This window comes from Elizabethkingia miricola (assembly GCF_001675285.1).
GTDB lineage: Bacteria > Bacteroidota > Bacteroidia > Flavobacteriales > Weeksellaceae > Elizabethkingia > Elizabethkingia miricola.
This window is the reverse complement of record NZ_LSGQ01000001.1, coordinates 576715-618927: the sequence shown is the minus strand read 5'-3', so window position 1 is coordinate 618927 and position 42213 is coordinate 576715. Positions and strand designations below refer to the sequence as shown.

Sequence of the window (42213 nt, the reverse complement as noted above, 5' to 3'; positions counted from 1 at the left end):
TGCAAACTTATCACATGGCTTTATAGATGTTGCCTTTTGTAGTTAAATCAGTTTCCGGGTAAGACTGTAAGCCGAATTTCATATTTTTATAACACCAAAATTGGCAAAACCATATTATGAATTTTAACGGGCTTGAATTTTCTGATTATCTGAATGTATTTCAGAAGTTTTCATGGGGAGAATGGATTATATTCAGCCTTGTAGTTAATCTGTTTTTGTATCTGTTTTCTATAGGATTATATCTGTTTGTGGATAAAACATGCCGTAAAGACAAGTTACAGAAGGAAGATCATCCTGTTACTAAATCTGATTTTTTACTTAGCCTGCTTACTGTGATTTGCAACAGCTTTATTATGCTGCTTGGTGTTCTTTTGTGGAAAAGTGAATGGATCACTTTGGATAACAATACTCCGGCAGGGATTGTCTTTTTGGAAGTCGCAGCTTTAATTCTTCTGATGGATTTCTTCATGTACCTCTTTCATTATGCAGCCCATGCTCCCTCTATTTATAAAATGCTGCACGGAAAACACCATGAGCATGTCAGTACAAATTTTCTGAGTCTGTTTGTACTCCATCCTTTTGAAACGATAGGCTTTGGATTGATGATGATAGTTCTGCTAATGGGTTATAATTTCTCGTTAACAGCCATTGTAACATATCTTACAATTAATCTGATCTGGGGAACAATAGGACATCTGAACAGAGAATTTTTTCCGATAAGGTTTGATCGGCTGGGAATAGGAACGACCAGGTTTCACAATCTCCATCATCTCGACGAACGCAAAAACTTCGGTTTTTATACCTCTATCTGGGATCGGCTTTTTGGGACTTATAAAAATTAGAATTACAAATCCTGATGCAAAGCCATTCTGTTGCCTTCACTATCTTCAAATTCGGCAACTGCAAAGCCAAATTTTTCATTTAAATTTTTTGGATATAAAATGCTTCCTCCATATTCCAGAACCTTTTTTAGAGTATTTTCTATACTGTCGGTTTTGAAATACAGAATAACGCCATCTTTAGTAGGTTTATAAACATCTCCTTTTACTAAAGCTCCGGTTACTCCGCTTTTTGTTTCTTCGAAAGGAAAGAAAGCCATTTCGTAACCATCCATTATCTCTTTTTCAAAAGTAAAATTGAATATTGCAGAATAAAATTTCACAGCCCGCTGAAGATCATTTACAGGAATTTCAAAATAGATGACAGGATTGGTTTTACTCATCAGATGTATTTATATTTTGAATTTTCACTTCGTCCCAGCAATTGACACAAATAATTTTATGATCACAACTGGTAAACCATTCATCGAGTTCATCTTCTGTTTCTGCTTTATCCAATACCAGATTACATTGGTCACACCAGGCATCCGGTCTGCCCATATCACCTTCATCATGCTCATAAAAACCCAATGGAGCATCTCCCGATACACTATGCGCCAAGTGGGTACAGACAAGAGCCATTTCCTGTTTTCCATGTTGGCCACATTCTACAAATTTTTGTGACATTTATTGAATACTTATCTGAGATTAATTGGCTAGGTCTTCGTTACTCATCATTCCATACACGCATTTCGGAAGCACACCATCCTGTAATAATATCCAATACATCGTCAGCATGATCCTGTAATTCTTCCACAGATTCCTGTTTTATCTCTTTTACAATTTCTTCCGCATCGGCCTGATGCCCGCCCAAATTACGAAACTCTATAAGCAAGTCTCTTACCTCACTACTTAAGCCATTTCCCTGTGCAATATAAAACAGGAGCTTTTCTTTTAATATTTCACGATCCATTTTGTGATTGTTGTTGATAAAAGTACGAATTTGTTTTTGAAACCCCTGTACAGACAAGTGTTTTCGGATAGAATAATACAGTTAAAGATAAAAAACAGGTATATTTGGCTAATCTTATAAATATTGAGAACTATTTATATCCGAAAAAATACATTATGCTTTCATCTGCTTCATTAAACCTGGAATCTGCACTTTTCTATATTATACTGCTTACTTTTCTGGCATCAGGTTTTGTGTATACATTATCGGTTCTTATTGTCCATGCTTTCCAGAAAAAGATTAGAGGGGTTCTGTATTATCTGATCTCATATCTTATTTCCGGTGGTGCCGGAATACTGCTGATATGCCTGTTTGCCTTTATATGGCTGGCATCTCTCAATTAATTCAATTTGGTATCTCTTAATAATTACTGAAAAAAAATAGTGAATTCATAATTTTTAGAAAAATGAATCTTAATTTTGGGGTATGCCAAAAATTAAGAAATCTAAAACTCCAAAATTTATACGCCGCAGCATATACAACATAAAAAGTATATTGGGTCTGCTAAGGATCGTATTGTCGGACAGGCAGTTTCTGTATTTCTCGTGTGTTATTGTCGGTATAACTTCTGCGTTGGCAGTGACTGTTCTGAAAACCTTCGCACATAGCGTTTTCCAGTTCACAACTTATGTTAATAAAATTTTGAAGTTACCTTATCTGAACAGTATACTGCCCATACTAGGTATTGTACTTACTGTACTGATTATCCGTAAATTTCTTAATGGCTCTCTCGAGAAGGGAACAGCTCAGATTATGATTGCGGTTGCCAAGAGATCTGGATTTATGCCAAAAAAACAAATGTATGCACAGATTGTGACCAGCTCATTAACGGTTGGTATGGGAGGATCTGCAGGTTTGGAATCTCCGATTACAATTACCGGAGCAGCTTTAGGTTCTAATTATGCACAGGATTTCCGGCTGAACTATAAAGACAGGACGCTTTTGCTGGCATGTGGAGTAGCAGCTGGGATTGCTACGGCTTTTAATGCTCCGGTTGCCGGAGTATTATTTGCAATAGAAGTGATATTGGCAGATATGAGTGTTTCTGCATTTATTCCAATTATGATTTCCTCGGCCACAGGAGCAATTATGTCGAATTTGACACTGAAGGGAGGTATACTGTTATCTTTTAAAAGAGGGCTGAATTTCGATTACCATAATACCATTTATTATGTTCTCCTGGGGATTATTGCAGGCTTTTTATCGGTATATCATGCACGGCTCTTTCGGTGGGTTGAGCACCGTATAGGAAGCTATTCCAAGAATGTATATACAAGAGCATTTGTGGGAGCAGGTATTCTGGGAATGCTTATATTTTTGTTTCCGCCATTATTTGGTGAAGGTTATGAAAATATAAAGGTACTGGCTAATAATCAAGCAGGAGAATTACTGGATAATTCATTGTTTGAGCACCTTAACGGAAATGAATGGTGGATTATGCTTTTTGTGCTGATTACGATGATGATTAAATCTATAGCTACAGGTTTAACATTGGGAAGCGGTGGTAATGGTGGAAATTTTGCGCCTTCACTTTTTGTAGGTTCCTACTTAGGTTATCTGGTTTCCAAGGTTGTGACGCTTATCGGTATTAAAAACCTGCCTATAGATAATTTTACTGTCGTGGGTATGGCAGCTTTACTGAGTGGATTGTTCCATGCGCCACTCACAGCAATCTTTCTTATTGCTGAGATAACCGGAGGTTATGGGCTGATAATTCCACTGATGTTGGTTTCTTCCATAAGTTATGCCATTGCAAAGAGGTATGATAATTATAGCATGGATATCTATAGCATTGCAGATAAGGGTATTGTTTTTACATCCGATAAAGACCGAAATATTCTGGATAAAATCGATGTAAGCTTATTATACAGCAGCCACCTGAAAACAGTATTCACAGATTTTACCCCGGCGGAAATCAAAGATATATTCACCAATACCAATCAGTATTTTATTCCGGTACTCGACAGGTCATTAATCATTCAGGGAATTATTATGCTTAATGATGTCCGAAAGCCGCTATTTTCCAATAATGAAATTGATTTTTCCGAATTTATAATTCCGGCAAATACGGTCTCCGTTGATGAGGCAACAGCCAAAATAATCAGGATGATGGAAGAAAGCCGACATGACTATGTCTTATTAATGAAAGACGGAAAATATATTGGTTATATTACCAAGTCTACAATTATGGATGCTTACAGACAGAATCTGAAAAAACTTAGAATAGAATAATTCCGAAATATGACAGAGCTGCGGCAAATCTCCGAATTTGAATTTTCACCCGAACTGATTGAAAGATTATATGCTAATAGCATACAAAAAGACTATAAGGCAGGAAGTATTATTCAGGATGAAAATTCCTATATCCGGGCTATTCCTATCGTGATAAAAGGAAATTTGAAGGTAATCCGTACCGAAGAGGACGGGCGCGAGATTCTGTTGTATTACATAAAACCAGGAGAAAGCTGCATTATGTCTTTTCTTGGTGGATTGCATAATGATACGAGCAAGGTCAGGGCTGAGGTAGAAGAGGATGCGGAAATTCTTTTTCTTCCGGTAGATAAGGTTTCACTTTTTATTAAAGAATATCCACAATGGCTGGATTATATTTTCAGATTGTACCATAAAAGATTTGAAGAACTTCTGGAGGTTGTAAATGCCATCGCCTTTAAAAAAGTAGATGAAAGATTACTGGATCTATTGCAAAAGAAATCTTCTCTTGCAGTGTCCAAAACAATTCAGACAACCCACGAGCAGCTTGCGAACGAATTGGGTACAGCAAGAGCTGTGGTCTCCAGATTGTTAAAACAGCTTGAAGAAAACGGAACCGTAAAGCTTGGAAGAAATAAAATTACCCTTATGTGACAAAAGTAGCTGTATAATTATTCCGAGTATTTCATTTTTGCAGCATCAATTGTAAAATGTAATGGAAATAGCGGGTTATTTAGCATCTGTTTTAATAGGTGTATCTTTAGGGCTGATAGGGGGTGGAGGTAGTATTCTTACAGTACCTGTCTTGGTTTATTTATTTAGCATAGGAACTGTTCAGGCTACAGTATATTCTCTTTTTATTGTAGGCGTAACGAGTATAGCCGGATCTGTATCCTACTTTCGAAAGGCTTGGGTAGACTTCAAAACAGTCATTATATTCGGAGTTCCTTCCGTTATTTCGGTGTTTCTGTCAAGAAATTTTTTACTTCCTACAATCCCACAGAAACTGACTCAGATAGGAAGTATTATAATTACCAAGGATAATTTTATCATGTTATTGTTCGCTGTACTAATGGTTGTTGCAGCGTATAAAATGATCCGTAAAATTCAATCTGAAAATTTGTCAGAAAGTAATTCTGGCTACCTTTTGGTAGCTGTTCAAGGGATTATTGTGGGGCTATTGACCGGGCTTATTGGCGCAGGCGGAGGATTTATGATTATCCCTGCGCTTGTTGGATTGCTTAAAATGCCTATGAAAACTGCTATAGGGACCTCACTTGCTATTATTGCACTTAATTCTCTTAGCGGATTTATATTCTCGTTACACCAAACCACCATACACTGGTCATTTTTAATAGGCATAACAGCCATGGCTGTTATCGGAATATATATAGGGAGTTTTTTCTCCCGTAGAATAGATGGAAAGAAGCTGAAACCTGCTTTTGGCTGGTTTATACTGGTTATGGGAACCTATATTCTTGCAAAAGAAATTCTTATGTGACAAAAGTAGCTGTACAGCATATTTTATAATGATAACTTTACTCCACTAAATTAAAATGTAATAAAATGAAAGTAGAACAAATATATACAGGATGTCTTGCACAGGGAGCTTACTACATTGTATCCCAGGGAGAAGCCGTAATTATAGATCCTTTAAGAGAGGTGCAGCCCTATCTGGATAAATTACAAGAGGACAATGCGAAGCTTAAATATATTCTCGAGACCCACTTTCATGCAGATTTTGTATCCGGGCATGTTGACTTGAGTGATAAAACAGGCGCAGCCATAGTTTACGGGCCAACTGCAAAACCTGAATTTGAAGCAATTATTGCTAAAGACGAGGAAGTTTTTGAGATAGGTAATATTAAAATAAAAGTATTGCATACACCCGGACATACGATGGAAAGCTCATGCTACCTGCTTATTGACGAAAATGGAAAGGAAACAGCTTTGTTTTCGGGAGATACTTTATTCTTAGGAGATGTTGGAAGACCGGATCTTGCCCAAAAAGGTAAAGACCTTACACAGGAAGATCTTGCAGGAATGCTTTATGATAGTCTGATCAATAAGATTATGCCTTTATCAGATGAAATAACAGTTTATCCTGCTCACGGAGCCGGAAGTGCATGTGGTAAAAACATGCAGAAGGAAACAGTGGATACTTTGGGTAATCAGAAGAAAACGAACTATGCGCTGAATCAGCCGGATAAAGCAACTTTTGTAAAAGAAGTTACGGACGGATTAACACCGCCGCCAGGATATTTTGCCATGAATGTTGCCATGAATAAAAAGGGCTATGAAAGTTTTGATCATGTTCTTGAACAAGGGCTTAACCCATTGTCAGCAGAAGATTTTGAAGCTGTGGCAGATGAAACCGGAGCATTGATACTGGACACAAGACCTGCAGCAGAATTTCATAAAGGCTTTATTCCACAGTCAGTAAATATCGGAGTGAAAGGAGATTTTGCACCATGGGTGGGTGTAATGATAGTAGATGTAAAGCAGCCGCTATTATTGGTGACGGATGAAGGAAGTGAAGAAGAAGTTATTACCCGCCTTAGCCGTGTAGGCTTTGATAATGTATTGGGCTATCTGAAGGGAAGTGTTTCTGCATGGCAATCAGCAGGAAAAGAAACTGATTCTGTGGACAGAATTGCCCCTGAGGAATTTGCTCAAAGGTACACAGAAGACGCAAAAATAATAGATGTAAGAAAAGAAGGAGAATATGCTGCAGAGCATATAGCAGATGCATATAGCCGTCCTTTAGCTTATATCAATACCTGGATAAAAGATATTGATCCGAAAGAACATTTCTTCCTGCACTGTGCTGGAGGTTACAGAAGTATGATTGCCGCAAGTATTCTTCAGGCGAGAGGTTATCGCAATTTCACAGAAGTGGAAGGTGGCTTTGGTAAGATTAAATTAACAGAAGTGCCAACAACGGATTTTATATGTCAAAGTAAAACCATGAAATAATTTAAGAACGAATGTAATATGATAGAATTTTTGAAACAACCTTGGCCATGGTATATTGCTGGTCCGCTCATTGGGCTTACTGTACCTGTATTGCTAATTCTGGGGAATAAATCTTTTGGAATAAGCTCATCATTACGGCATATTTGCGCCTCATGTATACCTGCTAATATTTCTTTTTTTAAATACGATTGGAAGAAAGAAGCATGGAATCTGTTTTTTGTATTCGGAATATTTTTGGGTGGAGTTATAGCGGTTACTTTGTTAAATAATTCCGATCCTGTTAAGGTAAATCCAAAACTTGCTGAAGAATTGAGCAGTTATGGAATTACTGATTATGGTAATATGGTGCCAGCAGAAATATTCAACTGGAGCGCATTGCTTAGTATAAGAGGGTTTATCATGATGATTGTTGGTGGATTTTTAGTAGGATTCGGTACCCGCTATGCGGGAGGTTGTACAAGCGGACATGCAATTATGGGGTTGTCTAATCTGCAATGGCCTTCATTAATTGCTACAATTTGTTTTATGGTGGGTGGTTTTATTATGGCAAATTTAATTCTACCCTTTATTCTTAGTCTTTAATCTGTAATACATGAATAATAATTTAAAAAAAGTAAGGAGCAAGTGGTATTCCAACCTGAAATATATGTTAGTAGGGATCCTTTTTGGAATTATCTTTGTAAAATCTGAAGTGGTCAGTTGGTTCCGTATTCAGGAGATGTTCAGACTTCAGTCTTTTCATATGTACGGAATTATAGGAAGTGCTGTACTTACGGGAATGATTTCAGTCTGGATCATCAAGAAGTTCAATATTAAAACTATTCACGGAGAGTCAATTTCTATTACGCCTAAGCAGTTTAATAAAGGCCAAATCTATGGAGGGTTGTTGTTTGGTTTCGGATGGGCTGTTACCGGTGCATGTCCCGGACCCCTGTTTGCACAAATAGGTACGGGTGTTACCGTTATCATTGTTACATTGCTAAGTGCAATAGCCGGAACATGGGTATATGGATTGATAAGGAGCAGATTACCACATTAATTTGATATATACTTTAGGTATAAATATAAAACCCCATAGATTTTTAGATCTGTGGGGTTTATGTTGTTATTGAATAATAATTTATACTGTTGTATCTTCTACGGAAGCTTCAGGAGCATTATTTCTTACAGAAGCTATACCGTTATCTCTGCCGGCTGCACTTTCATACATTTCGCTTGTACCAATAATCTGCCCGTTTGTTGCTTTGAGGTTGAAATAATGCTTGCCATTGGATGAAGTCTTCTTGTCGAATTTATTCTCATCCTGTGAATTTTTCTTTACCGATTCTATACCATTTTCGCAGTTAGCCTTAGTGGAATAACCTTCGCTTGCTAAGATTACCTGCCCGTTAGTTGCTTTCAGATTAAACTGAAATTCACCATTTTTTCTTTTTGAAATTTCAAATTTTCCCATAATGTTTTTGTTTAAAGTTAATGAAAATATCTGAAATATAATACTTTATGTGTTTGTTGGATAGGAGTTGTTATAAAGATATTTCCGGCTTGTGCTTTTCAGCATCTATAGTTTTCCGTATTTTTGCAGGCAGTATTTTGTATCAGATAAACTTTGAATTGCAAAATACTTTTTTGGCCGGGATTCTCTGAGGCCGGAATTTATACACTCAGCTTTATGAATAATCTTTTAAATTTTCAATCACTCCGGAATATCAATTTTAAGAATGAAATACTGGCAGGACTAACCGTAGCCATGACCATGATTCCGGAATCTCTGTCCTTTGCCATATTAGCAGGCTTATCTCCATTAATGGGACTTTATGCTGCTTTCCTTATGGGAATTGTGACGGCTGTTTTGGGAGGCAGACCCGGAATGGTGTCCGGTGGTGCAGGAGCTACTGTTGTTGTGCTGATGGCTTTGGCTGCTTCTCATGGAGTACAATATCTGCTGGCAGCAGTTGTATTGGCTGGTATACTTCAGTTATTGGTGGGCATTTTTAAATTAGGGAAATTTGTAAGACTAATCCCGCAGCCTGTAATGTATGGCTTTCTGAATGGTTTGGCAATTATTATTTTTATGGCTCAGGTGGCTCAATTCAAAATAGTACAGAATGGAGTGAGTGGCTGGATGAACGGAAGTATGCTGTATATAATGGCCGGGCTTACATTACTTACAATTGCCATAGTACTTATTTTTCCGAAAATTACAAAGGCTGTTCCATCATCTTTGGTAGCTATTATCATAGTATCGGTTCTTGCCTATTTTCTGAATATAGATACTAAAAAAGTTGTGGATATTGCTTCAGTAAGCGGATCATTACCTTCTTTTCATATACCTGCAATTCCATTTAATACGGAAACGCTTAAGATAATCTTTCCCTATTCCCTGATTATGGCAGGAGTGGGGCTTGTGGAATCTTTGCTGACGCTAAATATGGTGGATGAAATTACCAGAACAAAAGGAGAGTCCAACAGAGAAGCAATGGCTCAGGGTACAGCTAATATTGTCAATGGCTTTTTCGGAGGAATGGGCGGATGTGCTATGGTTGCTCAAACACTTGTCAATATTGGAGCGGGAGCCAGAACCAGAATATCTGCAATTATAGGAGCATTAACGATACTGCTGATTATTCTGGTGGGCGGACCAGTGATCGAACAGATTCCTATGGCAGCTTTGGTTGGTGTAATGATGATGGTGGCAATAGGAACATTTCAGTGGGTTTCTTTAAAGATTGTGAATAAAATGCCCAAGTCCGATATTTTTGTCGGAATATTGGTAGCTGTTATAACAGTTGTACTTCATAATCTTGCACTAGCTGTGTTAGTAGGTGTTATTATTTCTGCATTGGTATTTGCATGGGACAATGCTAAAAGAATACGTGCACGAAAATCTCTGAATGAAAATGGAAACAGAGTATATGAAATATACGGACCGCTGTTTTTCGGAAGTACAACAGCTTTTATGGATAAATTTGATGCGCTTACAGACACAGACAAAATAATTATTGATTTTAAAGAATCCCGTGTAGCAGATATGTCGGCTATTGAAGTATTAAAAAAATTGACAGAGCAATATAAAAATCATAATAAAGAGGTTGTATTAAGACACCTGAGTGCAGATTGTATACGCTTGTTGGAAAACGCCGGCGGATTTATAGAGGTAGATATTGAAGAGGATCCTGTGTATAATGTAATGCCGGAATAGTTTTATCAAATAAAAATGAAGAAAGGGATCTGAATATTCGGATCCCTTTCTTACAAGTTAAATTACTTTAAATTATTATTGTGTAACGTCTATATTGACTGTTTTTTCTACATATTTACCATTAGAAACTGCCGAAATGGTAATTCTTTCTTTTCCTGTCAATTCTTTAGCTTTTATAATAAGCGAATCTGTTTTCAGCTCGTAAGTGGCAAGTTCAGTTCCTTTAGCGCTGATAGATTTTACAATAGAAGAAGAAATATTATCAGCATCAACAATCTTATCATTCAGGGCAATAGCTCTTCTTTTTCCAGGTGCTATAATTATCTTGTTCAATAAAATTTCTGGCGCATTTACATCTTCGAAGAAAGGTACTGCCGGGAACCAGTAATAACGTTCGTCTTGGGAACTGGTACCATTACCTCCATTTACAACGATGCTCTTTTCTAAAGTACCGGTATTGCCTACGATATGTATCCAGTTGTAACTGCCGGCATCGCCCCAGCCATTACGTTTTACCGTTAATACAAGTTTATCTGTCAATGGATCTACACGCAGTCCTGCTCCGTAAAAAGAAAGCTGTACACCCTGATCGTCTTTGCCTAAATCATAAAAAGAAGTATTAAGTGATTTAGTTGCTATATTATATTTCACAACTGAATTTCCCTTTGCCCAATACAATACATTTTGTTTTGTACTCGCAGAAAGGCTTCCTGCAGTCCATGCATACCATGTTGCACCGATTGGAGCATTTGTAATATCAATTTCGTCCGTTTTTTCTAATGTATAAGGATCGATCTGGATTAATTTTTTATTGGCTCCTATCCATACTTTACCATCTTTACTTTGTACAACAGAAGCAAAGTCGGTTCCGCTGATTAATTTTTCTACAGTATTGGTTTTGGTATTGATTACATAAGCTCCCTTCGATTGTGTGATAGCAATTACATAATCACCTACTAAAAGCATATTTCCCGTTTGGCCGCTCACTCCTGTGATACTCCCTTCTACTTTTAGTGTTTCAATATTGAATATAGAAATTCCGTTACCTGTAGAAATATAAGCTTTCTTAGGGTTTATACCCACAAAGGCACGTCCGTCACCACCAATTTCGGTAAGCACAGCTTTCATTTTTAAAGTTTTGGCATCTGCCACAACTAATCTGTTTTTCTGCTTGGATATTAGGTAAGCATTGTTACCGTAAATAGTGGCAAATTGTGTAGTTATACCCAGTTTTTCACCATTGTTGGCTGCACGATATGCTCTGTATATAATGGAACCATCGTTTTTAAAATAGTTTACAGAGCCGTTATCGTGTCCAAACCAGTCTTCGTTGGCAACATAAAATCCTTGTGTAGATACTACAGCTGAAGGAGTAGATTCTAACGGTTCAACAAAATCATCATTAGAACATGATGACAGCGCGAGTAAACTCAATAAAGGTAAAGCAAAAGAAGTATATGCTTTTCTCATAATTTTTTTTAATTGTTTAATAAATAGTTGATATATAGTAGTTTTGTGTTTTCTGATAAAGAAGTTATTTAATTCGTAGATCGTAGGCTCCGGTAACTTCTGTACTTACTTCTCCTAATATTCCGCTTTCCTGACGAATAGCACCATATATTTTTATAAAATCAATTCCGGGTAACTTTACATATTTTCCGCTTTTATCTACGGCCCAGGAAATATCAATATTGGAAGCTTCATTATCGTTAGGAACATTATCGGCATAACCAAATTCCAATGCAGGTGAGCTCCAAATTCCATTAGTCCCTTGTTTGAAGTTATCTGCTACTCTGGTTCCTTTAAAAGTGATAGAGGATTCACCAATCCACATCGGATAGTAGCTTTGTTTATGATAAGAATTTTTAGTTAAATAACCTTTATTCCCCTGATTGTCTTCCCAGCGGATATATTCCGTATCCGTCTGCCAATTTGCGGTGCCTCTTACCGGAGCTTTGGATTCGTCGGGTTTATAATAGGTAATGCTGTAGTTTTTAATAGTTGAATCTTTGAAGTATTCACTGCCTGCTATTTCATACCACTCGTCATCATCTGGCTTTCCATTTTTATTTTTATCAAATGCAACCATTATAATCCCGGGTTCTGAATTTCCGGCAAAAGCATTTCCTAAAACTTTAAAATCCTTTCCAGGTCCGTTTACAATAGTGTGGTCAAATTTAAATGTAACATAACCTCCAAAGCCTCCCAGATGTATCATTCCATTTGCTCCTTTGGCTACAGCATCATTTGCCTTTTTTACTATGATATCTTTAGTGTCACCACTTACATATTTTGGAAGATCGTTAACAAATTGTCCCGGAGCAGGTAAGAAGTCCAGAACTTCGCTGATATGTTTGCTGTAAGGAGTTTTTTCCTGCTGAACATTTACTGTGGTATTGTAAGTAAAGGTTTTTCCGTTAGATTCAACCTTAAGAGTTACGGGATAAGATTTAGCACTGATGCTGATAAAATCTAGATTTTTTTCATTGGAAAGAATTGAATCTTTAGTACTCCATGTATATTTAGCATTTGGATCGCTAACAGCATCATTTGTAATATTTAATACTTTCATACGATCCACCTGATAAGTAGTTTGTAATGGGCTTTGTGGAGTGGGAGCTACAGTCTCGGAATCTGAAGAACAATTGTAGAGGCTTGTAAGTATAATACCTCCCAGTAAAAATGTTTTAGCGATGTTTGCTTTGTCTGAAAATTTCATGGGTAATTTTTTAGTATAGTGTCAATGTTTATTTGTATAAAAAGGCAAAATGTGCAGGGATATTTCCACCTTCGGTTTTCCATTTGAAGGTTCCGTTTTTGTCGAAACAGTACAGGCTTCCTGTAGAAACATAATTACCGGCATCGGTTATATACAAATCCTCTGTAATTGGATTTACAGTAATGCCATAAGGAGTTTCTATTTCTGTTTCATATTTGGAATCAAATAGTTTTTTAGTAATAACCTCTTTGGTTTTAAGATCGATAATACCATAAGATTTTACATAGCCTAAGGTATTATAGCTAAATTCATTGCTGAAGTAGTAGAGCTTGTTATTAACAATGGTAAAATTACTCACTGGAATATTGAAAGTCTTTTTAATAGCTCCGGTTTGACTGTCTACAATAAATAAATTAGAGGATACCGTTTGATAGTCGCCTCTGGAAGTTACATACAGATCGCCGTTAGCATCCACTTTTAGTTTATTCAGGTTAATGGCAATGTCGTATTTAGTAGTTTCTTTAAAATTAGCTAAATCGATAACAGAAACTGTTCTGTCATAATTAGGTACACGATAGCCTCCGGAGTTAGCAACATAAAGTTTGTTTTTCACTATAGCCATTTCCTCTGGTTGATATCCAACTATTGCTTCGCGGGTAACCGATAATGAGATAGTGTCTATTTCCATTACTTTTCCCAAGGGTGCCTTCGGATCCACAGATATAGGCCCTGCATAAGAGGAAACATAAGCTTTACCGTTAGCAAAAGCTAAAGACCTGCCATTTTCCACTGTAATGCTTTTTATTTTTTTTACGGTTCTGGCATCCAGTACTTCAACTTTATTGGATGCATTTACAACAATATACATTTTATTGCCATAAATTTTAATGTCATTACCTACATCACCAAGCTCTTTTACTACATTGGGATTAGCCTCTGCATAGATATTACGGAAGTAAGTTCCTTTTGCATAATCAAAATAATCCAGCGTTGCTTTATTGCTGTTCATATTTCCTTCATTAAGAAGGTAGAAACCTTTGATTTCTGTTTTCTGAGGTAGAGTTACTTCTTCTGTCTCTTTCTGAATGATATACTGATCTCCACGACAAGATGTGAGGAAAACAGTAAGTAAAAGGAAAGCTAAATTTTTTAATTTCATAATGTAAAATTTAAAGTAAACCTGAAGTTGCGTCCGGGCATAGGATAGTTAAGTACAACATCATAATATTGATTGAAAAGATTATTGACCTCGAAGGATGCTTTCAACTGGTGTTTATCCAGTTTAAAAGTTTTTTGTACAGACAGATCATGGGTATACCATGGAAGTAAATAATTGTACTGAATGTTATTCTGACTGGAATCATAACGCTCACCAACATAAACAAAACTATAGTTCAGACCCCATGATTTGTATTCTGTCATCAGAGCAAAGCTGCCACTGTTCCATGGTGTGTAGGGAATCTGGTGGCCGTAGTAACTTTTTTTAGGATCTGTAAAATCTCTTGCTCTTTGGTAGGTATAAGTCAGGAGCGGGCGTATACGCCATTGACCTAATTCCAATTCACTTTGAAGATTGACATCTGTTCCTATAATTTCTACTTTGCCCAGACTCAGATTCATCCAGATAAACATATTACCATTAAAGGTTGAAGTAATCTTATTGGTGACATCATTGTAGTAGCCGTCCACATTAAGGCTGATATTTTTTACAATTCCCCGCGAGAAGTTTTTCCGATAGGCAAAGCCAAAATCATACTGGTGAGTAAATTCGGGTTTCAGGAGTGATATTCCCAATGTTTTGTAATACATTTCATTGAAAGTTGGAAGCCTGAAAACCTGCTTATAGAAAGCCTTTAAATAAAATTCATGTTGACTGAAGGGCTGATAATTGATAAAAAGGGCAGGTGTCCATTTATTTTCATCTCCCGGAGCTGCGTTTTGTAAAACTTTATTCTGGACAAAGGTTCCGAGTAAACTTCCCTGTGCTTTCAGTCTTCCCCAACGGTAATTAGTAGCTAAAGCAAGAAGGGTAGTGTAACGTTTGGGATAACTGAAATTATAAAGATTTGCAGCCATATTATTGTACTGGAAATCTGCTGAAATAGCTACATCCCAGTTATTGTTGATTTGGTATAGGGTAGAGGAGGAGATGTAAAACTCCCGCTGTATGTACTGATTGTCGATTTTTGGACGCTGGGGTGCAAGGGTATCGATATAGCGATTGTAATCGTATGCAAATTTAGCTTTCAGCTGTGTTTGTACTTTCGGGAATATTTTCTGCATCCAGCTCCCCTGAACAAAATAATTGGCATCTTTCAATCTCTGCCCTTCGTCACCGAATCGCCCGTTTACAATAGCACCAGGTAACCCGCGGTTAGATAAATAGGCATAAGCTCTCAGGTCCCATTTTCCATTTTTCAGATCTCCGTTAATGCTGGTCTCAAATCTTTTTGCCTTTACATCCGCATCATGTCGCTTTGCTATGGTGTCATAGGCTATCTGACCATTAGGATATTTCCGGTAATATCTGAACTTATAAATTCCGTCAGTATCCAGATATTCTCCGCTAAAGGATGCAGAAACAGAATTAGAAAGCTTTTGCTCTAATCTGAAAGAAGGATTGAAAGTTTGTATAGAACCACTTTTCGTGCGGACTGTAAGATTGGTTGTCCTGCTGTCTCTGAATACAGGCTTTTTAGGCTGAAGATAAATGGTCCCCGAGCTTCCAAAATCTTTTGCCGGTTGGAAAATATCACTTTTCTGGCCATTGTATAAGGTTATTTCTTCCAGATCATCCAGAGAAAACTTGCCAAGATCTACAATTCCGTTTTGTGCATTTCCAATGGGAATTCCATCATAGAAAACACCAACGTGCTGTGCTCCGAGACTTCGGATATCAACAGTCTTTAGTCCGCCGACACCACCGTAATCTTTAATCTGAACACCGGAAAAGTATCGAAGTGCATCGGCAACTGAATTATTGTTCAGCTTTTCAATAATGTCAGATGTTAACTTCTGAGGCGGGAGAACAGTACGGGAATTTTTCTTGAAAATATCTACAGCTTCTACTTCTCTTATTCGTGTTGTATCCTTTTTCTGAGCAAAAGTATATCCGGCTGCAAAAAGCAGAAGTAAAGAAAGTAAACAGAAAGAGGATCGTCTTTTTAGCATTGGCTTTACATTTATCAAAAAATGTTTATGCCTTTGCAGAGAATATCAGTACATGACTATCCCGGAGAGAAATCCGGAAGAGTTTATTCAGGTCGATATAGCTTTATTCCACGAAAGCATCAAACATATACTTCTGGCAGGTCTTCTGACTTACTTCTCTTTCGCGCCTTCCCATTACCGATAGTAACAGTGACTTATTGCTAAGGTTTTTTATGAAGTTTACAGCAGCGGGTCTGTTCAGGATTTACACCTGATTCCCTTTTAAGCACTTTTTAAGGTGCACCAAAAACTGGTGGCAAATATAGGTATTTATAATGTAATGTAAGTGGTTGAGATATAAAGCAGTAAAAAGAGAATGCCGACCACTTCTTCATCATACATAAAGGCAGCCGGCTTTCTCACCTATATAACTTATTAGTCCAATAAACGTAAATAGTCGGGGGAGGACTATTTACAACACAAATATAATATTTATCACTTAATAGTGAGTAATTAAATGTATGAATTTACATAACGAAGAACAGTTGCAGGATAGCCCATTACAGAATCCAGAATCTGGCATGGTCCAGTATTATATGCCTTTTAATAGCCGGAGTATTATTGTTGCTCAAAAATAAACTGATAAAAAAGACAGAGCTTTAAACTAATTTTTTCAGAAACTCACTGGGGCGGTATTGCATGACAGAAAAAAAGCTATTGGTATAGGCTTGTAAGCTTTTATAACCTGTTTTAAAAGCTATTTCGGAAATAGTCCATTGCTGGTCACTTAATAGTTCCAGGCTTTTAATAATGCGGAGCATTTGCTGGTATTTACTTAGCGTTAATCCTGTTTCTTTTTTGAAAATCCGTTCCAGTGTACGCAAGGACAGTGCTGCAATCTCGCTCAGATCTTCCATACTCAGATCTTCCGTGTAATGCTCATGAAGATAGTCGATGGCTTTGCACAATCTTTTATCCTCCGGGGGACTGATATGCAATTGCAGTGAACGTGCAACAAATTGTGGAAGTTCATTACTCAAAGTCTTTAAAAATAAAGTTTCATGTGGATCCTCCTGTATCTTTTTTGACCACTTTTCAGCATATTTAATCATCTCTTTTAGAACCGGAGGAACAAGAAAAACGCTGACTTCTTTATAGAACGAGTCATCTTTATCGATTTCGAAAAACATAATCATCAGTCTGATCTTTTCTGAATGCGAATTGGTCTTATGGATATGCCCTGATGGTATCCAGGCAGCATGATTTTGAGGTAAAAGATAAATTTTTCCTTCAACAGTCAGATATTGGAAGCCGCTTTCCACATATACCAGCTGGCCTTTATGATGCGAGTGCAATTCATCATCATGTATCCAGTTGTCTTCAAACCAAACAAAATAAGGCTTTTCTATATCATCTATATTAATGGGATTCTGACTGCAGCTCATGTCGTTTTATATTAATATTATGGCAAATTTAAATAAAATTACGTAATTACTTTTGTACTCTAATCTTTATGACGATGAAGTACGAAACAAGAAAAGAAGCCTCAGTTTTTTTATTACTGATTAATGTTTTAGTTGTTATACTGGTATCCAGTAATCTAAGATCTCCTATAACAGCTGTTGGTCCGGTATTGGATCAGATAGGGAGCACCTTGCATCTGGACCATTTTCAGAGCAGCCTGCTTACCTCTATACCCTTGTTTATGTTCGCCAGTTGTTCGGTACTGGTTAGCCGTTTTTCACATAAACTCAGTATCAACAGATTTTTATTATATGCACTGATTATTCTTAGCTTCGGATTGTTTCTGAGGGTATTTGGCTCTGTATGGACGCTATTTTCAGGCTCTGTTTTTATAGGTCTTGGGATTGCCATTGGTAATGTAATAACACCGGGATATATCAAAAATAATTTTCCAAAACAGATTGGTCTTATGACCGGAATATTTGCTGTAGCAATGAATCTTACAGCAGCTTTGGCATCCGGTTACAGTATTAGTATCGGGCAGTGGACAGGATATGGGTGGCAGGGCTCTCTGGGGATATGGCTGATAATAGCATTATTGGCTTTATTGGTTGTAATACTGGAACTTATTTTTAATAAAAATTCTGCACAGCAACAGAAAACAGATATGGCCAAGTCGGATTTTAATATGTTCAAATCTACTCAGGCATGGAATATTAGTATATTTATGGGATTGCAGTCTTTGGTTTATTATAGTCTTGTTTCCTGGCTGCCGGCAGTTTTGGGTGATTATGGAATGACGGGTAATGCACCGGGTTGGGTTTTGTTTGCCATTCAGATTGCAATGCTTCCTATTACATTTGTAGGGCCAATTATTGCTAATAAGATGAAGGATCAGAAGATTATGATATTCTTTGTCTGTATACCTATGCTGGCGAGCATACTTATGTTTACATGGCTGAAATCGGACTGGGTATATTTTACGGCAGTATTATTAGGACTTTCAAATGGTTTATCATTCAGCCTTTCCATTCTGTTTTTCTCGCTGCGTACAAAGTCCAGTGCCAATGCTATTAAAATATCCGGAATGGCACAATCTGTTGGTTATCTTATCGCAGCTTTTGGCCCTCCTGTATTTGGTAAATTACATGATTGGGATTCCGGTTGGCAGAGTTCTTTTTATTTTCTGGCAGTCGCAGTTCTTCTGATGTTCTTTTTCGGATTCAGAGCAGCAGGCAGGAGATATGTTGAAGATTAAATAGGTCAATTAAAGAATAACCATATTTATCTGTCGAATTTTTTTATTTCTAATTTTGGAGATAGGCCTTTTACATACCACGATGCAATAGCCCGTGAGAATTGAGGATATAACTCTCCGTCATTTGATAAGGTGATTATGGTTATTTTTTCTTTCGGGAATCTTAAAATATCTCCAAGTCCCGGACCGCCGCTATGTCCTCCATAAAATATATTTCCGTCGTTTTCCAAAGCCCAGCCTACTTTTGAGAATTCAGCGGTTTTATCTCCCAATTTTTCACTGCTGTATGCCAGTTCATTTGCAAAATCCAATGGGAATAATGTACTCTTATCCAGTCCGGCTGCCCAGTTAGCCATATCACTAATAGATGCGAAGTAACCGCCTCCAGGATAAGTATATTGTGGATAAAGAAACTTGTAACTAACCAGTTTACCGGCATCGTCGTAATAGGTAGTCACTTTTTCTTTTATCAAATCTGTCTTTAGAAACCTTCCATCTACTTTATATTCCATATCATATCCGCCATCAGTCATACCCAGTGGGATAATTACTTCGTCATGCAAAATTCTGGTAAAGGGCTTGTTGTATATTTTTTCGAAGATATAAGATAATACCATGAAATCCGACTGTCCGTATTGCTCTTTTGTCCCGGGTTCAAAAAGTAATGGTTTATCTTTTATCTGTTTTACAATTTCTTTTGTTGGCAGATAGGTATTACTCTCATAAAATTCAGGAATTCCACTGGAATGGCTAATCAGATTTGTTATTTTTATTTTCTTCCATGCTTCAGGAATTGAATCCAGATACTTGCCCAGCGATTCATACAAATCTATTTTTTTATTATAAATGCTTTTCAGCAAGAGAGTAGAGGTAAGTAGCTTGGTACAAGAGGCAATTTGAAAAGCAGAATGAGGTGTAACTTTATTGTTCCATTCTATATTTGCTGTTCCGTAAACAGTTTTCTTCACTATTTTTCCGTTTTTTATTACAGCGACAGCAATACCCGGAATGCTGAGGTCTTTCATCTTTTTCTGAATAAAGGCATCAGTTTTTTTGTTTGCCTCATCATAATTTACTTCCTGTGCAGAAATTTGCTGGCATAAGATGAATGCTAAAAAGCTAATTAAGATTGGTTTCATATTAATAAAAGTTTGGTGAAAACAAATATGACTAATTATTTAGTTATGTAAAGTTAGATAAAGATTTAATATGTACAACTATTTTATTAGTGATATATAAATTATTTTATCATAGTTTTAACAAAAAAGCAAAAACCTCCCTATAAGAGAGGTTTTGTATAATAAGTAAGCCGAAAATTTTAGTACATAAGACTAACTGCTTCTTTGATTAGATCTGTAACTTCTTTTGGATGTGTTGCCAATGATGCATGGCTGGCATCCAGGTGTAAAATCCTTCTTGGATCCATACGCTCTGCCATTTCCTTTTGTGTTGCAGGCGGAATCATGTGATCCTGATCGGAAATCTGATACCAGTTTGGTTTAGTTTTCCAGGCGGGCTCTCCGGCTTCGGTACCGAAAATGCTCCCATGAATTGGCTTTTGAGATAGGGACATTACCGCTGTATCGTCGAGATTAAGATCCTGTGCAAAACTTTCATGGAATTTGTCATACTTTATCCATAAAAAACCTTTAGCATCAGGATAAATATTTGCGGCTCCTGAAGGCTGCTCTCTTCTGGCAAAAATACCACCAAGGCTTTCTCCTTTATCTGGAGCAAAAGCTGCAATATATACAAGACCGATAACTTTGTCATGATGGCCGGCACCAGAAATTACTGCTCCTCCATAGGAGTGGCCTACCAGAATAACCCTGCCTTCCTGCATATCGATAAGGTCTCTTGTTTTCTGAATATCATCTTCTAAAGATGTTAGAGGAAGCTGAACACTTCTTACAATATAGTCTTCATTGTGAAGATTTTCAATAACATGTCTCCAATGTGAGCCATCGCCCCAGGCTCCGTGAACTAAAATAATTGTTACGCTGTTTGTTTCCATAATGTTATGTTTTGGTAGTAACAAAGATATAATTGATGGCAGCTAAAAATGCTTCACCTAAGTTAATGTTTTACTGTTCTGTTTCTTATTCTGCTCAGAGACTGAGGTTTTATCCCCAGATAGCTTGCAATATGTTTCAGCGGGATTAACTGAAAAACCTGAGGGTTTTCTGATAATAGATTATAGTACCTTCTTTCCGGAACATAGTACAGAAGTTCTTCAATTCTCTTTTGGGCACTTAGATAGATTACTTCTGTCATTTTTCTGCCGAATTCCTGCCAGTATGCTTCTTTCTGATACAATTTTTGCAGATCATCTTTATGCAATAGCATGATTTCCGAATCTTTTAGGGCCTTAATGTTCATTTTGGATTTTACATTCTGAAGAATACTCTCATAGTCTGTAAAAAAATGATGATTAAACTGAAAATTAAAGTTGATATCTTCTCCGTTTTCGTTGATATAGAATGTCCGCATAAGTCCTTCTTTCAGGAAACCTAAATATTCACACTGTTCACCTTCTTTAAGAAAATATTCTGATTTTCTTAAGGTCATTTTTTTCAGATAGCTGCAAAATTCTTCATAATGCTCCCTGTCTACTAAGAACAAAGGTCCATATGTTTCATAGTCATCAAGTATTTCTTTCATATTTGTGTTGTTTTTTTTGACCAAACTATTGGCTGTAGTAAGCGGAAATCAGCTTTTCACGCATTTTATTCAGGTATTTAATATCCTTTGTATTGGATAAAATAATCAATGAAATATTTTTATCAACTAAATGTACCCAATTGGCACTGTGGCCATAGCCTTCTCCCTGGCGTTCTGCAAATAATGTATTGATGGTGCCGAACTTTTTAGGATAAACCCATAGACCTAGTGCCACATCTCCTAATTCTTTATTGGAAGTGAGCATAACATCCAGTGTTGATTTCTTAATTATAGTATGATTAAAAACTGCCTGATCAAAAATCAGTAAATCTTTAGGTGTTGAATACATGGCTCCGGCAGAATAAAAATTGTCAATATAAGTATTGGTAGGAGTATGAAGTGCAAATGCACCGGATTCATCCGTAACATAACCATCATCAATATTCTGGATAATATCATTATGATGGAGCATACCTGTGTTGTGCATTTTCAGAGGCACTAATATTTCTTCTTTCAGGACCTGTTCAAAAGGTTTTTTGTATATTTTTTCAATAATCTTTCCCAGTAGAATATAATCTCCATTATTATAACTAAACTTCGTACCGGGAGGATCCACCAGCTTTTCAGAAAGAAATGTATTAATAAAATCATCCAGATTCCAGATGGTATTATCATAAGCCTGATGAATCAGTTCAGGAGAACTGATGTCTTTATTATCTCGTCCGCTGCTATAAGTAAGTAAATTTCTTATAGTTGCTTTGTGAGCTGCTTCGCCTCTATATTCAGGGTAATAAGTGGCAATTGGAGCATCCAGATTTATTTTTCCTCTTTCATAAAGCTGCATAATCAGTACCGCAGTAAAAGTTTTGGTAAGAGAAAAAATATGAAATTTTGTTGTGTCTGAAAATCCAATGTTATAATGTCTGTCCGCCAGTCCGGTATAAGTAAGTAATTCCGTTTTTCCGTTTTTAGCCAGAAGGACAGCCCCATTAAAGTTATCATTCTTTATACTTGTGTCTATTACTTTATTCACATTCTGAATTTGTGGATAAATAATATTCATTACAAATATTAATAAGCCTGTTGCTGTATATTTAATATTGCCCATATCAGTTTTATATTTTATTCGGAGATAATAAGGTAGTAATTATCCGGATCTCTCAGGATAAACTGATTTTTAAGAGAATTTTCATTGTAATGAATTTCCTTTTCTATTGAAGCATGCATGTTTTTAGCATTTTCTAAAATACGGTTGATATTACTGACTCTGAAAAACAGAATAAGGCCGTTGCCATTTTCTTTTTCAGCATCAATCATTGTAGGATGTTCATGCTCGCCCCATTTATGGAGACACAGGATTACAGTGTTGTCATCTTTTAGTATTTCAAAAGTCTCACCGCCATGAGCACTGCTGCATTCTAATAACTTCTGGTAAAATGCTGAGCTCGCGGATACATTTTTTACAGCAATTATGGTTTCAGTCCTTACCATAACTCAGCTTATATCGGTAAGCTCAATAATTCTGTCGTCTGAAAATTTAAAAATAGATTTACCGGATAATCGGAGTTCATTTCCTTTTTTTAATCCGTTCGGCATATCCGCAGCCAAAACAGCGTAGTAATCTATTTCGATCTCGGTATGATCTTCGGAGTGTTTTACAGATGTAATATTTTGTTGCCTTTCTTTGAAGTAAATTTTAGTGAGCTCTGCCTGCTGTCTGAACTCTTTTTTTCCCTGTAAAAGCAGATTGGTTTCTCCGTCCAGAATGTTTTTAAAAACAATATTGTCGTGAAGATTGGCTACCATTCCGGGAATATCGAACTGGTTGTAAGCATTGATATAGCTTCTGATAATGTGTTCTTTCCTGCTCATGTGATTTAGCTTTTTATCTGGGGTTAGTGTACTGTTTCGGAATTATAGTATCGGAACTCTTCTATATCGTGATAACCAAATACTTCAATTTCAGGATGTTCATCGATTAACTTTCGTATTCTGCTGATGCTCTCTATGCGCAGGTCATTATTTTCAGCACGCATCCTGGCTAATTCATTTACAGGATGGTTGTTGTCATCTAGTTCTGCTCTCAAATAATAAGCATCTGCAATGTAAAATATCCACCGGTCTTTTGCTTTTACAGCGACACCGCAATGTCCTTTCGTATGGCCTAAAAGGGGGATGAGGTAAATTTCAGCTTCGGTGTCTATATCAATTCTTCGTGCTTCAAAGCCGTACCATTCATCGGTTTTTTCAGCATATGTTTTAATAGCTGGCAGGTGGGCCATCGGTAGTTTTAGGTATCTTGGGTTTCCGGAATTAAAACTGTCAAATTCTTCGGCGCCAACATGTACTGTTGCCTGAGGGAAATCTGCTATTCCACCAATGTGATCGTTATCCATATGAGATATGACACAGTCAGTCACCTGTTTTGGATCTAAGCCAAGGTTTTCAATCTGCCGGATAGCAGTAATGTTTTCATTGAAACGGTAACCTACCATATCAATGAATTGCTGACCTATTCTTTCAACGGGATGTTGTGTGTCCAGAAATCCGATGCCGGTATCAATAAGGATAAGCTTGTTGCTTTCTTTTATCAACAGGCAATGTCCGCAGACATTATCATTAAGTGGTGAAACAATTCGTACGCAGTTTATGTGATGTATTTCAGTCATGAGCTGTTGCGGTTGTTATAAAGATGCTGTTTTATTTGTCTTTTATTTTAGAATTTTTTTTAACCGGATATTTTATAGCTTTATTTCTTTCAATTGGATTATTATACTTCAGAATATAATTTTGTTCGTCCTGAATCAGGGGAACCAGTTGTTCTGCTTTTGTATAGGTTACGCCATTGTCCTGATAGCTCGAAGTGCGGCCGTTTCTAAGATCTTCTCTTATTTTATGAAAAGGGTCATTAAAGTATTCTATAGCCTTGCTAATATATATATTCTCACTTACAGGAATTGGTCTGTTTCCGTATCTTATCTCCAGAATATTAGAAGTATCATAAGTTTCATTAAGATTTTTGCTTTTAATCAGTGAAAAGACAAATTGTTGTTGGTTGTCTTCCAGTAGAAGTATTAATCCGGGTAATCCCTGAAATTTATAAGGTCCTTCAGAAAAAGGGATTTCTTTTGTAAACCATGCGGTCCATTTTCTGCCTCCAAAATCTGATGTTGCCTTTTGAATATCATACCCGGAATATTTTTTTGTTTCATTACTCAATGTCCATTTTACAGGATCTTCTGTTTCGTAAGAAAAAAGCTGAAATTCAAGAGCTGCGTAATTGATATTTTTTATAGATCCTCTTTTCCGAACAACGGGTACCTGATCTGTCCAGTTGGTGTCTTGGGTGTTTTTTGCTTTATTGATGGAATCTTTTTCTAAAAAAGCATAATCATAATATTTGGCTTCTTTCGGGTTGATATCCAAAACCATGGTTTTTTGTTTAGCAATGGGGGTTGTAGAGTCATTTTTATACTTCAGTTCATAGAAAAATCTATGTGTCTGAGCATTTCCTAATCCAAATACTAAAATAAAAAGCAGAGATAATTTGTTCATATATACTATTGTGACGATGTTTGATTGTACATGCAATTTACTGAAAATTCATAATTTTTCATAGAGTTATTTTTCTGATTAACAAAGCTTTTACAGAGTATATATATTTATTCATGTATTTTGAAAAGAATTGTTATTGTTTTAATTTTGCAATGCATTTTTTATGTGTAAATCATTGACATGGAAAGAAAAAAAGTCATTGTCCGACATTACTTCAGACTTGTATTATTATCATTGCTGGTAGGCCTAATATGTGCATTATTAGCCTTCTCTCTAAAGCATCTAACCGAATATATTGAAGAGAAACTTTTCTCTATAGCAAAAGAGTATAGCCATTTGTTATTTATTGTATTACCTACTATAGGCATTACAATGATTTACTTCCTTAGAAAGTATTTCTTTCGGAACAGAAAAAATAAAGGGATTACTGAAATTTATAAAACTTTGGATCAGAGAAAAGATCATTTACCTTTTTTCAAGATCCCGTCTCATTATCTTAATGGTTTTTTAACTGTAATCTTCGGGGGTTCTACAGGTGTTGAGGTTTCTACTGTGGTAGCTTCAGCTACTGTTGGTAATATGGCTTATGAACAAGGCTTTTCTGCAAAGATGTATAAGCGCGAACTGATCTGCGCTGGTGTAACTGCAGGAGTAGCCGTATTATTTGGAAGCCCGTTGGCAGGCTGGTTATTTGCTATGGAAGTTATAGCCCGAAAAATCAATAAATCGCTGGCTATAAGCTGTACTGCTTCTGCACTTATTGCGGGATTATTTATCTTTTTATTCGATAGTAAACCTTTATTGGATGTTAGCATTAGCGGCTGGAAATGGGGCGCTTTACCATTCTTTTTAATACTCAGTCTTTTAGGCGGAATTTTGTCAGTTTATTTTACCATTTTGGTAATCCGTATAAAAGACTTCTTTTCAAAAATCGATAATAATTTCCTTCGGGTAAATTTGGGAGCTCTTATTGTAGGAGGTATGATTTTCTTTTTGCCTGTATTGTACGGTGATAGCTATCATGGTCTGAAAGGTATCCTGAATCAGGCATTGAATCATCGGGAAGTGTCTATGTCTCTACTTTTACTTCTGATATTCCTAAAACCCGTTGCATCCTCATTAACTCTTGGTGCTGGCGGAGATGGAGGTGTATTTGCTCCAAGTATTGTTTCAGGCGCGTTGCTGGGGTTATTATTTGCTTTGGCATGCAATACTTACTTTAATACAGATCTTATTCTTATCAATTTTGTATTGGTTGGGGCTGCAGCAACTTTATCTGCATCAATCTATGCTCCGTTAACAGCTCTTTTTCTGGTTTGTAGTTTAGTGCCTAATGGCTATCTGTTGTTCTTCCCATTATTGCTGGGAAGCTTTGTTTCGAAGTTTTTTGCACAACGTTTATTACCTTATAATGTGTATACTTACGGAATGAAGGCTACAAAATAGTCCTGATGAACTTCCACGGTTAAATGGTTATTTCTTCAGGGATTCATTTGCATCATGAAGAATTTGTAAAGATTTATTCATTTCATCTTCTTCTAAATGCCCATAACCCAGGCGGAGAGCTGTGTAATCTTTGTTCTGATATAATAAGGTGCGTGGGATAAAGAGATCGTGTTGTTGGCAATAAGCACTCAGCTGAAAAAGATTAACAGGAGATTGCCACTCCAGCCATACAGCCAATCCACCGGAAGGAATGCTGAATTTTACCTGATCACTCAGATGCTTCTGAAGCAAGTCCGTAAACAAATCCCGGCGTTCTTTATATATTTTCGCAGATTTCTTCAGATGGCGGTTAATTTCTCCTTCAGCAATCATTTCGCCCAGAGCCTGCTCCATAATAATATCTCCCTGTCTGTCTATAATACCCAGATATTTACGCATTTCTGTCATCAGATTTTCTGGTGCTACAATAAAACCGGTACGGAAACCCGGAGCCAGTGATTTGCCGAATGAACCTACATAAATTACCATACCGTCGGTATCAGAGCTTGCCATCGGTAATATAGCTGAATTGTCGTAATGAAATTCGAAATCGTAGTCATCCTCTACAATGGCAAAACCATACTGAGAGGCCAGGGATAATAATTCAATACGCCGCTGGGCACTAAGAGGTACTGTAGTCGGGTAGTGGTGATGAGGTGTAAGGTAAAGCATCCTTATTTTAGTCTTTTTGCAAAGCTCTTCTATAAGATCAGTGCGGATACCTTCTTCATCTACCGGAATAGTTTTGATGACTGCACCGGATTTCTGAAAAATCATATTTACGGCAAAATAACTGGGATCACCTACGACTACCATGTCTCCTTCAGACAAAAGTATTTCAGAAATAATATAAATACTCATTTCCGTACTTCTGGTAATCAGAAGATTATTTTTACTGATGTGCAATCCCCGGCTAAGATTAAGATATTGGGACAGATGTTCTTTAAAGTATTCACTGCCTTCAGTATTGTAATAGCCTATTTTTCTGTAACTGCTTTTGCGTTTCAGATTGGCACTGTAAAAGCTGGAATAGTTTCCGATTTGGGACAAGCGTGTATCCGGTACACCATCGTTAAAGATATAAGTACAGGATGAATGCTCAAATGGATTGTCCAGAAGATTGCTTTGTCTAAAACTGAAACCTGTCTGTTGTGGATAAGTTGCCAGATCTTGCCTTTGCAGGTTTTTAATATTCATGTTTTTGAAACTTCCACTCTCAATGACGAATGTTCCCTTATTCGGAATTGTTTCTACCCATCCCTGTGCGTCCAGTTCCTCATAGGCTGCAATAACTGTTTTACGGTGAACCTGCAGAATATCGCTCATGCTTCTGGTTCCCAATAATTTCATGCCTTTCATCAGGTATCCCCGCTGAATAGCATTAATCATCTGATGAACGATCTGTAGATATACAGGCCGTGATGATTTGTTATCGATATAGATTATTTTCTTGTATAAAAACTGATCCGGACTACTCATTATTTTAAATCTGGTACCATTTAAGGTCCGGCAAGATAATAATTTTGCTGCAAAAATAATATGCAAAAAATAATAGAAGCAATTATTCGGGACAATGAGATACATGCGAAATGGCTGAATACATTATCGTTTATGGAAAATGCAGGTGCACGAAAAATATCTGCATGTGAAGACCTGGTAACGGTAGATCTTATTCAGCTAAAGCATGCTGCAGAGGAACATCGCCATGCTTATTACCTGAAAAAGCAAATTCTGAAACTGGCGCCGGACAGTTGTATTAATTACAGAGCTGATGAAATGCTGGCACAGGGATATACCCGACAGTATCTCCATCGGTTGGATATGCAGGCCAGCAGATTTCTGAAAGATACATTTCAGCTGGATGGCAAAGCACTTCGGTATGCCTCCTATCTTTTTGTAACCTATGCTATAGAGGTAAGAGCAGATGAACTTTATCCTGTTTATCAGGATGCATTAGACAAAGCAAAATCCAGGGTAATGGTGAAGTCTATTATTCTGGAAGAAGAAGGACATTTGGAGGAAATGATTCAGCAGCTGGAACGTTTTCATGCAGATTGGGAAAATTATGCCGGAGAAGTACTGAGAATAGAGAATGAACTGTTTCAGGACTGGATTAATGCTGTAGGTAAGGAAGTATTATCATATGAATCAGCCACAGCACTGGTATAAGGCATTAGCGGGAAGACAGGAGATTGGTAATTACCGAAATCTTAGAATAAATGATTCAGGGGTCGATTTTCTGTCCAATGATTATTTGGGAATGACTGGTAATAAGGCTTTTCAGCAACATTTACTCGAATTGTTAAATATAAATCCGGAACTGCTTTCCGGGGCTACAGGATCAAGACTGATTAGTGGTAATAGCCCTATTTGTATGGAGGTAGAAGAGTCTATTGCCAAAAGACATCAAACAGAAAGTGCTTTATTATTTCCCTCCGGATATAAGGCTAATCTCGCATTATTCTCATGTATTGCAGGCCGGAATCAAACTATATTGGTGGACGAGCTTGTACACCGTTCTGTACACGATGGCTGTACTTTATCTTATGCTCAGAAAAGGAAATTCAGGCATAATGATCTAAACCATTTAGAATATTTACTATCCCGTGCAACAGGATCTGTATTTATAGCTGTAGAAAGTTTGTACTCCATGGATGGGGATTTTGCTCCGTTAGAAGATATAATTACACTGGCAGAGCGATACGGAGCCTGGGTAATTGTAGATGAAGCTCATGCTGTAGGTGTATTTGGTGAAGGTCTGGTATACCGGTATAATTTACAAAGCCGCGTTCTTGCTACGGTGGTGACTTATGGAAAGGCATTCGGAGCACAGGGAGCAGCCGTTTTAGGGAATAGGATGCTAAAAGAATATCTTGTCAATTTTGCTTCACCATTTATCTATTCCACTGCTATGCCAGACATTCAGGTTCTTATAATTTCTGAAACTTATACGTTTCTTGAAGCTCATCCATATTTAGCAGATGAACTTCAATGCAATATAAAATACTTTCGAAAGCACAAGGTTCATTCTTTGTCTCAGGATATGAGCCCTGTGCAGGTTGTACAGTTTCCAGCAGTGAGAAATCTTTATAAAGCTGTGCAAGAATTAAAACAACAAAAAATAAATGTTTATCCCATTTTATCTCCGACAGTAAGAGAAGGGGGAGAACGTTTGCGGATTACCCTGCATCAGTTTAATTCGGTTGCAGAAATAAATGAACTGGCCAGTATAATTAAAGATAATTTATGAAAGTAATATACAGGTTAATTTGACCACAAAAGAGATAAAAGACTGTTTCAAGTCACATGGAAACATAGATTTAGTAATGATGAATAAAGTTTTGCATAGAGAATTTTGCACATCAGCTATGTATTCTATATCAGTATCGAAGATACCTTGATATGACGATACACAACTATGTGTCTATGTGGTTGAAAAAAATAACAAGAAAATAACAGAATGAATACTAAATATTTTATAACAGGAATAGGAACTGGTATTGGCAAAACTGTATCCTCCGCCATATTAAGGCAATATTTTCAGGCAGATTACTGGAAACCTGTACAGTCCGGAGATCTGGATCAGTCAGATAGTATGCTGGTGAAGCAATTGACCAGTGATGAATTGAGAATACATCCTGAGCGATTCCGTTTGCAATATCCGGCATCTCCGCATCAGTCTGCGGCCATGGAAGGAATAGAGATAAAGATTAATGATTTTCAGTTACCTGTGACAGAGAATATACTTTTGGTAGAAGGTGCTGGAGGGTTATTTGTTCCGCTAAACCACAGGGAATTTATAATTGACCTTATCGAACATTTTAATATCCCGGTTATTCTTGTCGTCAGAGATTATCTGGGTTGTATTAATCATACACTTCTTTCTCTGGAAGTACTAAAATTAAGGAATATCGAAGTTGCTTATATTGTTTTCAACGGAAATTTTGTTCCGGAAACCAGAGAAGTCCTGCTGAAGCATATTCCGGAAAATTCAAGAATAATAGAGTTACCGGAGGTCAACAATATTACGAGAGTATCGATTCAGGAAGCGGTTGACAGTATTCAGCGAAATTTAAAGTAAAAGAAACAAATACTGGTAAATACTGATATTAAAAAATAAAAGTAAAAATCAAACAAAATGGCTAAAGAAAGAACATTGCGTCACGACTGGACAAAAGAAGAGTTACTGGAGATTTATAATAAACCATTAATGGAGCTTATTTATGAAGCTGCAACAGTACATCGTGAATGGCATAAAGCAGATGAGGTACAGATATCAACATTGCTGTCAGTAAAAACAGGGGGCTGTCCTGAGGATTGTTCTTATTGTGGACAGGCAGCGCGATATCATACAGATATTAAAGTGCAGGCACTTTTGCCTACAGCAACTGTAATGGCCCATGCACAAAAAGCAAAAGAAAGAGGAGCTTCCCGTTTCTGCATGGCAGCTGCATGGCGAGAAGTTAGAGATAACAGAGATTTCGACCGTATTATAGATATGGTAAAAGGGGTGAACAATCTGGGATTGGAAGTTTGCTGTACTTTAGGAATGCTTAGTGAGTCACAGGCTAAAAGACTACAGGAAGCAGGTCTATATGCTTACAATCATAATCTGGATACCTCGGAGGAATATTACGATGAGATTATTTCCACACGAAAATTTGATAACCGTATCAATACGATAAACAATGTGAGAAAAGCAGGAATTACGGTATGCTCCGGTGGTATTATCGGCTTAGGGGAAACTCATGGAGACCGCGTGGCAATGCTGAGAACTTTGGCTAATATGGAGATACATCCCGAGTCGGTTCCTGTAAATGCTTTGGCAAGAGTAAAAGGAACACCATTGGAAAATAATCCAAAAGTGGATATATGGGAAATGGTAAGAATGATAGCTACAGCCCGTATTGCGATGCCTGCTTCTATGGTGCGCCTTAGTGCCGGACGTATAGAAATGACAGAAGCCGAGCAGGCATGGTGCTTTATGGCCGGTGCTAATTCTATTTTTACCGGCGAACGTGAAACTTTGTTGGTAACTCCTAATCCGGGCGTATCGGAAGATATGCAGATGCTTCTGAATTTAGGACTGAAACCAATGGTACGAGAAAAAGAAACGACATGCAGCAAGAATTAACAGACCGGGATCGTAAGGTGAACTGGCATCCTTATACCCAAATGAAAACAGCCAGCCATATTCCCATAGTAAGAGGTGAAGGTTCCTATATTTATGATGCGGACGGGAAGAGATATATAGATGCTGTATCTTCTTGGTGGGTAACTCTTCATGGGCATGCACATCCTTATATCGCTGCAAAAGTATCCGAGCAGTTGCAAACTTTGGAGCAGGTTATTTTTGCTGGCTTTACCCATCCAAATGCTATTGAATTATCAGAAAGACTTCTGACATTGCTTCCGGATAACCAGGAGAAAGTATTTTATACAGATAATGGTTCCACAGCAATAGAAGTTGCTCTGAAAATGTGCCTGCAATTCCACTATAACCGCGGTGAAAAAAAGAATAAAATTTTTGCTTTCAGAAATGGCTATCATGGTGACACTTTCGGGGCTATGTCGGTAAGCGGACGCGGGTTGTGGACAAATCCTTTTGGAGAACAACTTTTTGAAGTTTTATTTATAGACGTTCCAACAAAAGAAAATCTGAAAGAAATAAAATCTTATATAGATCTGCATGCAAGGGAAGCAGCGTGCTTTGTATATGAACCTTTGGTGCAGGGAGCAGGTGGAATGTTGATGCATGAAGCAGAAACCCTTTCAGAATTGATGCAGTTTTGTAAATCCAAAGAAATTTTGTTGATACAGGATGAAATATTTGTAGGTTTTGGACGTACAGGAAAATTATTTGCTGTTGATCATCTGTCGGAAATTCCAGATATCATGTGTTTCTCAAAAGGGCTTACAGGCGGAACACTTCCTTTAGGGATAACGACCTGTACAGGAGAAATATATAATGCTTTTTATTCAGACGATAAAACAAAAGCATTATTTCACGGACATTCATTTACGGCAAGCCCTTTAGCCTGTGCAGCAGCACTCGCCAGTCTGGACCTATTGCTGTTAAAAGATACGCAGCGGAATATAGAACGTATTGTCAAACAGCATAAGGAATTTGGAGAAGTATTAAAAAAACATCCAAAAGTAAAAGAGGTACGTCAGACAGGGACAATCTTTGCCATGGAATGGAAAATAAATGAGGAGACTTCCTATTTCAGTGATATGCACGAAATATTATATCCTTATTTCTTGCAGCGCGGTATACTAATGCGCCCGTTAGGAAATATAATTTATCTGGTGCCTCCTTACTGTACTACTAAAGAAGATTTAGAAGAAATTTATCAGGCTGTTTTAGAGGCTCTGGATATATTATAAATTAATTATTGCTTTGGCAAGATTCAATATTTTAGCAGGATTTTTTATAACATAAAAACCTTATAGGTTTGTGAAACCTATAAGGTTTATGCTACAATAGTAGAACATTTTTGGCAAGTATAAAATCTAAATCTTTATCAGATTTAGATTCCAAATGCTCATCAGGATCAAGACTTAAATAAACCTGATCCTCAATATGAAGTAATTTGTAGTTTTCTATATTATAAAAAGAATAATTAGAATTATAATAGAACTGAAACTCAACGATTTTAGTAAATAATAAATGAACCCTGAAGAATTTACTTTTTTTAGAAAAATTACTTATTGAAATGTGTATTTGTAATTCACCAAATTCATCTTTTTCAAGTTTTATTTCTTCAACATTAGTACTTATTAATGAGTTTTCTCCTGAAAAGAGATCTACAATTTTAGTTGTTATATCCATGGAATATTATAATATAAAAACCTTATAGGTTTCACAAACCTATAAGGTTTAATTGTAAATATAATATTTAAATAAAGAATGTTGTGAATTTTTAGATTATGTTAACTCTTAATAATACAGGATTTCCATATAACTCTCATAGTTTGTGTATCTTTGGTCAATAACCATTAAAATAATTATCATGAGAAAATCTGTTCTGATGCTGATGAGTCTTTTCATTGCACTAACAGTGTATGCACAACAAAAAGTAAAACATGTAGTTCTTATCGGATGCGATGGCTTTGGTGCTTATGCTTTGCCGGAAGCCGATATGCCTAATCTTAAAAATTTAATGAAAGAAGGCTCCTGGTCATTAAAAGCACGTTCTGTGCTGCCTTCGTCCAGTGCTGTTAATTGGGCGTCTATGATTATGGGAGCAGGACCTACATTGCATGGCTATACCGAATGGAATAGTGCAGTTCCGGAGATTCCTTCCTCAGATCTTACAAAAGAAGGAATGTTTCCTTCCATTTTCAGTATACTAAAAGAGCAGAAACCTTCTTTGATAACAGCATTGATATACAGTTGGCAAGGGATTGATCCGTTGGTTCAGAAAGGAACAACAGATATAAGAATTCCTGCAAAAGACAATGACGATTTCTGTACAGAGTCTGCTGTAGAAGTTATTAAAACAAAGAAACCGACATTAACATTTGTACATTTAGATCAGCCGGACGGAGTAGGGCATAATATAGGACACCGTACTCCTGCTTATTATGAAGAATTAAAAAAGGTAGATGCACGTATTGGAAAGATTGTACAGGCTGTTAAAGATGCAGGTATTGCCAACGAAACTGTTATTATTGTAACAGCCGATCATGGTGGTAAGGACAAAGGGCATGGTGGAAAGTCATTGGATGAGGTTCTGATTCCATGGGTTGTTTATGGTAGGGGCGTAAAGAAAAATCAGGAACTGAAGAATACAATTATTACTTACGATACCGGAGCTACTATTGCATGGCTGTTAGGATTAAGAGTGCCGGAAAGTTGGAGAGGTCTTCCGGTAAGACAAGCTTTTCTTACTAAATAATAATTAATAAACCTGCTTTCTAAAGGCAGTCTGAATACGGCTGAAAAAAATCATATTAAAATAAAAGAGTTTTTTATCTTTTATTAATCTTTTTACTGTACATTTGTCATAGAAAAAGTACAGAAATGTTTTCAAAAACTTGTGAATATGCTATCCGTGCCCTGATTTTTATCGCCCAGCAGACAAAGGACGGTAGCAGGATTGGTATTAAAGATATTGCAAAAGGTATTGATTCACCGGAACATTTCATTGCCAAGATATTGCAGGATCTCAGCAGAAAAGGTTTAGTACAATCTGCAAAAGGACCTACAGGTGGATTTTATCTGGACGATTATAATCTGAACAGACCAATAGCGGATATTGTAAAGACAATGGATGGGGACAGGATTTTCAATGGATGTGCTTTGGGGCTTAAAGAATGCTCCGAGTCTCACCCTTGTCCGGTACATAATGAGTTTAAACATATCCGTAAAAATCTGAAAGAAATGCTGGAAAATGCTAAGATAGGTGAGTTCATCAATAAACTGGATGCTCATGAAACTTTCTTGAGGAGATAAAAAAAAATTTAAAATAATAAAAGATAAAAAGGTATTTAATTCTTTTAATATGAAAATACAAATCAGATATCCGTTTGTTTTTGCAGTTTTATGCTTTTGGCTGGGACTAATGCTGAGTATCAGTTTTCTGGAAACACCTTTAAAATTCCAGGTTCCGGGAATGATGCTGTCTGTGGCATTGGAGCTGGGTAAACTAATGTTTGGAATTTCCACCAATATCCAATTATTCCTGACAGGAGTGATTGCTTTGAACTTTTTACTGGTAAAAAAATATTTGACTGTCGGAATTATAATCTCTTATATACTGCTGGTTATTCTTTTATTACTCGAAAAATTCTGGATGTTACCTGTTCTGGATGCAAGGGCAGATATGTTGGCAGGTGGAAAATCAGTACAGCCAACTTCTTTACATGACTACTTTATATATGCTGAGGTTGGAAAATTAATATTAATTGCTGGAGGAATATTTCTTCAGCTAAAAAAGATAAAAAAATGAGAACGGGAAGTATAGAAAAAATGTCGGGACATTGGCTTTTGGCAAAAATTGGTAAAAAAGTGCTTCGTCCCGGAGGAAAAGATTTAACCCTGAAAATGCTGGAATTACTGGCTATCAATAAAGAAGATCTGGTAACAGAGTTTGCACCGGGGCTTGGCTTTACAGCAGGCAAAATAATGGAATATCAGCCTGAGGCATATACCGGAATTGATGCAGATGAAGAAGCTGTAGAATTCTTGAAAAGAAAATTTTCTGAAACCAAAGCTGTATTTCAGAATGATCATGCTGCACAAACAAGGCTGAATGATAATAGTCAGACTAAAGTTTTGGGAGAAGCGATACTTACCATGCAGGCAGATCATAGAAAATCTGAGATTGTAAAAGAAGCTTATCGTATTCTGAATCCAGGAGGTCTTTATGCTATACACGAGCTGGCGCTAATGCCGGAAGCATTGGATGAAAGTGTAAAAGCTCACATCCAACGGGAGCTGGCAGAAGTTATAAAAGTAAATGCCAGACCTCTTACTCCGGATGAATGGAAAAAGGTATTGGAAAAAGAAGGTTTTAGTATACTGAATATTGAGACTGCACCTATGCATCTTCTGGAACCTAAACGAATAATAAGTGACGAGGGTTTTTTAGGGTTCCTGAACATTGCTAAGAATATGGTTTTACATCCGGGGATTAGAGAAAGGGTTTTGAGGATGAAAAACATTTTTACCAAATACAACAAAAACCTGTGTGCGGTAATAATTATTGCCAGAAAAGATTAGAAGTAAAATATAAAAGTAAACACATGAAAAATTCTATTATGCTTGCTGTTGTTTTGTCTGCAATTTTCACTTTGAATGCTTGTAAACAAAACGCTTCTGAAGCTTCACAATCCGGAAGTACTGAAGGTATTACTGTTCAGGGAAATGCAGAAGAAGCCAAACTGACATCACCTCCAATGGTGCCTGAACCAATAGGAAACAGAGCCGCAAAAAAGCTGATTGTACGTCTGGAAACTATAGAAAAAACAGGTGAATTGGCAGACGGAACCCAATATAACTTCTGGACTTTTGGCGGAACAGTTCCGGGAAGCTTTATCAGGGCAAGAGTGGGTGACGAAATTGAATTTCATTTGAAGAATAATGAAAACAGTACATTCCCGCATAATATAGACCTTCATGCTGTAAATGGCCCTGGTGGCGGTGCAGAAGCTACTTTTGTAGCTCCGGGAAAGGAAGCGGTATTTAACTTCAAAGCCTTAAATCCAGGTCTGTACGTATACCACTGTGCGACCGCTCCGGTGGGAATGCATATCGCTAATGGGATGTATGGATTAATTCTTATAGAACCGGAAGGTGGATTGCCTAAAGTAGATAAAGAGTTCTATATAATGCAGGGAGATTTCTATACCAAAGGTAAATACGGAGACAAAGGTCTTCAGGAATTTGATATGGATAAAGCAATTGCAGAACATCCTGAATATGTGGTTTTCAATGGTAAAACAGGAGCACTTCTGGGAGATAATGAACTGAAAGTAAAGGTTGGTGAAAATGTAAGATTCTTTGTAGGAAACGGAGGTCCTAATCTGACTTCATCTTTTCATATCATCGGTGAAATTTTCGATAAAGTCTATATAGAAGGAGGCAGTAAAATCAATGAAAATGTTCAGACTACAGTAATCCCTCCCGGCGGAGCTTCAATTGTAGAATTTAAAGCAACAGTTCCTGGGGAATATGTGATTGTAGACCATGCTATTTTCAGAGCTTTTAATAAAGGTGCACTTGGTAAGATTAAGGTAGTGGGTGATGATAATCCTAAAGTATACAAAAAGAATAATTAATTACAGAAGTCAGTCGGCAAAAGTCGGAATCACATGATGCGAAATTTAATATACATATTGGTTATATTCTTTAGTATTTCCTGTTCCGAGAAACAAGATCAAAAACAACCGAAACCTGTTTCCCGCATACTCATGCCGGTTGCAGATACTAAAAAAATGCTGAAAATAGAGGGTGGAAGCTATAAACCATTTGTAGGAAAAGAAACCGATAGCCTGGTAAAAGTAAAGACCTTTTATCTTGATGAGACTGCCGTAACCAACGCAGAGTTTCTGACTTTTCTGAAAGCTAATCCTCAATGGACAAAGAGTAAAGTACTTCGGTTATTTGCAGATTCCGCTTATCTGAAGCATTGGAAAGGAGATTATAAGATCCCGAATGATGTAAGCCCGGAAGCTCCCGTAACCTGCGTATCGTGGTTTGCTGCAAAAGCCTATGCTGAAAGTGTAGGAAAAAGGCTTCCGACAGTAGATGAATGGGAATATGTTGCCCGTGCAGACGAAAACAACAAAAATGCTGCCGCCACACTGGAATTTACACAGCGTATACTCAAACTTTACCAGCAGAAGCTGATGTATAAGCAACCTGTAAAACAATCAAAACCCAATATATGGGGAGTATATGATTTGTTTGGAACTATATGGGAATGGACAGAAGATTTCAGTTCGGTTATGATGTCGGGAGAATCCCGAAAAGATAATACAACCAATGAAACTCTTTTCTGTGCCGGAGCTTCGGTTACTTCATCGGACCTTAAGAACTATGCTGCCTTTATACGGTTTGCACTCCGGGGCAGTGTAAAAGCCGATTATACCATTAACAATCTTGGTTTCAGATGTGCGAGAGATGCTCAAAATCAATAAAAGTAAAAAAGTAAAATGAGAACATTTATTATAAGCTTATTATCTGTTTTTATTCTGGGGGGATGCCAGAAAAAACAAAACGAAAATATAGATCCCGATTCTATTTTCAACTTACAGTCATCCTGGGAAAAGCCGGATGGTACTAAAATAAAACTGGAAGAGCTGAAAGGAAAGGTGCTGACAATGGTGATGATCTATACCTCTTGTAAAACCGCTTGTCCGCGATTAACAGCAGATATGAAAGATATAGAAGCCAAAGTCGGGAAACAGAATCCGGACGAATTACAATATATACTGGTATCTATAGATCCTGAACACGACACTCCGGAAAGAATGAGAGCTTTTATAAAAAACAACAAACTGGAAGGAAAGCAATGGGTGTTTCTGAGGGGGAGTGAAGAAGATACAAGGGAGCTGGCCAATGTACTGGCAGTGAAATATAAGAAGATAACACCAATGGACTTTTCGCATTCCAACATCATTAGTGTATTTTCTAAATCCGGGGTACTTGCTTACCAGAAAGAGGGATTGAATATAGACATTAATACAACAGTGGATAAAATAAAGGAACAAATAAAATAAGTGAAATTTAATACCCCATAGAAGAAATGAAAAAAATAGTATTTACCCTTGCATTGGCATCATTAGCTGTAATCTCTTGTTCCAAAAAAGAAGCAGAAGCGGAGCAGCCGCAAACCGAATCTAATGTTATGCTGGAAGAACCTAGAACAACTCAGGAATCTGCATCTGCGGGAACTCCGGAAGAAGAAGGAAAAAAACTGGTAGAAGGAGCAGACTGTTTGTCTTGTCATAAAGTTGATGCCAAACTTGTAGGTCCGTCATATCAGGATGTTGCTGCAAAATATACAGACGCAGATATAGACCATCTTGCGGGAAAAATCATAGAAGGAGGAAAAGGTGTCTGGGGAGATATTCCTATGACGCCGCATGCAGGACTAAGCCAGGACAACGCCAAATTAATGGTGAAATATATTCTTTCCCTGAAAAAATAACAGAACATACCCCATAGGTTTTAAAAAACCTGTGGGGTTTAAAAAAAAATTTAAAACAATAAAAGATAAAAAGGTATTTTATTATGAACACAAAAACAGATTATATCGGAGCTATGGTAGCTGAGGATTTCAGAACAGCAGCTGTATTCAAAAAATATGGAATAGACTTCTGCTGTAAAGGTGGCAGAACAATCGCAGATGCTTGTGAGAAAAAGGGTATAAATGAACAAAAGATCTATGAAGAAATAGAGAATCTGCCTAAAAGCGGAGGGACTAATATTGATTTTACTTCATGGCCTCTGGATTTATTAGCAGATTATGTAGAAAAAACACATCACCGCTATGTAGAAGAAAAAACACCGGTTTTACAGGCATTTTTGGATAAGCTTTGTAAGGTGCACGGGGACAGGCATCCGGAACTTTTTGAAATTCGTGAGTTGTTTAATGAGTCTGCGAAGGACCTTGCAGCCCACATGAAGAAAGAAGAGCTTATCCTTTTCCCTTTTGTTCGCAATATGATTAAAGCACAGCAGACTGGTGAAGCTCTACGACAACCGCATTTCGGAACAGTAGAGAATCCTGTGAATATGATGCAGCATGAGCATGCGGTAGAAGGAGAACGATTTGAAAAAATAGCAAAACTAACGGATGGGTATACACCTCCTGCAGATGCCTGTAATACATATAAAGTAGCATTTGCAATGTTACAGGATTTTGAAAATGATCTGCATACTCACATTCATCTCGAAAATAATATACTGTTCCCTAAATCTATCCATTTGGAAAAAGATTTTAGTGCATAATAACCGGAAAATAAAAAACACATGACACCTAAAAAACTATGGACCTGGCTGGCTGCTGTAATCATCGCTTCTTTTGCGGTACTTATATACTACGGTGTAGATATCTACCGCAAAATACCGCCGATTCCGGAAAAAGTAATAACCACAGAAGGGCAGGTATTGTATACCGGACAAGATGTAAAAGACGGACAGAATGTATGGCAGTCTATTGGCGGGCAGACAGTAGGAAGCATCTGGGGGCACGGAGCTTATATTGCCCCGGACTGGACAGCAGATTACCTCCATCGGGAAGCTGTATTACTGCTGGATGAACTGGCCAAAAAAGATAATAAAGTCTATCACAATCTACCAGATGAAGAGCAGGCCAGATATAAGATTTTGTTACAGAAAGAATTACGGACGAATACTTTTGATGAAGCTTCTAATACGATTGTAATTTCTCCGGAACGGGCAAAAGTACAACGCGAGCTCGCAGCTTATTATGAGAAACTCTTTATGGGAGATCCTTCGATGAATAAACTAAGAGATGCATATGCTATCCCTGTAAATACTGTTAAGGATATCGGGCGTATGGAAAAGATGAATGCCTTTTTTGCATGGAGCACATGGGTGTGTATTACCAGCCGTCCTGGGGATAATGTTACTTATACCAACAATTGGCCGCATGATGAGCTGGTAGGAAATACGCCGCCAAGTTCATTGCATATGTGGTCCGGATTCAGCATACTTATGCTATTAGCCTGTCTGGGGATTTTAGTATTGTACCATGCCCGAAACAAAGAAGAAGAAATAAAAGAGGAATTACCTTTGGAAGACCCTTTGCGTAATATGAAACCTACACCTTCGATGAAAGCAACCCTGAAATACATCTGGGTAGTAGCACTCTTAATTTTGGTACAGATGTTAGCCGGAGTAGTAACAGCACATTATGGAGTAGAAGGAAGTGCATTTTATGGTATTCCACTGGATCAGTATTTACCACAATCTGTATCGCGAAGCTGGCATGTTCAGCTGGCTATTTTCTGGATTGCCACCTCCTGGCTGGCAACAGGATTATACATAGCTCCGGCTGTTTCCGGATATGAACCGAAATATCAGAAATTGGGAGTTAATGTATTATTTGGGGCTCTACTTATTGTAGTACTGGGCTCTCTTACCGGACAATGGCTGGGTGTAATGCAGAAATTAGGGCTTGTGGATAACTTTTTATGGGGACATCAGGGTTATGAATATATAGAACTTGGCAGAATATGGCAGATTCTATTATTAGTAGGATTGGTGTTGTGGCTTATATTAATGCTGAGAGCGTTGATGCCTGCGTTGAAAAAGAAAGACGAAAACCGCCACATGCTTACACTCTTTGTTCTGGCATCAGTAGCGATAGCTATGTTCTATGGGGCAGGATTGATGTACGGGAGACAAACGCATATGGCAATTGCCGAGTATTGGAGATGGTGGGTAGTTCACCTTTGGGTAGAAGGTTTTTTTGAAGTATTTGCTACAGTGGTAGCTGCATTCTTGTTTACCAGATTAGGCTTGCTGAGAATGAAATCTGCGACCAATGCGGTATTGTTTTCTACTATTATCTTTTTAGCAGGAGGTATTTTGGGGACATTCCATCATTTATATTTTTCGGCAACACCTACAGCTGTTCTGGCATTAGGAGCAACTTTCAGTGCTTTGGAAATTGTACCGCTGGTGCTTATCGGTTACGAGGCTTATCACAATTACCAGCTTAGCAAATCTACCAAATGGATCAAAGCTTACAAATGGCCAATATATTGTTTCATTGCAATGTGTTTCTGGAATTTTCTGGGAGCCGGAATATTTGGTTTTGCTATTAATCCGCCCATTGCATTATACTATATACAAGGGCTGAATACGACGGCTGTTCATGGGCATGCAGCATTGTTTGGTGTATATGGGATACTGGGTATAGGACTTATGATGTTTATGCTTAGAGGGCTATATCCGGAGCGACAATGGAACGACAAACTGATAAGCTGGGCATTCTGGCTTACGAATATAGGTTTGCTGGTAATGGTTACAATAAGTCTTTTACCTATCGGGATTATGCAGTCGGTAGCTTCTATTAAAGAAGGTTATTGGTATGCACGTTCTGCTGAATTTATGCAGACGGATATAATGCATTTTCTACGCTGGATGCGTGTCCCGGGAGACATCCTGCTGGCACTTGGAGAGTTGTTACTGGTTATATTTATTATAGGGCTGAAGTTCGGGTG

Annotated in this window: 45 protein-coding genes and 1 riboswitch (1 of these 46 only partly in view); of the genes, 26 read left to right on the top strand and 19 right to left on the bottom strand. The window is 37.3% G+C overall.

All coding sequences use genetic code 11. From position 1 onward, the window contains the following. Positions 1-116: 116 nt before the first annotated feature. Positions 117-842, top strand: coding sequence for a sterol desaturase family protein (locus ATE49_RS02745; protein WP_065080984.1), 726 nt, complete (start codon positions 117-119; stop codon positions 840-842). A gap of 2 nt (positions 843-844) precedes the next feature. On the opposite strand, the gene ATE49_RS02740 is transcribed toward ATE49_RS02745, so the two are convergent. The 3 genes from ATE49_RS02740 to ATE49_RS02730 are packed head-to-tail and all read right to left on the bottom strand — an operon-like array spanning position 845 to position 1791. Then, a complete protein-coding gene (locus tag ATE49_RS02740) occupies positions 845-1222 on the bottom strand; it encodes a VOC family protein (protein ID WP_065080983.1) in 378 nt (125 codons plus the stop codon). Beyond that, positions 1215-1505: a hypothetical protein gene (locus ATE49_RS02735; RefSeq protein WP_065080982.1), complete on the bottom strand. Its 291-nt coding sequence runs from the start codon at positions 1503-1505 to the stop codon at positions 1215-1217. Before ATE49_RS02735 ends, ATE49_RS02740 begins: the two co-directional genes overlap by 8 nt. Positions 1506-1545: 40 nt before the next feature. Next, positions 1546-1791, bottom strand: a complete 246-nt coding sequence (locus ATE49_RS02730) for a hypothetical protein (RefSeq protein WP_021346230.1) — start codon at positions 1789-1791, stop codon at positions 1546-1548. Between the two features lie 104 nt (positions 1792-1895). On the opposite strand from ATE49_RS02730, the gene ATE49_RS02725 reads away from it, so the two are divergent. The 7 genes from ATE49_RS02725 (at position 1896) to ATE49_RS02695 (ending at position 8056) form a co-directional block, all read left to right on the top strand. Continuing rightward, the gene (locus ATE49_RS02725) at positions 1896-2174 is read left to right on the top strand and encodes a hypothetical protein (RefSeq protein WP_223200344.1); all 279 of its coding nucleotides are present in this window, start codon (positions 1896-1898) and stop codon (positions 2172-2174) included. A gap of 82 nt (positions 2175-2256) precedes the next feature. Further along, entirely contained in the window at positions 2257-4062 is a 1806-nt protein-coding gene (locus tag ATE49_RS02720; RefSeq protein ID WP_065080981.1) for a chloride channel protein, read from the top strand. Between the two features lie 9 nt (positions 4063-4071). After that, a complete protein-coding gene (locus ATE49_RS02715; protein WP_065080980.1) occupies positions 4072-4695 on the top strand; it encodes a Crp/Fnr family transcriptional regulator in 624 nt (207 codons plus the stop codon). A gap of 61 nt (positions 4696-4756) precedes the next feature. Further along, positions 4757-5542 carry a sulfite exporter TauE/SafE family protein gene (locus ATE49_RS02710; RefSeq protein WP_065080979.1) on the top strand — a complete coding sequence of 262 codons (786 nt, stop codon included), beginning with the start codon at positions 4757-4759 and terminating at the stop codon, positions 5540-5542. A gap of 65 nt (positions 5543-5607) precedes the next feature. Continuing rightward, positions 5608-7017 carry an MBL fold metallo-hydrolase gene (locus ATE49_RS02705; RefSeq protein WP_065080978.1) on the top strand — a complete coding sequence of 470 codons (1410 nt, stop codon included), beginning with the start codon at positions 5608-5610 and terminating at the stop codon, positions 7015-7017. 18 nt (positions 7018-7035) lie between these two features. After that, complete coding sequence (locus ATE49_RS02700; protein ID WP_065080977.1) at positions 7036-7599, top strand: YeeE/YedE family protein; 564 nt, start codon at positions 7036-7038, stop codon at positions 7597-7599. A gap of 10 nt (positions 7600-7609) precedes the next feature. Then, a complete protein-coding gene (locus ATE49_RS02695; RefSeq protein ID WP_058878495.1) occupies positions 7610-8056 on the top strand; it encodes a DUF6691 family protein in 447 nt (148 codons plus the stop codon). An 81-nt stretch (positions 8057-8137) separates the two neighbouring features. On the opposite strand, the gene ATE49_RS02690 is transcribed toward ATE49_RS02695, so the two are convergent. Next, positions 8138-8470 (bottom strand): YegP family protein, encoded by a 333-nt coding sequence (locus ATE49_RS02690; RefSeq protein ID WP_034866805.1) that lies wholly within the window; start codon positions 8468-8470, stop codon positions 8138-8140. Between the two features lie 216 nt (positions 8471-8686). Between ATE49_RS02690 and ATE49_RS02685 the strand changes: the two genes are divergently transcribed. Beyond that, a complete protein-coding gene (locus ATE49_RS02685; protein WP_065081013.1) occupies positions 8687-10216 on the top strand; it encodes a SulP family inorganic anion transporter in 1530 nt (509 codons plus the stop codon). A gap of 75 nt (positions 10217-10291) precedes the next feature. On the opposite strand, the gene ATE49_RS02680 is transcribed toward ATE49_RS02685, so the two are convergent. The 5 genes from ATE49_RS02680 to ATE49_RS02660 all read right to left on the bottom strand — a co-directional run bounded on the left by ATE49_RS02680 (position 10292) and on the right by ATE49_RS02660 (position 17530). Beyond that, positions 10292-11686, bottom strand: coding sequence for a DUF5074 domain-containing protein (locus ATE49_RS02680; RefSeq protein ID WP_065080976.1), 1395 nt, complete (start codon positions 11684-11686; stop codon positions 10292-10294). Between the two features lie 64 nt (positions 11687-11750). Continuing rightward, positions 11751-12935, bottom strand: a complete 1185-nt coding sequence (locus ATE49_RS02675; protein WP_086980246.1) for a PKD domain-containing protein — start codon at positions 12933-12935, stop codon at positions 11751-11753. A 28-nt stretch (positions 12936-12963) separates the two neighbouring features. After that, positions 12964-14094 carry a YncE family protein gene (locus ATE49_RS02670; protein ID WP_065080975.1) on the bottom strand — a complete coding sequence of 377 codons (1131 nt, stop codon included), beginning with the start codon at positions 14092-14094 and terminating at the stop codon, positions 12964-12966. Beyond that, positions 14091-16106: a TonB-dependent receptor gene (locus ATE49_RS02665; protein ID WP_065080974.1), complete on the bottom strand. Its 2016-nt coding sequence runs from the start codon at positions 16104-16106 to the stop codon at positions 14091-14093. Before ATE49_RS02665 ends, ATE49_RS02670 begins: the two co-directional genes overlap by 4 nt. Before the next feature lie 118 nt (positions 16107-16224). Then, positions 16225-16408, bottom strand: a riboswitch (cobalamin riboswitch). 336 nt (positions 16409-16744) lie between these two features. After that, entirely contained in the window at positions 16745-17530 is a 786-nt protein-coding gene (locus ATE49_RS02660; RefSeq protein ID WP_065080973.1) for a helix-turn-helix domain-containing protein, read from the bottom strand. 74 nt (positions 17531-17604) lie between these two features. Between ATE49_RS02660 and ATE49_RS02655 the strand changes: the two genes are divergently transcribed. Then, on the top strand, positions 17605-18807 hold the full coding sequence (locus ATE49_RS02655; protein WP_065080972.1) for a CynX/NimT family MFS transporter: 1203 nt from the start codon (positions 17605-17607) through the stop codon (positions 18805-18807). A 26-nt stretch (positions 18808-18833) separates the two neighbouring features. On the opposite strand, the gene ATE49_RS02650 is transcribed toward ATE49_RS02655, so the two are convergent. The 8 genes from ATE49_RS02650 to ATE49_RS02615 all read right to left on the bottom strand — a co-directional run bounded on the left by ATE49_RS02650 (position 18834) and on the right by ATE49_RS02615 (position 25023). After that, the gene (locus ATE49_RS02650) at positions 18834-19946 is read right to left on the bottom strand and encodes a serine hydrolase domain-containing protein (RefSeq protein ID WP_065080971.1); all 1113 of its coding nucleotides are present in this window, start codon (positions 19944-19946) and stop codon (positions 18834-18836) included. 179 nt (positions 19947-20125) lie between these two features. Beyond that, positions 20126-20821: an alpha/beta hydrolase gene (locus tag ATE49_RS02645; protein ID WP_065080970.1), complete on the bottom strand. Its 696-nt coding sequence runs from the start codon at positions 20819-20821 to the stop codon at positions 20126-20128. Between the two features lie 62 nt (positions 20822-20883). Beyond that, the gene (locus tag ATE49_RS02640) at positions 20884-21468 is read right to left on the bottom strand and encodes a Crp/Fnr family transcriptional regulator (protein WP_065080969.1); all 585 of its coding nucleotides are present in this window, start codon (positions 21466-21468) and stop codon (positions 20884-20886) included. Positions 21469-21493: 25 nt separating this feature from the next. Beyond that, positions 21494-22576, bottom strand: a complete 1083-nt coding sequence (locus tag ATE49_RS02635) for a serine hydrolase domain-containing protein (protein ID WP_199162007.1) — start codon at positions 22574-22576, stop codon at positions 21494-21496. A 14-nt stretch (positions 22577-22590) separates the two neighbouring features. Further along, positions 22591-22959: a VOC family protein gene (locus ATE49_RS02630; protein ID WP_065080968.1), complete on the bottom strand. Its 369-nt coding sequence runs from the start codon at positions 22957-22959 to the stop codon at positions 22591-22593. 3 nt (positions 22960-22962) lie between these two features. Then, entirely contained in the window at positions 22963-23340 is a 378-nt protein-coding gene (locus ATE49_RS02625; protein ID WP_065080967.1) for a nuclear transport factor 2 family protein, read from the bottom strand. Positions 23341-23363: 23 nt separating this feature from the next. Continuing rightward, positions 23364-24137, bottom strand: a complete 774-nt coding sequence (locus ATE49_RS02620; RefSeq protein ID WP_065080966.1) for an MBL fold metallo-hydrolase — start codon at positions 24135-24137, stop codon at positions 23364-23366. 31 nt (positions 24138-24168) lie between these two features. Further along, complete coding sequence (locus ATE49_RS02615) at positions 24169-25023, bottom strand: GLPGLI family protein (protein ID WP_065080965.1); 855 nt, start codon at positions 25021-25023, stop codon at positions 24169-24171. A gap of 180 nt (positions 25024-25203) precedes the next feature. On the opposite strand from ATE49_RS02615, the gene ATE49_RS02610 reads away from it, so the two are divergent. Next, complete coding sequence (locus ATE49_RS02610) at positions 25204-26469, top strand: chloride channel protein (protein ID WP_065080964.1); 1266 nt, start codon at positions 25204-25206, stop codon at positions 26467-26469. Positions 26470-26496: 27 nt separating this feature from the next. Here ATE49_RS02610 and ATE49_RS02605 read toward each other — a convergent pair whose 3' ends face one another. Then, a complete protein-coding gene (locus ATE49_RS02605; protein ID WP_058878504.1) occupies positions 26497-27987 on the bottom strand; it encodes an aminotransferase-like domain-containing protein in 1491 nt (496 codons plus the stop codon). A 60-nt stretch (positions 27988-28047) separates the two neighbouring features. On the opposite strand from ATE49_RS02605, the gene ATE49_RS02600 reads away from it, so the two are divergent. The 5 genes from ATE49_RS02600 to bioA all read left to right on the top strand — a co-directional run bounded on the left by ATE49_RS02600 (position 28048) and on the right by bioA (position 32895). Further along, the gene (locus ATE49_RS02600) at positions 28048-28677 is read left to right on the top strand and encodes a hypothetical protein (protein WP_065080963.1); all 630 of its coding nucleotides are present in this window, start codon (positions 28048-28050) and stop codon (positions 28675-28677) included. Beyond that, complete coding sequence (locus ATE49_RS02595) at positions 28652-29758, top strand: aminotransferase class I/II-fold pyridoxal phosphate-dependent enzyme (RefSeq protein WP_065080962.1); 1107 nt, start codon at positions 28652-28654, stop codon at positions 29756-29758. The genes ATE49_RS02600 and ATE49_RS02595 overlap by 26 nt, the downstream gene beginning before the upstream one ends. Before the next feature lie 210 nt (positions 29759-29968). Next, complete coding sequence (gene bioD, locus ATE49_RS02590; protein WP_065080961.1) at positions 29969-30589, top strand: dethiobiotin synthase; 621 nt, start codon at positions 29969-29971, stop codon at positions 30587-30589. A gap of 57 nt (positions 30590-30646) precedes the next feature. Then, complete coding sequence (gene bioB, locus ATE49_RS02585; protein WP_059154519.1) at positions 30647-31642, top strand: biotin synthase BioB; 996 nt, start codon at positions 30647-30649, stop codon at positions 31640-31642. Further along, positions 31627-32895, top strand: a complete 1269-nt coding sequence (gene bioA / locus ATE49_RS02580; protein WP_065080960.1) for an adenosylmethionine--8-amino-7-oxononanoate transaminase — start codon at positions 31627-31629, stop codon at positions 32893-32895. Before bioB ends, bioA begins: the two co-directional genes overlap by 16 nt. Positions 32896-32986: 91 nt before the next feature. Here the strand turns inward: bioA and ATE49_RS02575 are convergent, their stop codons facing one another. Beyond that, the gene (locus tag ATE49_RS02575) at positions 32987-33340 is read right to left on the bottom strand and encodes a hypothetical protein (protein WP_065080959.1); all 354 of its coding nucleotides are present in this window, start codon (positions 33338-33340) and stop codon (positions 32987-32989) included. A gap of 181 nt (positions 33341-33521) precedes the next feature. Here ATE49_RS02575 and ATE49_RS02570 point away from each other — a divergent pair, with 181 nt between their 5' ends. The 10 genes from ATE49_RS02570 to ATE49_RS02525 all read left to right on the top strand — a co-directional run. Further along, positions 33522-34409 (top strand): alkaline phosphatase, encoded by an 888-nt coding sequence (locus ATE49_RS02570; protein ID WP_065080958.1) that lies wholly within the window; start codon positions 33522-33524, stop codon positions 34407-34409. 125 nt (positions 34410-34534) lie between these two features. Next, on the top strand, positions 34535-34966 hold the full coding sequence (locus ATE49_RS02565; RefSeq protein WP_021346259.1) for an RrF2 family transcriptional regulator: 432 nt from the start codon (positions 34535-34537) through the stop codon (positions 34964-34966). A gap of 49 nt (positions 34967-35015) precedes the next feature. After that, positions 35016-35462 (top strand): hypothetical protein, encoded by a 447-nt coding sequence (locus ATE49_RS02560; protein WP_065080957.1) that lies wholly within the window; start codon positions 35016-35018, stop codon positions 35460-35462. Further along, positions 35459-36235, top strand: a complete 777-nt coding sequence (locus ATE49_RS02555; protein WP_065080956.1) for a class I SAM-dependent methyltransferase — start codon at positions 35459-35461, stop codon at positions 36233-36235. The genes ATE49_RS02560 and ATE49_RS02555 overlap by 4 nt, the downstream gene beginning before the upstream one ends. A gap of 23 nt (positions 36236-36258) precedes the next feature. Beyond that, positions 36259-37293, top strand: coding sequence for a copper-containing nitrite reductase (gene nirK, locus ATE49_RS02550; RefSeq protein ID WP_021346262.1), 1035 nt, complete (start codon positions 36259-36261; stop codon positions 37291-37293). A gap of 33 nt (positions 37294-37326) precedes the next feature. After that, a complete protein-coding gene (locus tag ATE49_RS02545; RefSeq protein ID WP_090347007.1) occupies positions 37327-38154 on the top strand; it encodes a formylglycine-generating enzyme family protein in 828 nt (275 codons plus the stop codon). 15 nt (positions 38155-38169) lie between these two features. Beyond that, positions 38170-38736: an SCO family protein gene (locus tag ATE49_RS02540; protein ID WP_065080954.1), complete on the top strand. Its 567-nt coding sequence runs from the start codon at positions 38170-38172 to the stop codon at positions 38734-38736. A gap of 26 nt (positions 38737-38762) precedes the next feature. After that, the gene (locus ATE49_RS02535; protein ID WP_059343856.1) at positions 38763-39167 is read left to right on the top strand and encodes a c-type cytochrome; all 405 of its coding nucleotides are present in this window, start codon (positions 38763-38765) and stop codon (positions 39165-39167) included. 83 nt (positions 39168-39250) lie between these two features. After that, complete coding sequence (ric, locus tag ATE49_RS02530; protein WP_065080953.1) at positions 39251-39970, top strand: iron-sulfur cluster repair di-iron protein; 720 nt, start codon at positions 39251-39253, stop codon at positions 39968-39970. 21 nt (positions 39971-39991) lie between these two features. Next, positions 39992-42213, top strand: partial view of a nitric-oxide reductase large subunit gene (locus ATE49_RS02525; protein ID WP_065080952.1) — the 5' portion only. 22 nt of this gene lie beyond the right edge of the window; 2222 of the gene's 2244 nt are visible here — the first part of the coding sequence; it begins with the start codon at positions 39992-39994; its stop codon lies off the right edge, out of view.

Excerpts from the sequence above, each read along its gene's own strand:
- ATE49_RS02575 (WP_065080959.1), bottom strand. The coding sequence starts at position 33,340 with ATGGATATAACAACTAAAATTGTAGATCTCTTTTCAGGAGAAAACTCA.
- ATE49_RS02545 (WP_090347007.1), top strand. The coding sequence starts at position 37,327 with ATGATGCGAAATTTAATATACATATTGGTTATATTCTTTAGTATTTCC.
- ric (WP_065080953.1), top strand. The coding sequence starts at position 39,251 with ATGAACACAAAAACAGATTATATCGGAGCTATGGTAGCTGAGGATTTC.
- bioB (WP_059154519.1), top strand. The coding sequence starts at position 30,647 with ATGGCTAAAGAAAGAACATTGCGTCACGACTGGACAAAAGAAGAGTTA.
- ATE49_RS02610 (WP_065080964.1), top strand. The coding sequence starts at position 25,204 with ATGGAAAGAAAAAAAGTCATTGTCCGACATTACTTCAGACTTGTATTA.
- ATE49_RS02745 (WP_065080984.1), top strand. The coding sequence starts at position 117 with ATGAATTTTAACGGGCTTGAATTTTCTGATTATCTGAATGTATTTCAG.
- bioA (WP_065080960.1), top strand. The coding sequence starts at position 31,627 with ATGCAGCAAGAATTAACAGACCGGGATCGTAAGGTGAACTGGCATCCT.
- ATE49_RS02630 (WP_065080968.1), bottom strand. The coding sequence starts at position 22,959 with ATGGTAAGGACTGAAACCATAATTGCTGTAAAAAATGTATCCGCGAGC.
- bioD (WP_065080961.1), top strand. The coding sequence starts at position 29,969 with ATGAATACTAAATATTTTATAACAGGAATAGGAACTGGTATTGGCAAA.
- ATE49_RS02685 (WP_065081013.1), top strand. The coding sequence starts at position 8,687 with ATGAATAATCTTTTAAATTTTCAATCACTCCGGAATATCAATTTTAAG.
- ATE49_RS02735 (WP_065080982.1), bottom strand. The coding sequence starts at position 1,505 with ATGTCACAAAAATTTGTAGAATGTGGCCAACATGGAAAACAGGAAATG.
- ATE49_RS02665 (WP_065080974.1), bottom strand. The coding sequence starts at position 16,106 with ATGCTAAAAAGACGATCCTCTTTCTGTTTACTTTCTTTACTTCTGCTT.
- nirK (WP_021346262.1), top strand. The coding sequence starts at position 36,259 with ATGAAAAATTCTATTATGCTTGCTGTTGTTTTGTCTGCAATTTTCACT.
- ATE49_RS02650 (WP_065080971.1), bottom strand. The coding sequence starts at position 19,946 with ATGAAACCAATCTTAATTAGCTTTTTAGCATTCATCTTATGCCAGCAA.
- ATE49_RS02710 (WP_065080979.1), top strand. The coding sequence starts at position 4,757 with ATGGAAATAGCGGGTTATTTAGCATCTGTTTTAATAGGTGTATCTTTA.
- ATE49_RS02700 (WP_065080977.1), top strand. The coding sequence starts at position 7,036 with ATGATAGAATTTTTGAAACAACCTTGGCCATGGTATATTGCTGGTCCG.
- ATE49_RS02720 (WP_065080981.1), top strand. The coding sequence starts at position 2,257 with ATGCCAAAAATTAAGAAATCTAAAACTCCAAAATTTATACGCCGCAGC.
- ATE49_RS02540 (WP_065080954.1), top strand. The coding sequence starts at position 38,170 with ATGAGAACATTTATTATAAGCTTATTATCTGTTTTTATTCTGGGGGGA.
- ATE49_RS02535 (WP_059343856.1), top strand. The coding sequence starts at position 38,763 with ATGAAAAAAATAGTATTTACCCTTGCATTGGCATCATTAGCTGTAATC.
- ATE49_RS02635 (WP_199162007.1), bottom strand. The coding sequence starts at position 22,576 with ATGGGCAATATTAAATATACAGCAACAGGCTTATTAATATTTGTAATG.
- ATE49_RS02645 (WP_065080970.1), bottom strand. The coding sequence starts at position 20,821 with ATGGAAACAAACAGCGTAACAATTATTTTAGTTCACGGAGCCTGGGGC.
- ATE49_RS02690 (WP_034866805.1), bottom strand. The coding sequence starts at position 8,470 with ATGGGAAAATTTGAAATTTCAAAAAGAAAAAATGGTGAATTTCAGTTT.
- ATE49_RS02715 (WP_065080980.1), top strand. The coding sequence starts at position 4,072 with ATGACAGAGCTGCGGCAAATCTCCGAATTTGAATTTTCACCCGAACTG.
- ATE49_RS02570 (WP_065080958.1), top strand. The coding sequence starts at position 33,522 with ATGAGAAAATCTGTTCTGATGCTGATGAGTCTTTTCATTGCACTAACA.
- ATE49_RS02740 (WP_065080983.1), bottom strand. The coding sequence starts at position 1,222 with ATGAGTAAAACCAATCCTGTCATCTATTTTGAAATTCCTGTAAATGAT.
- ATE49_RS02675 (WP_086980246.1), bottom strand. The coding sequence starts at position 12,935 with ATGAAATTTTCAGACAAAGCAAACATCGCTAAAACATTTTTACTGGGA.
- ATE49_RS02605 (WP_058878504.1), bottom strand. The coding sequence starts at position 27,987 with ATGAGTAGTCCGGATCAGTTTTTATACAAGAAAATAATCTATATCGAT.
- ATE49_RS02555 (WP_065080956.1), top strand. The coding sequence starts at position 35,459 with ATGAGAACGGGAAGTATAGAAAAAATGTCGGGACATTGGCTTTTGGCA.
- ATE49_RS02695 (WP_058878495.1), top strand. The coding sequence starts at position 7,610 with ATGAATAATAATTTAAAAAAAGTAAGGAGCAAGTGGTATTCCAACCTG.
- ATE49_RS02560 (WP_065080957.1), top strand. The coding sequence starts at position 35,016 with ATGAAAATACAAATCAGATATCCGTTTGTTTTTGCAGTTTTATGCTTT.
- ATE49_RS02640 (WP_065080969.1), bottom strand. The coding sequence starts at position 21,468 with ATGAAAGAAATACTTGATGACTATGAAACATATGGACCTTTGTTCTTA.
- ATE49_RS02625 (WP_065080967.1), bottom strand. The coding sequence starts at position 23,340 with ATGAGCAGGAAAGAACACATTATCAGAAGCTATATCAATGCTTACAAC.
- ATE49_RS02705 (WP_065080978.1), top strand. The coding sequence starts at position 5,608 with ATGAAAGTAGAACAAATATATACAGGATGTCTTGCACAGGGAGCTTAC.
- ATE49_RS02595 (WP_065080962.1), top strand. The coding sequence starts at position 28,652 with ATGAATCAGCCACAGCACTGGTATAAGGCATTAGCGGGAAGACAGGAG.
- ATE49_RS02600 (WP_065080963.1), top strand. The coding sequence starts at position 28,048 with ATGCAAAAAATAATAGAAGCAATTATTCGGGACAATGAGATACATGCG.
- ATE49_RS02730 (WP_021346230.1), bottom strand. The coding sequence starts at position 1,791 with ATGGATCGTGAAATATTAAAAGAAAAGCTCCTGTTTTATATTGCACAG.
- ATE49_RS02670 (WP_065080975.1), bottom strand. The coding sequence starts at position 14,094 with ATGAAATTAAAAAATTTAGCTTTCCTTTTACTTACTGTTTTCCTCACA.
- ATE49_RS02660 (WP_065080973.1), bottom strand. The coding sequence starts at position 17,530 with ATGAGCTGCAGTCAGAATCCCATTAATATAGATGATATAGAAAAGCCT.
- ATE49_RS02620 (WP_065080966.1), bottom strand. The coding sequence starts at position 24,137 with ATGACTGAAATACATCACATAAACTGCGTACGAATTGTTTCACCACTT.
- ATE49_RS02565 (WP_021346259.1), top strand. The coding sequence starts at position 34,535 with ATGTTTTCAAAAACTTGTGAATATGCTATCCGTGCCCTGATTTTTATC.
- ATE49_RS02615 (WP_065080965.1), bottom strand. The coding sequence starts at position 25,023 with ATGAACAAATTATCTCTGCTTTTTATTTTAGTATTTGGATTAGGAAAT.
- ATE49_RS02655 (WP_065080972.1), top strand. The coding sequence starts at position 17,605 with ATGAAGTACGAAACAAGAAAAGAAGCCTCAGTTTTTTTATTACTGATT.
- ATE49_RS02680 (WP_065080976.1), bottom strand. The coding sequence starts at position 11,686 with ATGAGAAAAGCATATACTTCTTTTGCTTTACCTTTATTGAGTTTACTC.